Annotated in this window: 53 protein-coding genes (2 of these 53 cut by a window edge); 14 read left to right on the top strand and 39 right to left on the bottom strand. The window is 59.6% G+C overall.

All coding sequences use genetic code 11. The annotated features are described in order from the left end of the window. Positions 1 to 1,241, top strand: the 3' portion of a protein-coding gene (locus SJY32_RS03705) for an MATE family efflux transporter (RefSeq protein ID WP_376871752.1). It extends 274 nt beyond the left edge of the window; only the last 1,241 of its 1,515 coding nucleotides appear in the window; the start codon falls outside the window, past its left edge; the stop codon is at positions 1,239 to 1,241. A 120-nt stretch (positions 1,242 to 1,361) separates the two neighbouring features. Continuing rightward, complete coding sequence (gene parE, locus SJY32_RS03700) at positions 1,362 to 3,317, top strand: DNA topoisomerase IV subunit B (RefSeq protein WP_376871750.1); 1,956 nt, start codon at positions 1,362 to 1,364, stop codon at positions 3,315 to 3,317. Between the two features lie 99 nt (positions 3,318 to 3,416). Here parE and SJY32_RS03695 read toward each other — a convergent pair whose 3' ends face one another. The 6 genes from SJY32_RS03695 to proS form a co-directional block, all read right to left on the bottom strand. Next, positions 3,417 to 3,758, bottom strand: coding sequence for a c-type cytochrome (locus SJY32_RS03695; protein WP_376871748.1), 342 nt, complete (start codon positions 3,756 to 3,758; stop codon positions 3,417 to 3,419). Positions 3,759 to 3,928: 170 nt separating this feature from the next. After that, positions 3,929 to 4,609, bottom strand: a complete 681-nt coding sequence (locus SJY32_RS03690; RefSeq protein ID WP_376871745.1) for an ABC transporter ATP-binding protein — start codon at positions 4,607 to 4,609, stop codon at positions 3,929 to 3,931. After that, on the bottom strand, positions 4,602 to 5,885 hold the full coding sequence (locus SJY32_RS03685; protein ID WP_376871743.1) for a lipoprotein-releasing ABC transporter permease subunit: 1,284 nt from the start codon (positions 5,883 to 5,885) through the stop codon (positions 4,602 to 4,604). The genes SJY32_RS03690 and SJY32_RS03685 overlap by 8 nt, the downstream gene beginning before the upstream one ends. Before the next feature lie 206 nt (positions 5,886 to 6,091). After that, positions 6,092 to 7,324: a cytochrome-c peroxidase gene (locus tag SJY32_RS03680; protein WP_376871741.1), complete on the bottom strand. Its 1,233-nt coding sequence runs from the start codon at positions 7,322 to 7,324 to the stop codon at positions 6,092 to 6,094. Further along, positions 7,321 to 7,824: a DUF2937 family protein gene (locus SJY32_RS03675; RefSeq protein WP_376871739.1), complete on the bottom strand. Its 504-nt coding sequence runs from the start codon at positions 7,822 to 7,824 to the stop codon at positions 7,321 to 7,323. The genes SJY32_RS03680 and SJY32_RS03675 overlap by 4 nt, the downstream gene beginning before the upstream one ends. 54 nt (positions 7,825 to 7,878) lie before the next feature. Further along, on the bottom strand, positions 7,879 to 9,219 hold the full coding sequence (gene proS / locus SJY32_RS03670; RefSeq protein ID WP_376871737.1) for a proline--tRNA ligase: 1,341 nt from the start codon (positions 9,217 to 9,219) through the stop codon (positions 7,879 to 7,881). 124 nt (positions 9,220 to 9,343) lie between these two features. On the opposite strand from proS, the gene SJY32_RS03665 reads away from it, so the two are divergent. From SJY32_RS03665 to SJY32_RS03645, 5 genes are all read left to right on the top strand, one after another. After that, positions 9,344 to 9,922, top strand: coding sequence for a hypothetical protein (locus SJY32_RS03665; RefSeq protein WP_376871734.1), 579 nt, complete (start codon positions 9,344 to 9,346; stop codon positions 9,920 to 9,922). 136 nt (positions 9,923 to 10,058) lie between these two features. Further along, a complete protein-coding gene (locus SJY32_RS03660) occupies positions 10,059 to 11,219 on the top strand; it encodes an AI-2E family transporter (RefSeq protein WP_376871731.1) in 1,161 nt (386 codons plus the stop codon). Then, positions 11,216 to 11,917, top strand: a complete 702-nt coding sequence (locus SJY32_RS03655; RefSeq protein ID WP_376871729.1) for a chromosomal replication initiator DnaA — start codon at positions 11,216 to 11,218, stop codon at positions 11,915 to 11,917. Before SJY32_RS03660 ends, SJY32_RS03655 begins: the two co-directional genes overlap by 4 nt. 89 nt (positions 11,918 to 12,006) lie before the next feature. Next, complete coding sequence (locus SJY32_RS03650; protein WP_376871726.1) at positions 12,007 to 14,169, top strand: RNA degradosome polyphosphate kinase; 2,163 nt, start codon at positions 12,007 to 12,009, stop codon at positions 14,167 to 14,169. A 54-nt stretch (positions 14,170 to 14,223) separates the two neighbouring features. Continuing rightward, positions 14,224 to 15,777: a Ppx/GppA family phosphatase gene (locus SJY32_RS03645; protein WP_376871723.1), complete on the top strand. Its 1,554-nt coding sequence runs from the start codon at positions 14,224 to 14,226 to the stop codon at positions 15,775 to 15,777. On the opposite strand, the gene SJY32_RS03640 is transcribed toward SJY32_RS03645, so the two are convergent. The 15 genes from SJY32_RS03640 to SJY32_RS03570 form a co-directional block, all read right to left on the bottom strand. Then, positions 15,774 to 16,304 carry a hypothetical protein gene (locus SJY32_RS03640; protein ID WP_376871720.1) on the bottom strand — a complete coding sequence of 177 codons (531 nt, stop codon included), beginning with the start codon at positions 16,302 to 16,304 and terminating at the stop codon, positions 15,774 to 15,776. The two genes, SJY32_RS03645 and SJY32_RS03640, sit on opposite strands and share 4 nt — an antisense overlap. Positions 16,305 to 16,307: 3 nt before the next feature. After that, positions 16,308 to 17,411 (bottom strand): endonuclease/exonuclease/phosphatase family protein, encoded by a 1,104-nt coding sequence (locus tag SJY32_RS03635; protein ID WP_376877556.1) that lies wholly within the window; start codon positions 17,409 to 17,411, stop codon positions 16,308 to 16,310. Positions 17,412 to 17,422: 11 nt separating this feature from the next. Further along, the gene (locus SJY32_RS03630; RefSeq protein ID WP_376877554.1) at positions 17,423 to 18,106 is read right to left on the bottom strand and encodes a TerB family tellurite resistance protein; all 684 of its coding nucleotides are present in this window, start codon (positions 18,104 to 18,106) and stop codon (positions 17,423 to 17,425) included. Between the two features lie 26 nt (positions 18,107 to 18,132). Further along, entirely contained in the window at positions 18,133 to 18,621 is a 489-nt protein-coding gene (locus SJY32_RS03625) for a GNAT family N-acetyltransferase (RefSeq protein WP_376871717.1), read from the bottom strand. Positions 18,622 to 18,800: 179 nt separating this feature from the next. Beyond that, entirely contained in the window at positions 18,801 to 20,957 is a 2,157-nt protein-coding gene (scpA, locus tag SJY32_RS03620; RefSeq protein ID WP_376871715.1) for a methylmalonyl-CoA mutase, read from the bottom strand. 50 nt (positions 20,958 to 21,007) lie between these two features. After that, positions 21,008 to 21,850 (bottom strand): hypothetical protein, encoded by an 843-nt coding sequence (locus tag SJY32_RS03615; protein ID WP_376871713.1) that lies wholly within the window; start codon positions 21,848 to 21,850, stop codon positions 21,008 to 21,010. After that, a complete protein-coding gene (locus SJY32_RS03610) occupies positions 21,850 to 23,535 on the bottom strand; it encodes a hypothetical protein (RefSeq protein WP_376871711.1) in 1,686 nt (561 codons plus the stop codon). The genes SJY32_RS03615 and SJY32_RS03610 overlap by 1 nt, the downstream gene beginning before the upstream one ends. 1 nt (position 23,536) lies before the next feature. Next, positions 23,537 to 25,540 (bottom strand): acetyl-CoA carboxylase biotin carboxylase subunit, encoded by a 2,004-nt coding sequence (locus tag SJY32_RS03605; protein ID WP_376871709.1) that lies wholly within the window; start codon positions 25,538 to 25,540, stop codon positions 23,537 to 23,539. 180 nt (positions 25,541 to 25,720) lie between these two features. Then, on the bottom strand, positions 25,721 to 25,933 hold the full coding sequence (locus tag SJY32_RS03600; RefSeq protein WP_376871706.1) for a hypothetical protein: 213 nt from the start codon (positions 25,931 to 25,933) through the stop codon (positions 25,721 to 25,723). A 394-nt stretch (positions 25,934 to 26,327) separates the two neighbouring features. Further along, a complete protein-coding gene (locus SJY32_RS03595) occupies positions 26,328 to 26,726 on the bottom strand; it encodes a hypothetical protein (RefSeq protein WP_376871704.1) in 399 nt (132 codons plus the stop codon). Beyond that, positions 26,719 to 27,144 carry a DUF6497 family protein gene (locus SJY32_RS03590; protein ID WP_376871701.1) on the bottom strand — a complete coding sequence of 142 codons (426 nt, stop codon included), beginning with the start codon at positions 27,142 to 27,144 and terminating at the stop codon, positions 26,719 to 26,721. The genes SJY32_RS03595 and SJY32_RS03590 overlap by 8 nt, the downstream gene beginning before the upstream one ends. Continuing rightward, entirely contained in the window at positions 27,141 to 27,902 is a 762-nt protein-coding gene (locus tag SJY32_RS03585) for an SAM-dependent methyltransferase (RefSeq protein WP_376871698.1), read from the bottom strand. The genes SJY32_RS03590 and SJY32_RS03585 overlap by 4 nt, the downstream gene beginning before the upstream one ends. A gap of 23 nt (positions 27,903 to 27,925) precedes the next feature. Further along, a complete protein-coding gene (locus SJY32_RS03580; RefSeq protein WP_376871695.1) occupies positions 27,926 to 29,458 on the bottom strand; it encodes an acyl-CoA carboxylase subunit beta in 1,533 nt (510 codons plus the stop codon). 121 nt (positions 29,459 to 29,579) lie between these two features. After that, complete coding sequence (locus SJY32_RS03575) at positions 29,580 to 30,380, bottom strand: metallophosphoesterase family protein (protein WP_376871692.1); 801 nt, start codon at positions 30,378 to 30,380, stop codon at positions 29,580 to 29,582. Beyond that, positions 30,377 to 31,342 (bottom strand): diacylglycerol/lipid kinase family protein, encoded by a 966-nt coding sequence (locus tag SJY32_RS03570; RefSeq protein ID WP_376871689.1) that lies wholly within the window; start codon positions 31,340 to 31,342, stop codon positions 30,377 to 30,379. The genes SJY32_RS03575 and SJY32_RS03570 overlap by 4 nt, the downstream gene beginning before the upstream one ends. A gap of 191 nt (positions 31,343 to 31,533) precedes the next feature. Here SJY32_RS03570 and SJY32_RS03565 point away from each other — a divergent pair, with 191 nt between their 5' ends. Next, positions 31,534 to 32,928 carry a short-chain fatty acyl-CoA regulator family protein gene (locus SJY32_RS03565; protein ID WP_376871686.1) on the top strand — a complete coding sequence of 465 codons (1,395 nt, stop codon included), beginning with the start codon at positions 31,534 to 31,536 and terminating at the stop codon, positions 32,926 to 32,928. A 30-nt stretch (positions 32,929 to 32,958) separates the two neighbouring features. Here the strand turns inward: SJY32_RS03565 and SJY32_RS03560 are convergent, their stop codons facing one another. From SJY32_RS03560 to betI, 6 genes are all read right to left on the bottom strand, one after another. Beyond that, a complete protein-coding gene (locus tag SJY32_RS03560) occupies positions 32,959 to 33,207 on the bottom strand; it encodes a YdcH family protein (protein WP_376871683.1) in 249 nt (82 codons plus the stop codon). An 81-nt stretch (positions 33,208 to 33,288) separates the two neighbouring features. After that, on the bottom strand, positions 33,289 to 33,930 hold the full coding sequence (locus tag SJY32_RS03555; protein ID WP_376871680.1) for a thermonuclease family protein: 642 nt from the start codon (positions 33,928 to 33,930) through the stop codon (positions 33,289 to 33,291). Positions 33,931 to 34,095: 165 nt separating this feature from the next. Beyond that, the gene (gene betA / locus SJY32_RS03550; protein WP_376871677.1) at positions 34,096 to 35,766 is read right to left on the bottom strand and encodes a choline dehydrogenase; all 1,671 of its coding nucleotides are present in this window, start codon (positions 35,764 to 35,766) and stop codon (positions 34,096 to 34,098) included. A gap of 73 nt (positions 35,767 to 35,839) precedes the next feature. Further along, on the bottom strand, positions 35,840 to 37,285 hold the full coding sequence (gene betB, locus SJY32_RS03545) for a betaine-aldehyde dehydrogenase (RefSeq protein ID WP_376871674.1): 1,446 nt from the start codon (positions 37,283 to 37,285) through the stop codon (positions 35,840 to 35,842). 60 nt (positions 37,286 to 37,345) lie between these two features. Then, positions 37,346 to 38,863: a choline-sulfatase gene (gene betC / locus SJY32_RS03540; protein ID WP_376871671.1), complete on the bottom strand. Its 1,518-nt coding sequence runs from the start codon at positions 38,861 to 38,863 to the stop codon at positions 37,346 to 37,348. Beyond that, on the bottom strand, positions 38,853 to 39,461 hold the full coding sequence (gene betI / locus SJY32_RS03535; RefSeq protein WP_376871668.1) for a choline-responsive transcriptional repressor BetI: 609 nt from the start codon (positions 39,459 to 39,461) through the stop codon (positions 38,853 to 38,855). The genes betC and betI overlap by 11 nt, the downstream gene beginning before the upstream one ends. Positions 39,462 to 39,571: 110 nt before the next feature. Here betI and choX point away from each other — a divergent pair, with 110 nt between their 5' ends. The 3 genes from choX (at position 39,572) to choV (ending at position 42,500) form a co-directional block, all read left to right on the top strand. After that, a complete protein-coding gene (gene choX / locus SJY32_RS03530) occupies positions 39,572 to 40,486 on the top strand; it encodes a choline ABC transporter substrate-binding protein (RefSeq protein WP_376871665.1) in 915 nt (304 codons plus the stop codon). Positions 40,487 to 40,621: 135 nt separating this feature from the next. Next, positions 40,622 to 41,458, top strand: coding sequence for a choline ABC transporter permease subunit (gene choW, locus SJY32_RS03525; protein ID WP_376871661.1), 837 nt, complete (start codon positions 40,622 to 40,624; stop codon positions 41,456 to 41,458). Further along, positions 41,451 to 42,500, top strand: a complete 1,050-nt coding sequence (gene choV / locus SJY32_RS03520; RefSeq protein WP_376871658.1) for a choline ABC transporter ATP-binding protein — start codon at positions 41,451 to 41,453, stop codon at positions 42,498 to 42,500. Before choW ends, choV begins: the two co-directional genes overlap by 8 nt. 35 nt (positions 42,501 to 42,535) lie before the next feature. On the opposite strand, the gene SJY32_RS03515 is transcribed toward choV, so the two are convergent. Together SJY32_RS03515 and SJY32_RS03510 are read right to left on the bottom strand one after the other, a co-directional pair. Beyond that, positions 42,536 to 43,438: a DMT family transporter gene (locus tag SJY32_RS03515; protein ID WP_376871655.1), complete on the bottom strand. Its 903-nt coding sequence runs from the start codon at positions 43,436 to 43,438 to the stop codon at positions 42,536 to 42,538. Positions 43,439 to 43,511: 73 nt separating this feature from the next. Next, positions 43,512 to 44,105: a LysE/ArgO family amino acid transporter gene (locus SJY32_RS03510; protein ID WP_376871652.1), complete on the bottom strand. Its 594-nt coding sequence runs from the start codon at positions 44,103 to 44,105 to the stop codon at positions 43,512 to 43,514. An 89-nt stretch (positions 44,106 to 44,194) separates the two neighbouring features. Here SJY32_RS03510 and SJY32_RS03505 point away from each other — a divergent pair, with 89 nt between their 5' ends. Next, on the top strand, positions 44,195 to 45,070 hold the full coding sequence (locus SJY32_RS03505; protein ID WP_376871649.1) for a LysR family transcriptional regulator ArgP: 876 nt from the start codon (positions 44,195 to 44,197) through the stop codon (positions 45,068 to 45,070). A 53-nt stretch (positions 45,071 to 45,123) separates the two neighbouring features. Here SJY32_RS03505 and SJY32_RS03500 read toward each other — a convergent pair whose 3' ends face one another. The 6 genes from SJY32_RS03500 to mgtE all read right to left on the bottom strand — a co-directional run bounded on the left by SJY32_RS03500 (position 45,124) and on the right by mgtE (position 51,431). Beyond that, on the bottom strand, positions 45,124 to 45,864 hold the full coding sequence (locus tag SJY32_RS03500; RefSeq protein ID WP_376871646.1) for a YebC/PmpR family DNA-binding transcriptional regulator: 741 nt from the start codon (positions 45,862 to 45,864) through the stop codon (positions 45,124 to 45,126). A gap of 96 nt (positions 45,865 to 45,960) precedes the next feature. Next, entirely contained in the window at positions 45,961 to 46,347 is a 387-nt protein-coding gene (locus SJY32_RS03495) for a hypothetical protein (protein WP_376871643.1), read from the bottom strand. A gap of 1 nt (position 46,348) precedes the next feature. Then, the gene (locus SJY32_RS03490; RefSeq protein ID WP_376871640.1) at positions 46,349 to 48,133 is read right to left on the bottom strand and encodes an SLC13 family permease; all 1,785 of its coding nucleotides are present in this window, start codon (positions 48,131 to 48,133) and stop codon (positions 46,349 to 46,351) included. Positions 48,134 to 48,465: 332 nt separating this feature from the next. Beyond that, positions 48,466 to 49,281: a TIGR00282 family metallophosphoesterase gene (locus SJY32_RS03485; protein WP_376871637.1), complete on the bottom strand. Its 816-nt coding sequence runs from the start codon at positions 49,279 to 49,281 to the stop codon at positions 48,466 to 48,468. 153 nt (positions 49,282 to 49,434) lie between these two features. After that, on the bottom strand, positions 49,435 to 49,998 hold the full coding sequence (locus SJY32_RS03480; RefSeq protein ID WP_376871634.1) for a 5-formyltetrahydrofolate cyclo-ligase: 564 nt from the start codon (positions 49,996 to 49,998) through the stop codon (positions 49,435 to 49,437). 47 nt (positions 49,999 to 50,045) lie between these two features. Further along, positions 50,046 to 51,431 carry a magnesium transporter gene (gene mgtE / locus SJY32_RS03475; RefSeq protein WP_376871632.1) on the bottom strand — a complete coding sequence of 462 codons (1,386 nt, stop codon included), beginning with the start codon at positions 51,429 to 51,431 and terminating at the stop codon, positions 50,046 to 50,048. A 177-nt stretch (positions 51,432 to 51,608) separates the two neighbouring features. On the opposite strand from mgtE, the gene guaD reads away from it, so the two are divergent. Then, complete coding sequence (gene guaD / locus SJY32_RS03470) at positions 51,609 to 52,889, top strand: guanine deaminase (RefSeq protein WP_376871630.1); 1,281 nt, start codon at positions 51,609 to 51,611, stop codon at positions 52,887 to 52,889. Positions 52,890 to 52,972: 83 nt separating this feature from the next. Here the strand turns inward: guaD and SJY32_RS03465 are convergent, their stop codons facing one another. Then, positions 52,973 to 53,674 carry a hypothetical protein gene (locus tag SJY32_RS03465; RefSeq protein ID WP_376871628.1) on the bottom strand — a complete coding sequence of 234 codons (702 nt, stop codon included), beginning with the start codon at positions 53,672 to 53,674 and terminating at the stop codon, positions 52,973 to 52,975. A 155-nt stretch (positions 53,675 to 53,829) separates the two neighbouring features. After that, complete coding sequence (locus SJY32_RS03460) at positions 53,830 to 54,288, bottom strand: Lrp/AsnC family transcriptional regulator (protein ID WP_376871625.1); 459 nt, start codon at positions 54,286 to 54,288, stop codon at positions 53,830 to 53,832. A gap of 111 nt (positions 54,289 to 54,399) precedes the next feature. Here SJY32_RS03460 and SJY32_RS03455 point away from each other — a divergent pair, with 111 nt between their 5' ends. Further along, entirely contained in the window at positions 54,400 to 55,335 is a 936-nt protein-coding gene (locus SJY32_RS03455; protein ID WP_376871623.1) for a DMT family transporter, read from the top strand. A 65-nt stretch (positions 55,336 to 55,400) separates the two neighbouring features. Here SJY32_RS03455 and SJY32_RS03450 read toward each other — a convergent pair whose 3' ends face one another. Further along, a complete protein-coding gene (locus SJY32_RS03450) occupies positions 55,401 to 57,125 on the bottom strand; it encodes a BCCT family transporter (RefSeq protein WP_376871621.1) in 1,725 nt (574 codons plus the stop codon). 252 nt (positions 57,126 to 57,377) lie between these two features. Further along, positions 57,378 to 57,671: the 3' portion of a CreA family protein gene (locus tag SJY32_RS03445; protein WP_376871619.1), read on the bottom strand. Its footprint extends 240 nt past the window's final position; the window shows 294 of its 534 coding nt (coding positions 241-534); its start codon lies off the right edge, out of view; its stop codon occupies positions 57,378 to 57,380.

Genomic DNA, 57,671 nt, shown 5'->3' with positions numbered 1-57,671 from the left:
GCATGGCGTTGTGGCTATCGATCCTGTACGGCGCCTTGGCCTACCCGTTTTTCTATATTTCCGGCACCGTCCTGCGCGCATTGGGGCAAGATCCCGAGATCGCCGATCTGGCACAGGCCTATCTGCGCATCGCAGGCATTGGCCTGACGCCTGCGCTCATCATCATGGTTTTGAAATCCTATCTCGCCGCGAACGAGCGCACGCAGATCGTCCTTTGGGTCACGATTGCGGGCGTGGTGTTCAATGCGGGCGCGAATTATCTGCTGATTTTCGGTCATTACGGCGCGCCGGAACTCGGCGTCCGCGGCGCGGCCTACGCCTCTTTGCTAACGCAAAGCCTGACGGCGCTGGCGCTGGCGCTTTATGCGGGATGGTTGCCCTCCTTGCGGCATGTCCGGCTGTTCCAAAGGTTCTGGCGCCCCGATTGGCCCGCCTTCCGCCAAGTCGCCAAACTCGGCGTCCCGATCGGGTTGACGGGGGTTGCCGAGGCCGGTTTGTTCCAAGCCTCGGCGATCATGATGGGCTGGGTTGGAACGCTGGAACTCGCCGCCCACGGCATCGCGCTGGAAATCACGGCCCTCGCCTTTATGGTCCATCTGGGCCTTTCTAACGCGGCCACGGTGCGGGTCGGCCGCGCGCATGGCCGCCGAGACAAGACCGCCTTGCGCCGCGCCTCACTCGCCGCGATCGTGCTGTCTGGTGCGTTTGCTTTGGCGATGGTGGGTGTGTTTCTGGCGGTGCCAGAGGCGCTCGTGTCGTTGTTCCTGGAAGTCGACAATCCGGATGCGGCGCGCATCATCACCTTCGGCGCGATGCTGCTCGCGGTAGCGGCCTTGTTTCAGGTCACCGATGCGATGCAGGCGTTGGCGTTGGGCCTTTTGCGCGGTGTCGAGGATACAAATATGCCGATGTGGATCGCGACGATCAGCTATTGGCTGATCGGGATGCCCGCGAGCTATCTGCTCGCGTTCAAGCTGGGATTGGGCGGCTCTGGGATCTGGTACGGTCTGGTGGTTGGGCTGTCCGTCGCGGGGATTGCGTTGATGTGGCGGTTCTGGCGCCTGCACGGCAACCGCGCCCCCTACCCGACAAAGTCGCCGACGCCCGAGCACCCCGCATCCCAAGGTGCGCCAGCCTCCCCTTACGCCCCGCAAGCCCTGCCCGACGATATGCCGCCTGAACTGCCTGCGATCGGCCCGACAGGTGCGTTGAAATCCGGCGACCCCGAGCGCCGCGTTTGATCAAACATCGGGCAAATGCCCCCTTGCGCGGGTGATCTTCCGCGCGAGTCCTTGCCCCCCCGCCCCGACCTGCGGTATCCACACATTCCAGACCCACAAGATTTTAGAAGGGCGAGCAGCATGGCCGACGATCTTTTGACACCCCAAGAACAAAGCTATGACGCCTCCTCAATCGAGGTTTTGGAGGGGCTGGAGCCTGTCCGCAAACGTCCGGGGATGTATATCGGCGGCACGGACGAGCGCGCCTTGCATCACATGGTCGCAGAGATTCTCGACAACTCGATGGATGAGGCCGTTGCGGGCCATGCGACGCGCATCGAGGTCGAGATGCTGGCTGACGGCTCTGTTCTGGTGCGCGATAACGGGCGCGGGATCCCTGTTGATCCGCATCCGAAGTTCCCCGGGAAATCGGCGCTTGAGGTGATTTTATGCACGCTGCACGCGGGCGGAAAATTCTCCAACAAAGCCTATTCCACCTCCGGCGGCTTGAACGGCGTTGGCTCTTCGGTTGTGAACGCGCTCTCTGATTCCATGATCGTGCAGGTCGCACGCAACAAAGAGCTTTACGAGCAACGCTTCTCACGCGGTGTGCCGCTTGGCCCTGTCGCCAAACTTGGCGCCGCCCCGAACCGCCGCGGGACAACGATCACCTTCCATCCCGATCCTGAAATCTTCGGCGCGCTGAAGCTCAAGCCTGCGCGGCTGTTCAAGCTGACGCAATCGAAGGCATATCTGTTCTCCGGTGTCGAAATTCGCTGGAAATCCGAAATCGATGATGGCGAGACGCCGACCGAGGCCACCTTCCACTTCCCCAACGGGTTGGCCGATTTCTTGAATCTCACGATGACGGGAAACATGACCTACGCCGAGCGCCCCTTCGCGGGGAAAGTCTCGTTCGAGGAGAAATTCGGTGTTCCGGGATCGGTGGAATGGGCGATCAATTGGACGCCTGCGCGCGACGGTTTCATCCAATCCTATTGCAACACCGTCCCTACCCCCGAAGGTGGCACGCATGAGAGCGGCTTCTGGGCCGCGATGCTCAAGGGCGTAAAGGCCTACGGAGAGCTTGCGAATAACAAAAAAGCCAGCCTGATCACCCGCGAGGATATGCTCACGGGCGGCTGTGCGCTGATCTCGATCTTCATCCGCGAGCCGTCCTTCGTCGGCCAGACCAAAGATCGTCTGTCCACCGAGGAAGCGCAAAAATGGGTCGAAAGTGCGGTGAAAGACCATTTTGACAACTGGCTCGCGAATGACACGAAGTCGGCCGGTGCGATCCTCGATTTCCTCGTTTTGCGCGCGGAGGAGCGCCTTAAACGGCGGCAGGAAAAAGAGACCCAGCGCAAGACCGCGACGAAGAAGCTGCGCCTGCCCGGCAAGCTGACGGATTGCTCCGCGAAGAACCGTTCGGGCACGGAACTGTTCATCGTCGAGGGCGATTCTGCGGGGGGCTCGGCCAAGGGCGCGCGCTCGCGCGAGTTGCAGGCACTCTTGCCGCTGAAAGGTAAGATCCTGAATGTGCTTGGGGCTGCGTCCAACAAGCTCGGCTCGAACCAGGAGATCTCCGATCTGTGTGAGGCGCTTGGCGTCGGGATGGGAACGCGGTTCAATGTTGAGGATTTGCGCTATGACAAGATCATCATCATGACTGATGCGGATGTCGACGGCGCACATATCGCCTCGCTTTTGATGACGTTCTTCTTCACCCAGATGCGGCCGCTCATCGATCAAGGCCACCTTTATCTTGCTTGCCCGCCGCTCTACCGCCTTACGCAAGGCGCAAAGCGTCTTTACGTGTCGGACGACGCCGAAAAGGACCACTGGCTGGAAAAGGGCCTTGGCGGCAAAGGCAAGATCGACGTTCAGCGCTTTAAAGGGTTGGGCGAAATGGACGCGAAAGACCTGAAAGAAACCACGATGGACCCGGCCACACGTAAGCTTATCCGCGTGACGGTTGAGGAGACGACACCGGGCGAGACCGGCGATTTGGTGGAGCGTTTGATGGGTAAAAAACCCGAGCTGCGGTTCCAGTATATCACCGAGAACGCGCAGTTCGTTGAAGAGTTGGATGTCTAAACGGTTCTGAAAAACACGCCCTCGGGCGGCATTTTCCTGCGCCGGATGAGATTGGCGACGCAGGTCAAAGCCGTTTGAGGGCGCAACAAAGCCCCCCCCTTAGCGCTGCATCGCCTCGATATACTCTGCCAGCTGAACAAGCCGCGCGGGGGTCGGTGTCTCGATCCCGTCGCCGCTATCATAGGGGATGGTCTCGCCGTCCATCAGGGCCGCGAAAGAGGGCATATCGCCCGCCGACGCGCCCGCGATCGTTCCGTGTTGCTCATAGCCGTAGGTTTTGGACATGACGCGCGCTTTCGGGAATGTCCCGCCATTGTTTTTCGCCAGATATGCAAGTTGTGTCGGCGCAAATCCTGCCTGCGTCGCGACCTCTCCCGCGCTCACCCCGTCGCCGTGGCAACTCATGCAATACGCCTCATAGTCTTGTGCGCCGCTCGGCATGGACGCACCGATATGTTAGGCGCAGGCAAGCAGCGTGAGAGGCAGGGCGAGAGCAAAAAACAGCGGTGTAGGGCGCATGGGGAACCTCATTGGTTGCCCCATCGAACCACTTTGCCCCTGCCGCAGCAACCCCTACCGATCGCCGCGCACCCGTGTTTCTCAGCTGCGCCCTATTCGCTGACCAGCCGCCCCCCGTCCAGACGCAGCACGCGGTCCATGCGATGGGCCAGCTCCAGATTATGCGTGGCGATCAAGGCGGAAAGTCCCGTCTCGCGCACGATGTCCATCAGCACGGCAAACACCTGATCCGACGTCTTGGGATCAAGGTTGCCGGTGGGTTCATCCGCCAAAAGCAGCGTCGGCTTATTCGCCATCGCGCGACAAAAAGCGACGCGCTGAGCCTCACCGCCCGACAGTTCAGACGGGCGGTGATCGGCGCGCGCGGCAAGGCCAACCTTCGCCAAAAGGTCCCGCGCCCGCGCCTCCGCGGCTGTTTGCGCCACGCCGTTGGCAAGCTGCGGCAGGACGATATTCTCCAGCGCGCTAAATTCCGGCAACAGGTGATGGAACTGATAGATGAAGCCAACATCCTGACGCCGCGCCTGCGTGCGGCGCTTGTCATTGGCGGCGGAGAGATCCTGATCGTTGAGGCGCACAGTGCCGCTATCTGCCGTATCCAAAAGCCCTGCGATATGTAGCAGCGTCGACTTTCCTGCCCCCGAGGGCGCGACCAAGGCGACCACCTCGCCCGCCTTGATCTGCAGCGTGACATCGCGCAGTACGGAAATCTCGCTCGGCTTTCCTTGGTTATAGGTTTTCGAAATGCTGTTGAGATCCAGAGTGTTATTCATAGCGCAGCGCCTCGACAGGGTTCATCCGTGCGGCACGGCGCGCGGGGAAGATGGTGACGATGAAAGACAGCCCCAACGACAGCGCGACAGAGCGCAGCACATCGGCCAGACGCAGCTCCGCCGGAAGCTCATAAATCCCGCGGATGGACGGGTCCCAGACATCGGCGCCGTTCATCCAATTCACGAAAGCCATCACCTGATCGATATAGGCCGCAAAAAGGCACCCCAAAATCAATCCCATCAGCGTGCCAATGATGCCCGTGAAAGCGCCGCACAGGAAGAAAACGCGCAAGATTGATCCCTCTGTCAGGCCCATCGTGCGCAAAATCCCGATATCGCGCCCCTTGTTTTTCACCAGCATGATCAGACCCGAGGTGATGTTCATCGTCGCGATCAAAACGAGGATCGACAAGATCACGAACATCACATTGTCTTCGATCGTCAGCGCCCTGAGGAACGCGCCACTTTCATCGCGCCACGTCCAAACAAGGGTCGCGGGGCCGGTTTGGAACAATTGCGCGATCGTCGGGTCAAGCGTTTCGGGATCGGTAACAAAAATCTCGATTTCGTCGGCCGCCCCCTCGCGGTTGAAATAGCTCTGCGCCTCAGCGAACGGCATATAGATCCGCGTGCGGTCGATGTCCCAACGGCCCGCCGTGAAGATGTAGGTGACCTCGTAGGCATTGACGCGCGGGCTGGTGCCAAAAGCGGTTCTGGCCCCGTTCGGCGAGATCAGCTTGACGCGGTCCCCGACCTCGACCCCCAATTCGCGCGCAAGGCCCGAGCCGATCGCGATCCCCTCGCCAAACCGCGCGATATCGCCCTGCGCCGTCTGTGCGTTCGCCACGCGCGGGATCGTCGCCAAATCTTCCGCCGTGATCCCGAAGACCTGCGCCACCCCCGAATAGTCACCCTGATTTGCCATGACCTGCCCGCGCACCAAAGGTGCGGCGCGCGTTACGCCCTCAATCTCGCGGATTTTGGCAGCGCGTTCGGTGTAATCACGGATCTGACGGTCGGTGCGACCATTCGCATCCGTCTCCATGGCTTTATAAACGGTGATATGTGCGTTGGAGCCAAGGATCGTATCCACGAACTCCGCGCGGAATCCTGCGCGAACGGCAAGTGTGACAATCAAAGCGGCGACGCCAAGGGTGATGCCGATCAGTGAGATCCATGTCATCACCGACACGCCGCCCTCGGATCTGCGCGCCCGCAGATAGCGCCACGCGATAAGAAATTCGAAACGAGAGAAGAAGGGTGTTTGGCCCGACATGGGTCTACCTGCTGGTTGTTTGGTGCAAACTGTAGGGCGGCACGGGAAAGGTCAAGCACGGCGCGGTCACGAAACCGCCGGACGCGCCCCTCGTACCCGCGCGGCCTTGGCCGGTGGCCATTGAAGGCAACGGACCTGCGCCGCCCCGACTTCGTAGGAGCGCCCGGTCCTGCCCGCAGCTTTCCTGAATCAGGCGCTAAAGCCCCCTATTCAGCAAGCAGATCCTCATAGCGCGCATCTGTCAGGGTTTTGAGGAAAGCCACCAAGGCATCGATACGCACATCTTGCAACCCCGGCCCCGTTTCAAGCTCGGTGAGCGACAGGGTCTGCGGCACCTCGGGTTCCGCCCAAGGCTCGCCCGTCTCGGGGTTGATCGCACGCGCTGGATTGCGCGAGTTATATTTGTCATAGAACAAGATCACGGTGCGCAAATCGTTAAAGACGCCATTGTGCATATAGGGCGCGGTGACGGCGACGTTGCGCAGGGTCGGGGTTTTGAACTTCCCAAGATCGTTCGCATCCCCCGTGGTCAGGGCCAGGCCTTGATCGATATCCGTCACACCGTTGAACATCCGCACGGCTGCGTTGGCCGGCGTGCCGATATTGTGGAAGCGGTAGTCGCTGAACGTCTCCCCCGCTGCGCCGCCGAATTCGTTGAGCTGGTGGCACAGCGAGCAATTGGTGAACTGGTTCGAGAAGAACAGGACGCGGCCCAGTTCTTCTTCGTCGGTCATCTCATATGTGCCCTGCAAATAGCGATCATACTTGCTATCGAAAGGCGCGAACGTATCTGTAAGCTCGAACGCTTCAATCGCGGTTGTTGCGGCATTCAGCGTCGCGACAGGATCGGTATACGGATCGCTGATGCCCGCAAATTTCAGCAATGCGGCGCGGTGAATGGCATCCTCGCCAAGGCGTTCTGCGACAGCGGCCTCGGAGGGCATGGCCATTTCCACAGGATTGAGCGGCGGCCCCGCAGCCTGATCGGCCAAGCTCGCCGCGCGCCCGTCATGGAACTGCCCTCCGCGCCATTCGCCTTTCTCGTTTTTGCCAAATTTCGGCGAGAACCGAGCGTAGGCCGCCGTCGGCGTGTTGCGATCACCGAAACTTGCCCCGTCATCCCCCAGCGACACCGCCCGCCCCGCTTCAGTTTCGCGCGGATCAGTAAAGGCGGCATCGGGCGCGTGGCAGGTCGCGCAAGCCATCGTGCGATTGGCGGACAGGTTGGTATCGTTGAACAACACCTCGCCCCACGCGGCAAGGGTCGCAGGCGCCAGCGTGATATCCGTAGCCTGCTCCGCGCGGCGTGCATCCGTCGACGCGACAAGACCTGTCGGCCCCTGCAAAAGCGGCACAAAACCAAGCGCAAAGACCCCCATGCCGTAGAGGGCTAGCCCGCGCAGGAAGGGGCGATTATCAAGTGAGCGGAAAAGAGTCATGCCTGTTCATACTCGGGTGTGCGGCGCCGGAACGGGCGCAAAAACGCCCCCATAACCACCGAGAGCAAGACCCACGAGGCAAGAAATCCGATACCACCCGCATAGAGCCCCGCCAAGGTGAGCGGGATCGCCGGCGCGAAATCATCCCATGTAGCCTGCAACGTTTTCGTATCGCGGAACCGGTGCGGCAACACAATGCGCTCTAGCGGACCCGCGGCGCGCAACAGGGTAAGATCACTCTCGATCCGCGAGAGCCGCGCGAACGCCGTTTCCATATCGGTCCGGTGCGCCTCGCGGAATTCAGAGCCGGACAGCTCCTGCAACGCCCCCTCGCGCGTCAATCCCGACGCGACCGCCGAAGCGTCAAATTCCTGCGTCACCTGTTGCAGCGCATCATACTGACCCGCAAGACGTTGCAGGTAATGCTGTGAGAATTCGGGGAATTGCGAGGTGGTCGCACCACCCGCCAAGGCCGCGATAAAGATGAGGTGACGTATCATTCAAACTGGCCTCGATGGATGAACGCCCCCGAAGCGATCCGGGGGCGCAACCTTTTATTTATGCGCCGCGTAGATTTCGACAAGCTTCTCGACAGCTGCTTGCGCCGTCATCTCGACGCTCTCGCCCGAGCGGCGCGAGGTCAACTCGACCACACCATTCGCCAAGCCACGCGGGCCGACGGTGATCCGCCATGGCAGACCGATCAAATCCATCGTCGCGAATTTGGCCCCTGCGCGGTCATTGCGATCATCATAAAGCGTGTCGAGGCCGGCTTTTCCGAGCGCTTTGTAAAGCGCGTCGCAGGCCGCATCTGTGCCTTCGTCGCCTTGCTTGAGGTTCACGAGGCCCACGTCGAACGGGGTCACGCCCTCAGGCCAGATGATGCCTTTATCGTCGTGGTTCGCCTCGATCAATGCGCCGAGCAAGCGCGACACGCCGATCCCGTGCGAGCCCATCTCCACGGGCACGCGGCTGCCGTCCGGGGTGACAACGGTTGCGCCCATGCTTTCGGAATACTTGGTGCCGAAGTAGAAAATCTGGCCCACTTCGATCCCGCGCCCCACCTTACGGTGCTCTTCAGGAACCTCCGCATAGATCGCCTCGTCATGCGTCTCGTCGGTGCGGGCATAAAGCGTGGTGAACTCGTCGCAGATGGCTTTGACAGCATCGCGATCATCGTAATCCACTTCGCGATCACCAAGCTTCAGATCCGGCACGCGCGCATCATAAAACACTTCCGACTCGCCGGTCTCGGCCAGCACGAGGAATTCATGCGTATCATCGCCGCCGATCGGGCCGGAATCCGCGCGCATTGGAATAGCTGTGAGGCCCATGCGCTCATAGGTGCGCAGGTAGCTGACCATATGACGGTTGTAAGCGTGCAGCGCGTCTTCCTTGGTGAGATCGAAGTTGTAACCATCCTTCATCAAGAATTCGCGTCCCCGCATCACGCCGAAGCGCGGGCGCACCTCGTCGCGGAATTTCCACTGGATGTGATACAGCGTCATCGGCAGATCTTTGTAGCTGTTCACATGGCTGCGGAAGATGTCGGTGATCATCTCCTCATTGGTCGGCCCGAACAGCATATCGCGATCATGGCGATCCTTGATCCGCAGCATTTCCTGCCCGTAATCATCATAGCGGCCGGATTCGCGCCACAGATCGGCTGGCTGCAAGGTCGGCATCAACAGCGGGATGTGACCGGCGCGGATTTGCTCCTCATGGACGATCTGCTCGATGCGCTTGAGCACTTTAAACCCAAGCGGCAGCCACGAGTAAATGCCCGCGGCTTGTTGTTTGATCATCCCCGCACGCAGCATAAGGCGGTGCGATACGATCTGCGCCTCGGCGGGGTTTTCTTTGAGAACGGGCAGAAAATAACGAGTGAGGCGCATGGGGAACTCTGGGTTAGGAGTGTTTGGAAATTGGCTATCGGAAATGCGGGAATGAGGCAAGTGTGCCTTGCGGACCCTGCCCCGCGCTGCCAAACTCACCCAAAAGGCGACACGGTTTTTTACAATGAATTTTAGCGATTTGCCCGATTGGGCACTTTTGGCGATCCTCTGCGCGCTGGCGGCGCTCTGGATCGGGCTGCGCGCGCTTTTCAAATCGCGCACGGGCGCCCGAAAACCCGCGCCAAAACCTGTGCGCCCGCAGCGCCACCGCCCCCCCCACGCCCCGCGCAAACGCCCTTGGAAAACGCTGGTCTTGGTGGATGGGTCCAACGTGATCCATTGGCGGATGAATGAGGGCTTGGACCTCGCGCCGAGCCTGGCGCCGCTGCTCGATGTGATCGCGCAGCTCAAGGCCGACAACATCGGCGCAGGCGTGATTTTCGATGCAACGGCGGGCTACAAACTGCATGATCGCTTCATCGGCCATGACGAATTCGCGATGATGATCCCCGATGCGGAGGATATTTTCGTGGTCCCCAAAGGCACCAACGCCGATGATTACCTGATTGATATGGCGATGCACGAAAACCTGCGGATCATCAGCAACGACCGCTTCCGCGATCACCCCAACGCCAAACGCGTCACCAAACAGCGCGGCGAAATCGTCAACGGGCAGATCCGCCTCGCGCAGCCGCGAAAATGAGCGCAGCCCCCCTAAAAGCCCCCTGTCAGTGTGATGTGCACCGCGCCCTAGCTCCCGCATCTCCCGCGCTCTTGATCTAGTCTCTCGCACGCCCACCTGATATGTGCGGTGAAAGATCAAAATCTTGGAGTTGATCATGGCACTACCAGTGCGCGAACAGGCAAAATATTGGGGAATCGCCTTGGCGGTTTTGTTCGTGGCGCTCTGGGCGCTGGGGTCGGTGATGCTCCCCTTCCTCGTGGGCGGCGCGATGGCCTATTTCATGGATCCGATTGCCGATAGGTTGGAGCGCGCGGGCTTTTCACGCATCGCGGCGACGGCGCTCATCGCGCTCATCGTCAGTCTCGGCGCAATTGTATCGATCTTGTTGATCGTGCCGACACTTGTGCGCCAAGCCGCGCAGCTCGTTGAGACGGCGCCCGAAATTGCTATGCGTTTACAAGGATTTCTGGCAAACCAGTTCCCCACCTTAACGCAAGACGGTTCGGTTTTGAACGAAACGATCACCAAGTTGGGCGAGGCGATTCAGGCGCGCGGCGGCGAGCTTTTAACCGGTGTCCTGTCCTCCGCCGTGGGCGTGTTGAACTTTATCGTCTTCATCGTCGTCGTGCCGGTCGTCGCCTTCTACATGCTCAACGACTGGGATCGGATGGTGGCGAAAGTGGATGGATGGCTGCCCCTCGATCACCGTGAAACCGTGCGCGACATCGCCCGCGAAATTGACCGCGTTCTGTCGGGATTTGTGCGCGGGCAAGTCTCCGTCTGCGTGATTCTCGGCACATTCTACTCGGTCGCGCTAATGCTGGCGGGGTTGAACTTCGGCCTCGTTGTCGGCGCATTGGCAGGCGCGGTGACCTTCATTCCCTACGTTGGCGCCATCATCGGCGGCGTTTTGGCAATCGGCCTTGCGCTGTTCCAGTTCTGGGGTGATCCGGTCAGTATCGGCATTGTTGCGGGTATTTTCGGCGTCGGGCAATTCCTTGAGGGTAACGTTATTACGCCGAAACTTGTCGGCTCCTCGGTAGGCTTGCATCCGCTTTGGCTCATCTTCGCGCTGTCGGCCTTCGGAACGCTGTTCGGGTTTGTGGGTATGATCGTCGCCGTTCCCGTCTCGGCGGTGATTGGCGTTCTGGTGCGCTTCGCCTTGGATCAATATCTCGAAAGCAAACTGTTCCGCGGCGAAGTGGGCACCGACCCCGAGCGGTTTGAGGAAGAAAACGTCGCGCTCGCCCAAGCCTTGGCGCAAACGCATGACCTGCCCCCAAGCGAGCCCATGAACGACAAGCCTGTCGGATGAGCGAGCAACTGGTTTTCGACCTTGGCGTGCGGACGGCGCGCGGGCGGGACGATTTCTTCGTCTCCGCGTCCAACGCGCTGGCCCTCGCCACGCTGGATGCACCATCGGCTTGGCCCTCCGGCAAGCTGATCGTCGTCGGTGAACCGGGCGCGGGGAAAACCCACCTCGCCGCCATCTGGGCCTTGGAACATAACGCAGCCGTGGTGAAAATGGCAGATCTGCGGGCCGACGACGCGCCGCGCCTCGCACAAAGCGGCGCGGTTGTTGTTGAGGATGCTGACCGCCTGACCTCGCGGGCGCAGGAGGAAGCTTTGTTTCACCTGCACAACCTCGTGCTGGCGCAGGGCGGGCGACTTTTACTCACCGCCCGCAAGGTGCCGCGCGATTGGGGTGTGGAGGGGTTTTCGATCGGTCTGCCCGATCTGATCAGCCGGATGCAAGCCGCGTCGATCGTGCGCCTCGATGCCCCTGACGAGGCATTGCTTTCGGTTGTTCTGGTCAAAATGTTCTCGGATCGGCAAATCCTTGTTCCGGCGGCGCTGATCCCTTGGCTGGTGACGCGAATGGATCGCTCGATGGAGATGGCGCGGGCTTTGGTCGCCGCCCTCGACAGCCGCTCATTGGCGGAAAAACGTGCCGTGACGCGCGCAATGGCCGCGCAGGTGCTGGACAGTCTGGACGCGCGCGCGCAAGATTGATCCAACACGGTGACAGACACCCGCAGGAATTCATTTCGGCCTGCCGAAACTGTCACGCAGCCATTACAAAGCCCCCTTAAGAGCGCAGTATGACACAAGCAGATTTCCTCAAGTCGCCCTTCCCCGCCCCCGTCACCCTCCCCGAGGAGGAAACGGCTGGCCCAAAACGATTTTTCAACCGCGAGATGTCGTGGCTGGCCTTCAATTGGCGCGTGCTCGAGGAGGCCCGCAACCCGCGTGTGCCGCTCCTAGAACGCCTGCGGTTCCTGTCAATTTCGGCTGGCAATCTCGACGAGTTCTATACCGTCCGTGTGGCCGGTTTGCGCGAGTTGATGCGCGAAGGAAATATGGCAACATCCGACGATGGCCGGAGCCCCTCCGAGCAGCTGACGATCATTGATACCGATGCGCGCCGCCTGATGGAAACCCAGCAAACAAGCTGGAACCGGCTCAAGCGCGAGATGGAAACGGCCGGCATTCATGTCGTCACGCGGGCGAAGCTGACGAAACGCGATCTCGAGTTCCTCGAGGCGCATTTCCTGAACAATGTCTTCCCCGTCCTCTCACCTCTTGCGATTGATCCGGCGCATCCGTTCCCGTTTATCCCGAATACCGGCTTCTGCCTCGCGTTGGAACTCGAACGCAGCTCTGACCGCCGCCACTTGCAAGCCCTTCTGCCGATCCCCCAGCAGATCGACCGCTTCGTCCGCCTTCCGGGCACGGCGCGTTTCTTGCCGCTGGAGGAGCTTTTGCTGCTGAACCTGTCGTCCCTATTCCCCGGATATGAGGATGTGGGGCATTGCGCCTTCCGCGTGCTGCGCGACTCGGATCTCGAAGTCGAGGATGAGGCGGAGGATCTGGTGCGCGAGTTCGAGACCGCATTGAAACGCCGCCGTCGCGGATCGGTGATCCGGATGAAAATCTCGGCAGGCGCGCCCGATAACTTGCGCGAGCTGATTATGGAGGAACTCCATGTCAGCCCAGATGAGGTCATTGAGGTCAAAGGCTTGGTTGGCGTTGCCGATCTGAAGGAACTCGTGCTGTCGGAACGCCCCGAGCTGCTCTGGCCGGTGTTCACACCGCGCGTCCCCGAGCGCGTGCAAGATCACGACGGCGATATGTTCTCCGCGATCCGCCAGAAAGACATGCTGTTGCACCACCCCTATGAGACCTTCGATATGGTGGTGCGGTTCTTGCAACAAGCGGCCGCTGATCCCAATGTTCTGGCGATCAAACAAACTCTTTATCGCACCTCAAAAGATAGCCCGATCGTCTCCGCGCTATGCGAGGCCGCCGAGGCGGGCAAATCGGTGACCGCCCTCGTCGAGTTGAAAGCGCGGTTTGACGAGGCCGCAAATATCCGCCAATCGCGGCGGTTGGAACGCGCGGGCGCCCATGTCGTTTACGGGTTCATGAATTACAAAACCCACGCGAAAATCTCCACCGTGGTGCGGCGCGAGGGCGACAAGCTGGTGACCTATACCCACTATGGTACGGGCAACTACCACCCGATCACCGCGCGGATTTATACCGATCTGAGCTTATTCACCTGCGATCAGGCATTGGGCCGCGACGCGACGAAAGTGTTCAATTACCTCTCCGGCTATGTGCAGCCTGAAGGTCTTGAGAATCTGTCGATCTCGCCTTTCTCAATGAAATCGCGCCTTATCGAATTGATCGGCCGCGAGGCCGCCCATGCGAAAGCGGGACGACCGGCGGAGATCTGGGCGAAGATGAATTCGCTGATCGAGCCTGAAGTGATCGACGCGCTGTATGCGGCGTCAAATGCGGGGGTGAAGATCACCCTGATCATCCGCGGTATTTGCGGCGTGCGCCCGGGGATCGCGGGTCTTTCGGAGAATATCCGCGTCAAATCGATCGTTGGTCGGTTCTTGGAACATTCGCGCATCGTGTGCTTTGGCAATGGCCATGCCCTGCCCTCCAAACATGCGCGGGTGTTCTTCTCCTCCGCCGATTGGATGGGCCGCAACCTCAACCGCCGTGTTGAAACCTTGGTCGAAGCGAAGAATGACACGGTGAAGGCCCAAATCCTCAGCCAGATCATGGCCGCAAACCTCGCGGACGAATCGCAAAGCTGGGTGTTGCAGCCAGATGGGAAATTCATTCGCCACCTCCCTGAAGGGGGCGAATTCTTCAACTGCCATCGCTTCTTTATGGAGAACCCGTCGCTATCGGGTCGGGGTTCCGCAGGGGCAAAAGACGTCCCGAAGCTTGCTCATACGCCCGAGTAGGCCTAATCCTTCATAGGGCTCACCAATTTGTGAGTCGCAGCTTGGACGGACGCGATGCCCTCAGACAAACGCGGAGCCGCAAAACGCGGTGAGTGGGAGCCCTTCGGACGCTCGCTTTTCGATGATCCATCCGTTCGCGGTCTAGACCGTGTCGGCGTGGTTGATATCGGGTCGAACTCGGTGCGGATGGTGGTGTTTGACGGCGCCGCGCGCTCGCCTGCATATTTCTACAATGAAAAGGTTATGGCCGGTCTGGGTCAGGGTTTGGCCGAAACCGGCCGGCTTAACCCGCAAGGTCGCATTCGTGCGCTCTCTGCCCTGCGGCGCTTTGCGGCGCTTGCAAAGGGGATGGAGGTCTCGCCTTTCACCGTTGTTGCCACCGCCGCGATGCGCGAGGCCGAGGATGGTCCGGAGTTCCGCCGCCTGCTGGAACGTGAGACAGGCCTGAAAATCCACGTCATCGACGGCGACGAGGAAGCGCGCCTCTCCGCGCAGGGTGTTTTGCTGGGCTGGCCGGAGGCGAACGGGCTGGTGTGTGATATCGGCGGCAACTCGATGGAGCTGGCCGATGTCCGCGACGGGCAAGTGGGCCAACGTGTAACGTCGCCGCTCGGGCCGTTTCGCCTACAACAGATTGAGGGCGGCCGCGCGGGGATCGTCGCGCATATCAAAGGCGTGATGGCTGATCTCGCCGCGAAGATGGGCACGGATCACGAACGCATCTACCTCGTTGGTGGCTCATGGCGTGCAATTGCGCGCTTGGATATGGAGCGGCGGAATTATCCGCTGACAGTTTTACACGAATATTCGATGGGTCCACAGGCGGTCGCGCAAACAATTGCGTGGATTCGCAAATCGGATATGAACGAACTCCGCCAAAAGACCGGCACCTCCTCCGCGCGGATGGAGTTGGTGCCATTGGCGTCGATGGTGCTTTTGGAATTGCTGCATGCGTTCCGCCCCAAAGAGTTTTGCATCTCCTCCTACGGTATTCGCGAGGGGATGCTTTACGAACAAATGCCCGAACGGTTGCGGCGGCGCGATCCGCTGATCGAGGCGTGCCGCTACTCCGAACGCACGATGGCGCGGGTGCCGGGGTTCGGTAAAAAGCTCTACGAATTCATCCTGCCGCTCTATCCTCGTGCATCGGAAAGCAAGCTGCGCTTGGTGAAGGCGGCATGCCTGCTGCATGATACGACGTGGCGCGCGCATCCCGATTACCGAGCGGAGGCGTGTTTTGACAACGTCACGCGCGCAAATATGGCTGCGTTGAGCCACCCCGAGCGCGTTTTCCTCGGGCTTGCGCTGTTGCACCGGTACAAAAATTCGCGCTCCGGTTCCGCGATGGAGCCGATGTTTGCCTTGTTGAATGAGGACGAGATCAAACAGGCGGAAGTTTTGGGCAAGGCCCTGAGGTTCTCGTCCATGTTCACCATCCAATCCCCGATGGATGCCGGCGCGATTCAGCATTTCCCAAAGCGCAAAGTGCTGCAACTGACGTTGACGAAACGGGGCGTTGGATTGTTTGGCGAAGTAGTGGAATCTCGGTTCAATTCGCTGGCGAAATCATTGGGCGCGACGACCGAAGTCATCCGCCCAGAAGATTAAAGGTCAATCGCATCGCCGTTTGAAAGCCCCTCAGGCGCCGCGTCGGGTGTGGTTCTCGGGCTGAACGGCGGCGCATCGCCCTTGCGACGGATGACGATATCGCCGTTGGGCAGTTGAACCGGCGCCTCATAATGGCGCATGTCCCCGATCATCTCCGAAAGGTCGCGCAGCGCTGGCTGAATCTCGGTCAATGTATCGCCGATGCCATCGCGCAATTCTCCAAGCGCGGGCGCCATTTCCTTACGCAGCCCTTCAAACAAAAGCTCCGCCCCGCGCGACAGCATATCCGCCCCCGCATCGAAATCCTCGACCGAGCTCGTGCCCCCGTCCTGATCCGTTGCGCCGTCAGATAACTCGTCAGATAATTGGGGCGCGGGCTGGGGTATCTCGGGCTGCGGCGCGGGCTGGGGTTGTACGGGCGCCTCGCTTGGCGTGGCCTCGTCATTGGACCACCACCACGCGCGCGCATCACCCGCGTCAAGCGGCGTGAGCGATAATCCCAGCAGGAAGGCGGTTGCGTATCTCATGCGCTAGATATGGGCGTCGCAATGCGATCTGTCATCCCCCTTAACGGGAAGTTTGCTCACATCGATGTCAATCGAGACCGGAAAATGATCCGACGCCATCAACAAAGCCTCGCGCAGCTCGGTCGTTTGATAGCATTTCGCATCGTCAAACGGATGCCAAATGCGCCAATTCTTCGCCGCGGCGCACAGATTGCGCGAGACCATAATGTAATCAAGCATCGCCGCGAAATAGCGTTTTTCCTCAGCATTATAGAACCGCGCTGACACCGGCGCAGCGAGCGTGGGCCGCGCGAGGATGCGGGCGGCATGAGGATCGAAAAGTTGCTGCGGCGTGGGGCGGTCCTCGCCCAGAACGATCTCCACGCTGGAGCGCCCGAAGAGCTTCTCATATTCGTCGAGCCCGGGACCGTCGTTGAAATCGCCCAAGACAATCAAGGGCGTCGACGCGGTCTGCGCATCTGGCGCGAGCATTTCATCCACCCGTCCGCGCAGCCAGATTGACTGCGCCAGCTGCTTGCGACGGTTCTCAATGGCAATGCGTGTCGCGGTTTCGGCGGAGGTCGCACCGTGGGGCGCCTTTGACTTGATATGCACACCAATCAACCGCAGCTCGCCCCCCTTCCCCGCGCCCGCGTTCAGCGTGACCGCCACCTCGAACGGAGGTTTGGAAAACGTAACCAGATCGGGTTTGGCATCGATATCGAGATCGATCTTATAGCGCGCATCGAAGCGGGGCGTTCGATCATCCTCGGGCACGGGCGCGCCGCATGGCGCATGGCGCGCCGAAAGAACATCGGGATCGAACAAGATCGCAATCTCTTGCTGCGTCTCATTCGCAAACCCCATCAACGCACGCCGCGTCCGCAAACCAAAGCGCGCCGCGAATGTCTCCAACATCGGCACGGTCGCACGGCGCGAGTTGGTATCGGGCGCCTCGATAATCATGATCAGATCGGCGTCCATCGCGGTGAAGGCAATCGCCAAGGCCTCAAGTTGCTCCGCGCGGGTGATCCCGTAGCGCGCCGAGGGCCCGTCATCTGCGAGGATCTCGCCATTGCGATCGAACAGGCCCGTAAACCATTCGGTATTATAGGTGGCGATCCGCAGGCGGTTCGCGGTCATGCCGCCTCGCGGGTGCGAATTTCATCCCACGCTTGCGTCACCGCGCGCACACGCTCTTGCGCGAGACGCACGGCTTCTTCCGGCATCCCCCGCGCCATCGCACGGTCAGGGTGGGCATCGAATATCGCACGGCGGAAGGCGGCTTTCGCGACCTCCAGCGGCGCATCTGCTTCCAGCCCTAAAACCGCATAAGGATCGGGCGCCGCATCCGGCACATAGCGCGATCGAATACCGCGATAGCAGCAGGCGTGCAGATCGAAAATCCGCGCGACCTCTTGCAAAAACGCATCCTCGGCTTCGTGATAATCGCCATCCGCAATCGCGATATGGAACAGGCCTTCCAAAATATCCTTGAGCACTTCTGCCCCCGGCCCGAACATCGCGGCAATTTTCGCGGCCCATTGCTCAAATCCTGCCACATCCTGCCGCGCGAGGTTGAACACTTTGGCCGCGTTCGCTTCCTCCGACGCCGGAATGTGGAAAACCTCGCGAAAGGCGCGCACCTCCGATCGCGTGACCTCCCCGTCGGCCTTCGCCATTTTTGCCCCCAGCGCAATCACCGCGATTGTGAAAGCGACCGATCTCTCGGGCGGGGTGCGCAGCTTGTCAAAGACAGAGGTCAACCCCTCCCCGCGAGCAACAGCTGCGAAAGCGTCAACGATACGGGACCAGAGGCTAATACGTTCCATCAGGCGATGTTACCCCGTCACAACGCCTTTTGCATCACCACAAGATCGAACCAACGATCAAATTTTCGTCCGACCTCACGCAATCGGCCCGTCTCGGCATAAGATTGCGCCGCATGAAAGCCGATAGCCCCCGTATTTTCACCGCTGATCGCGGCGATCATAGTGTGATGTCCTTGCGCGCGGACATGGTCCTCAACCGCGCGCAGAAGCGCCCGCCCCACACCGCCCCGCCGCGCCGAGGGCGCAAGGCAGATGGAATGCTCCATAGTGTGGCGGTAGCCGATGCTTCCGCGAAACTGATCATAAGTCGCGAAGCCCACCACCACGCCGCCTTGTTCCGCCACGAAAAATCCGCGGTTTTGAGCGCGCCGTTGATCGATTAACGCCCCTATCGTCTCACGCGTGTGCAGATCGGTCGAGAACGTCGATACGCCTGCTTGGATCTCGGCGTTCCAAAACGCGAGGATCGCGGGGATATCATTCACATTGATCGGGCGGATATGCATGGTCCCTCCTTCGATCGCGGCCATTTGCGCAGGGATGCCGCAGATGCCCGTCACAACGGGCGGACCATCGGGCGGATTTTACCGTGGGCGGGGCTAAAACCGGGCCCGCTTATCAGCGATCAGATATGTACACAGGCAACCGAAGGGAAGCCCTCGGTTGCCCTAGCTTTACGCCCCAATCATGTCCGCGTGGCGCGGATCAGATCTAGGATTTCGCGCGCGGCGGCGGGGATGTTGGTGCCTGGACCAAAGATCGCCTTGACGCCCGCCGCCTTGAGGAAATCGTAGTCCTGCTGCGGAATGACGCCGCCACAAATCACCAAAATATCGCCTGCGCCTTGGGCTTTGAGCGCGGCGATCAACTTGGGCGCGAGGGTTTTATGACCCGCCGCCTGACTTGAAATGCCCACGATATGCACATCATTGTCGATGGCATCTTGCGCAGCCTCATCAGGGGTTTGGAACAACGGGCCCACATCCACATCAAACCCGATATCGGCAAAGGCAGTCGCGATGACTTTTGCCCCGCGATCATGGCCATCCTGCCCCATCTTCACCACAAGCATCCGTGGGCGACGCCCCTCCACCTCGGCAAACGCCTCGACATCGCGCTGGATCTGCGCGAAACCTTCATCGCCCGCGTAGGCCGCGCCGTAGACCCCTGCGAGGGTTTTGACCTCCGCGCGGTGCCGGCCGAATTCTTCTTCCATCGCCATTGAAATCTCTCCGACAGAGGCCCGCGCACGGGCGGCTTCCACGGCGGCTTCGAGCAGGTTGCCCCCCTCCTTCGCGCGGCGTGTCAACTCGGCCAGCGCGGCCGAGCAGGCCGCCTCATCACGGCTGTCGCGCATGGATTTAAGCCGCGCGATCTGGCTTTCGCGCACAGCCACGTTATCGATATCCAGAATGTCGATCGGGTCTTCCTTCGCAAGGCGATACTTGTTCACCCCCACGATAACTTCCTCGCCGCGATCAATCATGGCTTGGCGCTTGGCCGCTGACTCCTCAATGCGCAGCTTGGGCATCCCCGTCGCCACGGCCTTGGTCATCCCGCCCATTTCCTCGACTTCCTCGATCAGCGCCCATGCCTTTTCGGCCAGTTCCGCCGTCAGGCTCTCGACGTAATACGACCCGGCAAGCGGATCGACGACATTGGTGATGCCGGTTTCTTCTTGCAAAATCAGTTGGGTGTTACGGGCGATGCGGGCCGAAAAATCGGTCGGCAGGGCAATCGCCTCATCCAGCGCATTGGTATGCAGCGATTGCGTGCCCCCCAGCGCCGCCGCCATCGCCTCATAGGCGGTGCGGACCACGTTGTTATACGGGTCTTGTTCTTGCAACGACACGCCAGAGGTTTGGCAATGGGTCCGCAACATCATCGAGCCCTCTTTCTTCGGCTCGAACTCCGTCATGATCCGGTGCCAAAGCAGCCGCGCGGCGCGCAGTTTTGCGGCCTCCATGAAGAAGTTCATCCCGATCGCGAAGAAGAACGACAGCCGCCCCGCGAAGGCATCCACATCCATCCCCGCACGGATCGCGGCGCGCACATATTCGCGCCCATCGGCCAGCGTATAGGCCAATTCCTGCACAAGGTTCGCGCCCGCTTCTTGCATGTGATAGCCGGAAATCGAGATCGAATTGAACTTCGGCATCTCATTGGCGGTGTATTCAATAATATCCGCGATGATCCGCATTGAGGGTTCAGGCGGGTACACATAGGTGTTGCGCACCATGAATTCTTTGAGAATATCGTTCTGGATCGTGCCCGATAGCAGCTTGCGATCCACGCCTTGTTCCTCGCCCGTGACAATAAAATTCGCTAGGATCGGGATCACTGCGCCGTTCATCGTCATCGACACCGACACTTTCTCCAGCGGGATGCCATCGAACAGGATCTTCATATCCTCGACGCTGTCAATCGCCACGCCCGCCTTGCCGACATCGCCCTCCACGCGCGGATGATCGGAATCGTATCCGCGATGCGTCGCAAGGTCGAAGGCGACGGAAACGCCCTGCTGCCCCGCCGCCAAGGCTTTGCGGTAGAACGCGTTTGACGCCTCAGCCGTTGAAAAACCCGCATATTGCCGGATCGTCCATGGTCGCCCCGCATACATCGTCGCGCGCGGACCACGGGTAAACGGCGCGATGCCCGGCATCGAGCCAAGGTGGTTGAGATGCTCCACATCTTGCGCGGTGTAGAGCGGTTTGACCTCGATGCCCTCAAGCGTGTGCCATGTCAGATCGTTCAATGGTTTGCCGCGCAATTCTTTTTGCGCCAGCGCCTGCCACTCAGCTTGCATTGCCTCAAACGAGACTGTCGGATTGCCTTTACTCATCTTCTGTCCTCTCTCGCCTGCCTGTTCGGGCGGCGCTCACTTAAGATAGGTTACCGGGCTAGATAGGTGACCGGGCCGGTTTGCGCGACAAACCAAGCCTGATCATCGGTGTAACGAGCTTCCATCGCTGCGATTTCCTCGGGAAAGAACAGCGCGACCTTGCCCGCAGGCGTCAGCAATGTCTCCGCGCCCAGCGCTGCCCTCAATTGCTCGGGAGAGGGCGACGCATTGCGCTGGACAGGCTTTGTCAGACGAACACCCGCAGGCACGGGAGGCGCGCCGATCAGGGCCGTCAGTTGCCCGAACGGATCATCCAAGAACCGCTCGAACGGCGCGATGATCTGGGGAACTTCGGGAAATTGCGCTGCGAAATCCTCAGACAGATCCCTCCATCCGCGCGGGTTTGCGGCGATTTTACGAAAATCTGTCCCCGTTGGAAGCGCGTTCTTGCGCGCAACCATCAACCCCACCGCAGACCCCCAAAACGGGCGATAGTCACGGATGGTGAAGGCAAAGCGGCTGATCCGGTCCCCGAAAAGGCGCCGCAACCGCGTCAAACGATCGTGTGCCTCGGGGTAGAGCGCATTGCGCCCAAAACATGGATGCAGTCCTCCGAGAATGTTTTCCTCCGAGATCAACAACCGCTTGATCCCCCGCGCTTCCAACCGTGCGAATTCCGTGCGCAACCGCTTTGCAGTGGTTTGGCGCATCCGCGGCGTATCGGTGGCGTCATCAAGCGGCACGTTAAACAGCATGAATGGCTCGCGGCGCGTGATCACCGGATCCCAAATCGCGGTGCCGTGATCAGCCAAGGTATCCATGTTCATCCGCAGCCAGTATTGGAACGATGTCGTCCCGGTGCGATGAGCGCCTGTGTGCAGAATGATCTCCATCACGGCTCCCCCGCCACAGGTCGGATGTCGCCTACTGTTTGGCCGCCCAAAGCGCCGGTGCCGATGCCGCCGTCGCGTGTGAGGATTTCACCGTCACCCGCCCGCAGACCAAGCTTGAACTGTGCGCCCTCGGGTAGGTCTTTGGCCCAATCCACCGCCAGCGCCGTCATACGCTCTGCGACATCAGGGGGGGCATAGAAGGCGACTTCGATCGATCCCGCCGGCCCCAAGATCGGCTCTGGGTGACGCAGGCTGGGCCGCTGCGCCAAAGTACCGATGCGCGTCCAGCCCGTGGATTTCATCTCGCCGCCGAACCAGTTGTCGTAAACCATCGCCACCTGCACATCATGCGATTTGAGTAACGGCTCAAGCCATGTGACATCGTTCGCGGGCCGCGCTTGGCGTTGCGCCAATGCCTCAGCGTTGCCCAACCCCATGATATCAAGCACGTAATTCGGATTATCCAGCGTGACACGCCCCAAGTCGTTCACCGCTACCGGCGCCTCAACCAAACGGGCAAATCGCGCCATTTGCGCATGCTGCACATGAAGCACCCACGGGCCCCAGACGTAGTCCTTGATCAGTTTGGGCTGGTAGGCGGAAATGCTTAACACAAACGCGATTGCGATCACCCCCGCCATCCGCAGATGGTCCCTCCCGCTCAGCCCCGCCATCGACAAAAGCAATGCGCTGACCAACGTGACGATCGCATAATGCTCGTAGCGATCCATCCATCCAACCTGCCCCAACGCAAGATGCGCCAGCCCCGCCCCCCCCGCAACGCGCAGGATGACCATACGGCCGCCCTCGCGCATACGCGGCGCAAAAATTGGGATGAGGATGGTCAGCACGACAAGCGCCCCGAGGATTAGCCCGCCTTGATGCCACAAGTTCGTGGTGAAACCCTCAGCCAATCTGGTGAGGAAAGCATCAACCCCGCCGCCTTGCGGGGCGGAGACTTGCGACAGTTTCGCGATGACCGATCCAGGCAAAGGCGGCAGCCCCAGAGAGGCGAGATATGCCATGAACCCGCCAAGCGTGGCCGCAACCGCCGCGCACAGTGAAAGCGCCCAGCCGAACCGACGATAAATTGCCAAGACACAAAGCGATAGCCCCGACAGCGCCAACCCTTCCAAGCGCAAGAGTGGCGCCGCGACAATCGCCGCCGCAAACCACCACGCGACGCGCCCCCGCCGGACCAGCCGATCAATTCCCAGAAGCATCAAGAGCGACGCCCCAACATGCAGCTCGTGTTCCAACCCCGAGAAGGCCACGCCGTGCATATTCAGCGCAAGCGGCCCGACCCCAGCGAGCGCGAGCGCAAGCGTGCCGCGATATCCCGCCGCCGCAAGGATGCCGCCCCACAACGCCCCCGCCCCCGTCACCGCCAGCGCATTCACAATCATGGGGGCAAATATTTGCACCTTGCTGCCAACCAACGGCAAAAGCAGCACGGGATATAGAATCGACGAGGCTGCCGAAGCCACCTCGCCCGCATTCACGCCATATGTTCCGCGCGCGATCCCCTTCGCCATCGCGAGATGGATATAGGGATCATCGAGCGGGTATTCGAACGCCCCTGCCAATGCATAGGCCCAAATTTGCAGAGCACAAAAACCGGCAAACGCCGTAAAGGCGGCGATCACGGGCAAAGCCCGAGACGCCTGTTTTTGTGCCAGCATCATCTTATTCGAACTCCATAATCACATCATCCACCTTCAGGGATGCGCCGGCCTCCGCCGAAACCGATTTGACGATGCCCTTACGTTCCGCGCGCAAGATGTTTTCCATCTTCATCGCCTCAACGGTCGCCAAAGCCTGGCCTTCTTGCACCTCGTCGCCCTCAGCCACGTTGATTTTCACCACCAGCCCCGGCATCGGGCAGAGCAGGAATTTCGACGTATCGGGCGGCAACTTCTCAGGCATCAGCTTCGCCAACTCTGCCTGACGCGGGCTGCGGACATGTGCTTTGAGATCCGCGCCGCGTGTGCGCACGCGGAACCCCGACGGGATCTTGGCGGTTTTCAACACCAAGGGCGCGCCGTCCACTGTCAGACTGGCGAGCGCCATCCCCGGCGTCCAATCGGAGGCAACGCGGTGGGCGCTGCCATCTGCGAAGGTGATCGTGGATCCATCGTGATCCGCCGCAATCGTCACGGCGAATTCGGCGTCTTGCAAGGACACCACCCAATCGCGCCCGACCTTGCGCTCATGGTTACCTAACGTACCGGAGATCCGCGTGCGGCGCACCTCGGCCACGAAATTCATCGCCGTGACAGCGGCCGCGATGCGTTTGAGCATCGGCGTCTCGAGGCTCACACCCTCAAAGCCGTCTGGGAATTCTTCGGCGATAAAGGCCGTGGTCATCTCGCCCGACACGAATTTCGGATGGTCCATCACGGCGGCGCAGAACGGCAAGTTGTGGCCGATGCCTTCCACCTCGAACGTATCAAGGGCAAGCCGCATTTCCTCAATCGCCTCCAACCGCGTCGGCGCCCAAGTGCAGAGCTTCGCGATCATCGGGTCATAGAACATCGAAATCTCGCCGCCCTCAAACACGCCCGTATCATTGCGCACGATCCCGCCGCGATCCGTTGCGCCCTCAACAGGCGGACGGTAGCGCGTCAATCGGCCAATCGATGGCAGGAAGTTGCGATACGGGTCCTCGGCATACAAACGGCTTTCCATCGCCCAACCGTTGATTTTCAAGTCGTCTTGCTTGAACGCAAGCGGCTCGCCATTGGCCACGCGGATCATCTGTTCCACCAGATCAACGCCGGTGATCAGTTCGGTCACGGGATGCTCCACCTGCAAACGGGTGTTCATTTCCAGGAAGTAGAAATTACGGTTGCCGTCGACGATGAACTCCACCGTGCCCGCCGAAGTATAGCCCACCGCTTTGGCCAAAGCGCAGGCCTGTTCGCCCATCGCCTTGCGGGTCTCGGGATCGAGGAACGGGCTTGGCGCTTCTTCAATAACCTTTTGGTTCCGGCGCTGGATCGAGCATTCGCGCTCATGCAAATAGACGCAATTGCCGTGTTGATCGGCGAGCACCTGAATTTCGATATGGCGCGGCTGGGTCACGAATTTCTCGATGAAAATCCGGTCATCCCCGAAGGAATTGGCGGCCTCGTTCTTGGAGGATTCAAACCCCTCTTTGACTTCCGATTCCGACCACGCGATCCGCATCCCCTTGCCGCCGCCGCCCGCCGAGGCTTTGATCATCACCGGATAGCCGATCTGGCCGGAGATCGTCACCGCCTCCTCGGCATCCGCAATGATCCCCATGTAGCCGGGAACCGTGGAAACACCGGCCTCTTGCGCCAGTTTTTTGGAGGTGATCTTGTCGCCCATGCTTTCAATCGCGGAGGACGGAGGGCCGACGAAAATCACGCCTTCCTTCTCCAAAGCCTCCGCGAATTTCATGTTCTCGGACAAGAACCCATAGCCCGGATGCACCGCCTCTGCGCCCGTTTGACGGATCGCATCCATGATCTTGTCAATCACGATATAGGATTGGTTGGCCGGCGAAGGCCCGATATGAACAGCCTCATCGGCCATTTTTACGTGTAAGGCATTTCGGTCGGCGTCCGAATACACGGCCACCGTTTTAATCCCCATCTTCTGCGCGGATTTGATAACCCGACATGCGATCTCGCCACGGTTGGCAATCAGAATTTTCTTGAACATGACACTTCCCTCCCGCGCGCGCTGTTACGCGCGCCCCCGAATTTTACCAATTTGCAAATGCTCATTCCCCTGCGCCCTTCGCCCGAACGCAAAACGCCACCGGAGCGCGGGCTCCGGTGGCGTGAATTTATAGTCAGATGACGCAGCGCGGTGCGCGGCGTCAGTGCGTCGGCGTGACGATTAGTAGCCGCGGTTGCTGCACAGGCCTGCGTCATCGCAATAGCTGCCTGCGAGGGCGCCAAGCGCCGCACCAGCGACCATGTTTTCGTCTGTTGCATCCGCGATGAGCGCACCAGCAGCCGCACCGCCGAGCGCGCGCTCGCCGTCAGTTGCCATGCAGCCCGAGAGAGCGGTTGCGCCAACGAGCGCGATGAAGAACGAAGATTTGAGCATGTGGATCTGCCTCCAGTAGGGTTTTTATATGCACTGAAGTTTAGCGTGTTTTGCGCCTGCGCACAGCGTAATTTGTCGCGGCTTGGCCTCACGCTCGCGTGATGGGCATGAATTCGCTTATTGCGCGCATCTATTTTCACACGCGCAGATTGATCCGGCTGGCTGAGAAAATCGGGTCCAGCCAAAGCAAGGCCGGACCCGCAGTCAGGGGAAGGGGTCAGGGTTTGGGCGGACGGACCAAAGGCCGCCTGCCCCACAAAGACGACGCGACGTCGAACACCGCGCGTCCCTTGATCATGCGCCGTGCCGACCCGAATGGCAAAAGCGGAATCCGCACGCGGCAAGGCCTCGGCAGTTTCGCGCCAGAACTGGGATCGGCTCGGCAAAACCATGCTCAGTCGTCCTCCCACGCATCATCTTCATCTTCCCATTCGATCTGCTCGGCATCTTTGGCGAAGACCTCGGGGAAGGCGATTTCGGCTTTTGCCACGTCGATCCGCAGCAAGGCCTCGTAATCACACGGATCGAACGGGTCTTCAGCCGGGACGACCTCCCGCCCGAACAGCCAAGAGATGCGCGCCGCATCGAGATTGCCACGCTCAAACGGCTCCTCGCCGAAATGATTCCAAAGCGCGGCCATAAACCCCGCATCCGCGCGACGGTCCGCGGGCGCACGATCCTTATACCGTTCGCGTTTGATGATCTTTGTGGCGCCTTTTTTATTGGCGCGACGGATGACGAATTGGAAATCGGTGGAGGGCAGACGCCCCGGGAAGCCGCGATGTTTAATCATAGAAAAGTTCCAGTTCACAGGTGCCGTTCGTGATGTTGAAGGCATCGAAATATTGGGTGACGGTGTCATCGGCCTCACCGAAGGGGATTTCTTGATCCATCAGCGAAACCACGATCTGATTCACCTGAGGGCCGATATTGGGTATACGCGCGAGAGCAAAGTTCTCGCACAACCACGCGATATCGGCCAAAGCGGCCTCACTGTCGATAGGCTTTCGCCCCGAAATGGAGGGCGCGAGGAACCGAAAGCGCATCGCGTTGCCTTCGCTGCCCTGCGCATCATGGATCGCATCCACCCACGTCACCCGCTGGCCCGAGGGCACTTCGATCTCTTGCCCCGCCTCGGCCGGATCGGGATGAAACACCATCATCGCCTGCGCGAAGGCCACAGGGGCCGCCGCGAACATCACGTTACTCATGCCGCCCCTCCCTTGCGCAACAAAATCCGCAACACTTTGGGTGGCGCGTCCAGATCCTCGATCCGCCCCATCGGCGTGAGCTTCATCAACTGGCCCAGCGCGTTGCTTTCGCGCAAGTCGAGCAGCACCGCGCCGTCATCCGTCACGGTTTTCTCAAAGAATTCGACATAGCTATCAACCGGATAGTGGAACCCGCAGGAAAGAAACGAAATCGCGAGATCCGGACGTTTCAGCGTCAGGACATCCGTTTGCGATGGATTAACGCAGGCAAGCCTAGCCTCGGCCACACCATTGTCGACAAACAGCTTTTTTGCCACCGACAGCGAGGAATACGCCGCCGCCTCATCCTCGAACCCGAAGTGGCGTTGATCATTGGTTTCGAGATCAATCAGCGTCACATCGCATCCGAACTCTTGCGCCGCAAAGAGCGAAAAGAACCCGTAGCCGCATCCGATATCGGCCAGATGACGCGGATTGAGCTCTTGTAGGGTCTCCCGCAGGCTAATGTATTCTGCATGGATGACGCCCGCCGCCCGCCGCGCGATCTCCTCGCCCAGACGATCCACCTGCGCCTCGATCAAGCTGCTATCGCCCGAGTTCCAAGCACGGATCACCGCCCCCTGACGGGGCAGATCATACAGCACTTCCGAGCGCTGCAAGATCAGGTTCGCCAAATCCGAACGGTCAAACACGCCGAGAGACAGCGCCTTAACCTGTTCCGCCTCGGCCGCCTCGCCAATGTCGATTTTCAACTGCATAAATCGCGCCCCTAAATTAATCCTTACAGGGGGATGTTATCGTGTTTTTTCCACGGATTGGACAGTTTCTTTGAACGCAGGCTGGCGAAAGCCCGCGCAACGCGACGGCGGGTGGAGCGCGGCTGGATCACTTCGTCAATGAAGCCCTTTTCGGCGGCCACAAACGGATTGGCAAAGCGCGTCTCGTAATCCTTCGTGCGGGCGGCGATTTTATCGCTATCGCCCAGCTCGGACCGGTACAGAATCTCGACCGCCCCCTTCGCCCCCATCACCGCAATCTCCGCTGTGGGCCATGCGTAGTTAAAATCGCCGCGAAGATGCTTGGACGCCATAACATCATACGCGCCGCCGTAAGCCTTACGTGTGATAACCGTGACCTTCGGCACCGTGGCCTCGCCGTACGCAAACAGCAGTTTCGCGCCATGCTTGATCACGCCGCCGTATTCCTGGCTCGTGCCCGGCAAGAACCCTGGCACATCGACCAAGGTCAGGATCGGAATTTCAAAGGCATCGCAGAACCGCACGAACCGCGCCGCTTTACGCGATGAATCGATATCAAGGCAGCCCGCCAGCACCATCGGCTGGTTCGCCACGACCCCTACCGTTTGCCCCTCAAGGCGCACAAACCCGGTCAGGATATTGCCCGCGAACTCTTTCTGGATCTCGAAGAAATCGCCCTCATCGGCCAGTTTAACAATCAGCTCCTTCATATCATAAGGCGCATTCGGATTATCCGGGATCAGCGTATCAAGGCTTTCCTCGACCCGCGCAACATCGTCGAAGAACGGGCGCACGGGTGCTTTTTCACGGTTCGAGAGGGGAAGAAAATCGATCAGCCGCCGCGTCTCGGCAATCGCTTCGACATCATTTTCATATGCGCCATCCGCGACGGAGGACTTCTTGGTGTGCGTTGACGCGCCGCCCAATTGCTCTGCGGTGACAACCTCATTCGTGACCGTTTTCACCACGTCAGGGCCGGTAACGAACATATAGGAGCTGTCTTTAACCATGAAGATGAAATCCGTCATCGCTGGCGAATAGACCGCGCCGCCCGCGCATGGCCCCATGATCAAGGAGATCTGCGGGACAACCCCGGACGCCATAATATTGCGCTGAAACACCTCCGCATACCCCGCGAGCGAGGCCACACCCTCCTGAATTCGCGCGCCGCCAGAATCGTTCATGCCAATAACCGGCGCGCCGTTTTGCATCGCCATATCCATGATTTTGCAAATTTTTTCGGCATGTGTCTCTGACAAGGACCCGCCAAACACCGTGAAATCTTGCGAAAAGACGTAAACCATCCGCCCGTTCACTGTCCCCCAACCGGTGATGACGCCGTCCCCTGCGGGACGATCTGCTTCCATCCCGAAATCGGTGCAGCGATGCGCCTTGAACATATCGAATTCTTCGAACGAACCCTCATCAAGCAAGAGTTCGACGCGCTCGCGCGCGGTCAGCTTGCCCTTCGCATGCTGCGCATCAATCCGGCGCTGACCGCCCCCTTGACGCGCGGCGGCACGACGGTTTTCCAACTGTTCGAGAATATCTTTCATGGCGACCTCCGAGAGCAGATTTCTACCACCCTAACAGGGGAATTCGATTGACACCAAATGGATTTGAGCAATTTTGCAAATAATTGGCAGCAACTCGATTGCAAATTGCAAACTTGCTAATTTACGCCTCTGCCCTCCGCCACAGCCCTGCATCGCGGCGCCACTCACTTGTGTCGCGCTCGATAAAGACGCCGTCAATGGCGCCCTGCGCGGACCATGTCACGACGCGCAGCGCGTCGCGCGTTATATCAAGCTGGTTGAAGGTATTATCGCCTTGCTCGCGCACGCGCGTCGATAGGCCCGTGCCTGCCTGAACGAACAAAAGATCAGGCGCGGCGCGGAACGGGGCGGTGGCGGCTTGGTGAAGATGCCCCGACAAGACCACATCCGCGCCACATGCCGACAGCACGTGCAAGGCTTTGCGCGCGCCCTTCATCAATCGTTTATCGGCACCCTCTGCCTGCTCGGGCGGATGGTGCAAAGCGACGATCCGCATCTGCCCCGCATCCTCGCCAAGCGCCAGGCAGACGCGCGCCCGTGCGTGCTTTCCAAACTTCCCGCGCTGCAACGCGCGGGGGTTCACAGTGTTCAGCCCGACGACAGTCACCTCGGGATCTGCATAGACCGGCTCCAGATCCTCGGAAATATAGCGCTTGTACCGCGAAAACGGCGCAAAGAAGCGTTGAAACAGATTGTAGAGCGGGGTGTCGTGGTTACCCGGAACGCACAGGACCGGCGGGCCGATCTGCGCGATAAACGCTGCCGCCTCACGAAACTGGTTCGGGCGCGCGCGTTGCGTCAGATCGCCCGAAATCACGACCAGATCGGGTTTGAGCGCCTCGATCTTTCTCAAAAGCGGGGCCTTCAGATCAGGATTGACCCGCCCGAAGTGCAAATCGGAAAGATGGATAATCCGCCTCACGTTTCACCTCCCTGTCGCGGCATAATCACATAGAGCGGCTCAGCGCTCATCTTGAATGTTAACGGCGCCGCCGCTTTGTCGCGCTCACCATCAAAGGCAAGAAGAAGTCGCTTGCGTCGCGGGGTGACAACGATTTCATGCGCTGCGAGAAAATCATAATCGCGCCCCAGTTGCGCAGTGCGGGTCACCAATCGCAATGCTGTCCGAAAGAGATCAAGACGGGTCTCGCCACGCCCGATCAGAACGGCAAACTGATCGTCAGAAATACTTCGCGCCCCCGCCAGACCGAAAGTTTTGAGCTGATACGCGGAGCGGAACACAAAAAGTAATGGAGACCGGCATGAGAATGCGCGCCCATCCGCAACCACATCAAGATGCATCGGGCGCTGAAATTTCCAGAATGTCCGCGCAACGGACCAATGCGCCATGATCCGGCGCCGCCCGAACCGCGCGTAGATTGTTTCTCGCTCTCGCAAAATTTGCGGGTAGATTCCGATACTTGCATTGTTGAGGAACACTTTCCCATTCACCGTCCCGACATGAATGGGCCGGGCGACTCCTCGCGCGATCTCGCGCGCCGCGGTAAATGGGTCCTCCGGCAAGCCAACGCCCCGCGCAAAATAGTTGAACGTCCCGAGCGGCAGATGCGAAAACGCGCACCCCGTGCCCATCACGCCGCCGGCCACCGCCATCGCCGTGCCATCCCCCCCCGCTGCAACTACGGCCTGCGCCCCGTCCGCCACGGCGGCCTTTACGACGGAGGAGATATCGTCCCCCTTTTTAAACTCAAAGCGCCGGACGCGGTGCGCGCCAAGCCCCTCAATCCCGCGGCCAAGTGCCTCCCTGTCGCGGGCATTCGTGCCAGATCGTTGGTTAACGATGACCGCAATACGCGCATCATCGTTGAGCGGCGCACGCCACGCACCCTCGCCCTCGCCTGCAACATCAATGACATTTTTCATGAGCACGCCTTTTGCCGAAGCACTGCGACGAGCTCGCAGCAAAAGGTAAACGCGCGATATCGGTTTGGGTTTCCCAACAGCGTCACTTTAATTTCCCTTGCCAGATCCGAGCCTGCACTTCTATCATTTGCAAAAGCATCGGGTGATATTTGCAAACTTGCCTATGATCACCTCGTAACTCGGCGGATGAGATGAGCACACAAAAACTATACGCTGGCGTAAAACTCCGCGAAACGCGCGCGCAATTTGGGATGACCCAAAAGCTTTTCGCCGAGCGTTTGGGTATTTCCCTGCCCTATCTTAACCAGATGGAGAATAATCACCGCCCCGTCTCCACTCAAGTCGTGCTCGCGCTTGCGGGGGAGTTTGGGCTCGATGTCACCGAGCTCTCAACCGGCGATTCAGAGCGGCTCGTTTCAGATATGCGCGAAGCCTTGGCGGATCCGGTCTTCGCAGATACCGCGCCTCCCTTGGCTGACATGCGGCTCGCGGCGTCGAACGCGCCTGCCCTCGCCCGTGCTTTTTTAGAGCTGCACCGCGCCTATCGGCAAACGCATGAGCGGCTCGCCTCACTGGATGATGCCTTGGGCCGCGACGAGACGTTCAACGCCAATAGCCCTTGGGAGGAGGTGCGCGACTTCTTTCACTATTGCGACAATTACATTGACGCCGTCGACCGCGCCGCGGAGCGTTTCGCGATGCAAGACGGAGTCCGACGCCCGCCGATCGAATACGCGATTGAGACGCTTTCAAAACGAAAATTCGAAGTGAAATTCGAGAATTCGAACTTTTTGCGGCAACGCGACGGGAACATTATCACCCTATCTGCGCGCGAAAACCACGCCACGCAGGCATTCCAACTGCTGCATCAAGTTGCACTTATCACACAAAACGAGCTTTTGGAGGCAACGCTCGACCTTGCGCGTTTCCAATCTGAAACGGCGCGCGGAATTGCGAAAATCGGGCTCGCGAATTACTTCGCCGGGGCTGCCTTAATGCCCTACCGCGTCTTTCTCGCGGCGGCGCAAGAGACACGTCACGATCTTGAACGGCTCTCGGATATGTTCGGCGCGTCATACGAGCAGGTGGCGCACCGCCTTTCGACCTTGCAGCGCGTAGGCGCGAAAGGCATCCCGTTTTTCTTCGTGCGCGTCGATCAAGCAGGCACGATCACCAAGCGACATTCCGCGACACGCCTGCAGTTTGCGCGTTTTGGCGGGGCCTGCCCCTTGTGGAATGTGCATCAAGCCTTCGAGACACCCGGACGGTTCATCCGGCAATTGGCCGAGACACCCGACGGGGTTCGTTACCTTTGCCTTGCGCGCGACGTATCGAAAACCGGCGGCTCATTCGCCGCCCCCACGCGCCGCTACGCGATTGGGTTGGGATGCGAAATCAGCCATGCGCGCGGGCTGGTTTATGCGGATGATCTGGAATTGGGAAATCCGCGCGCCTATCAACCCATCGGGATTTCATGCCGGATTTGTGAGCGCAAAGACTGTCACCAAAGGTCGGTTCCGCCCTTGGAGCACCGCCTGACGCTGGACCCCGACCACCGCGGGATCCAGCCCTATAATATCGCCTAAATCGTTATTTATGCGTGCATTTTTCGCGCCTCATGCGTCCGAAGCTTCGTGAAGGATCTTCGCGAGCTGATCCTTCAACGCCGCACGGGTTTTACGCAGCTCGGTCTCGGCAAATTGGTCGATGGGCTCGATATTGGTTTCGGCCCGGTGCACGGCACGGTTGATTTCATGATACTCGGCGGCAAGCCGCGCGAAATGAGCATCAAGCTCCTTCAGCGCGTGGATGGCTTCTGCCTGATCGGGGAATTCTTCGTGCAATTCATGAGGTGTGTTCGACATCTCGTATCTCCCTTGGTTATGGGGAGAGGTTAGCCGAGGACTCGCGGCCGCGCTTTGATACGTATCAAACTGCGCGGCGGCCTATCGTTTCGCTGCGCGCCATCCTGCCGCCCGCGCCTCTGCTGCGGAACAAAACCAACGCTCGCCACGTGCTTCATTAATGGCGGTCTCGGCGTAGAACGCTTGGTTTGGCATGTGATATATGCGGCCTGAATTGGAAATGTTCCCCTTGATCCGGCATCCCGCACGCGGCGGCTCCTCGGCCTCGCGGCGACTTGCCGCGCGGGCTTGAGCGCGGAACGTCTCCGGCGTCTCCGCCTCGCCAGACCACAGCCCCGCGCCGCGTTGCTCCGCACGCGCCTCAAGCATGACGTAATCATCGGAGTATTTACGGTAGGCAAAGGCTGCGCCCTGCGCCACCATTTGCGCGTTGATATCCTGAGCGCCGTTGAAACACCGCGCGACTGTGCGCCCGTAGCGATCCATCTCAACGGGCTCGCAACTCACTCGGCCTTGGACGAGTGCGCGCAAACTTTGCGTCGCGAAAGCACCGCACTCCCACCGTTTTCCCCGAGCATCAGCACAGGTCTGGTTCTGCTCGGGCGCATCGATACCAAAAAGCCGAACGCGGGTTCCATCCAAGTCAAGCGTGTCGCCGTCAATCACCCGCGCAACGCCCGAAATCATCACCGCCCGCGCAGGCTCTGGCGTGAAAACAGCCATAGCAACTGCGCAAATTGCGAGAGACGCTCTCATAGAGCGCCACATCAGATTGTGGTTCACCATAAATTTGCCCCAAGCCCTAGCCTAAACCGCGTGTAACGGAGGCAAGCAAGCGAGGCAAGCGCGATGCACGCTCAAGGTGAACAAAATTAGAACACGCTGCGATTACCGTTGCGAGGAGTCCCAGCTTTCAACGAGCTTTGGCGCTAGGTTTTCGGGCGGCAGCCGACGACCCAAGATGTGGTCGGCGATCTTCTCCCCCACCATGATCGATGGCCCGTTGAGGTTGCCATTGGGGATGCGCGGGAAGATCGAACTATCCGCCACCCGCAGGCCCTGCACGCCGATCACCCGCCCTTCGGGATCAACGACCGCCATCGGATCGGAGGCCGCGCCCATCCGCGCCGTTCCGCAGGGATGATACGCGCTTTCGGCATGGGCACGGATGAAGCTGTCGATCTCGTCATCGGTTTGCAACGCCGCGCCGGGCTGAATTTCGAACTTTACGTGCTCGGCCATGGCGGGCTGGGCGAAAATCTCGCGTGTCAGGCGAATGCATTTGCGGAATTCGGCCCAGTCATCGGGATGCGACATATAGTTAAATCGGATCACCGGATTATCCTTGGGATCGTTTGAGCGCAGCGTGACCGAGCCACGCGACTTTGATCGCATCGGCCCGACATGTGCTTGGAAGCCGTGCCCCTCGGCGGCTGCTTTTCCGTCATAACGCACCGCGATCGGCAAGAAGTGATACTGAATATCAGGATATTCCACGCCCTTACCCGACCGAATAAAGGCACATGCCTCGAATTGGTTTGATGTGCCAAGGCCGGTTTTTGTTAACAGCCATTGCGCGCCAATCAGCGCCTTTCCTGCGAGGTTCCAATATTTATACAGCGTTATCGGCTGCTTGGCCGCATATTGGAAATAGACCTCAAGATGATCTTGAAGGTTAGCGCCTACGCCCGCACGATCCGCGACGACGTCAATGCCATGCGCGCGCAGATGGTCCGCGGGGCCAACACCCGACAACATCAAAAGCTTAGGCGTGTTGAGAGATGACGCCGCAAGGATGACCTCAACATTCGCGCGGATCATCTCAATCTTTCCGCCGCGCTCAACCTCAACCCCGATGGCGCGCCCCTCTTCAAAGACCACTTTCCGCGCCAAACCGCGCAGCAACTCGCAATGGCCCGTTGCAATCGCCGGACGAAGATAGGCTTTCGCCGCTGACCAGCGCTCGCCCTTGTGGATCGTGGCCTCCATCGGGCCAAAACCTTCTTGCTGCCGACCGTTGTAATCGCCAGTCAATGCGTAACCCGCCTGTTCGCCCGCCTTGATAAAGGCGGAGAACAGAGGATTTTTCCGTGGCCCGCGCGAGATATGCAAGGGCCCGTCCGTGCCCCGAAACGCGGGGTCGGCCTGCGGATCTTGCGCCGCGTCCTCGGCGCCGTGCCAGTTTTCCATACGTTTGAAATAGGGCAACACATCCGCGTAAGCCCACCCTTGCGCGCCCGCCTCAGACCAATGATCGAAATCTTTGGCATGGCCGCGAACATAGACCATCCCGTTGATCGAGGATGACCCCCCCACCACCTTGCCGCGCGGCGTTACCAACTCACGCCCGCCGAGGCCAGCCTCGGGTTCGGACGACATGCCCCAATCGTACATCTTCATATTCATCGGGTAGGAGAGCGCCGCGGGCATCTGAATGAAAGGACCGGCATCCGTACCGCCGTGCTCGATCACGATGACTTTCTTGCCCGCTTCCGCCAGCCGGAACGCCACCGCCGACCCGCCCGAGCCCGCCCCTACAATCACATAATCCGCCGTCATATCTTCGCCCTAACTTCCAATAATGTTCGACGTCAATGACTTAACGGCCATCGCATCACCACATCCGTCCCGATTAATACGGGCTTTCAACCGACCCCATGCCGACATAGACCGACTTCACCTGCGAGTAATGCTCAATCGCCGCCCGTGAGTTTTCGCGCCCCAAGCCAGAGGATTTGACCGCCCCGAATGGCATTTGCACCGGCGTGAGGTTATAGGCGTTGATCCAGCAAGTGCCCGCCTCCAGACGCCCGATCACGCGGTGGCCGCGCGTCAGATCGGCGGTGAAAACGCCCGCGGCGAGGCCGAATTGCGTATCATTTGCGCGCGCAATGACCTCGTCCTCGGTGTCGAAATCGAGCACCGCCATCACAGGCCCGAAGACCTCCTCGCGCGCTAGGGTCATGGTATCGGTCACATCGGCGAAGATCGTCGGCTGCACGAACAGCGCCTCCGAACTCCCCCCGCCGGTCACCAAAGTTCCGCCCTCGGCCTGCGCGCGCTCGATATAGGCTTTGACCTTTGCGTGCTGCTCTGCCGAGATCAAGGGCCCGAACTGAGTTGCCTCATCAAGCGGATCGCCCATGATGATTGCCTCCGTGCGCTCCTTAAGCCGCGCGAGGAAGCGCGTTTTGAGGCTTTTTTGCACGAAAACACGCGTTCCATTCGAACATATCTGCCCCGAGGAATAAAAATTGGCGAGCATCGCCGCCCCGACCGCATCCTCGAGATTGGCATCCTCAAACACGATCAATGGAGATTTGCCGCCCAGCTCCATCGTCACGTGCTTCATGCCCGCCGCTGCTGTTTGGTAAACCTTTGCACCCGTCGGCACCGATCCGGTGAGAGAGACTTTCGCGATTCCCGGATGGCTCGCCAGTTGCGCGCCCACCGCGCCGCGGCCCTGCACGACGTTAAACAGGCCCGCAGGCGCGCCGGCCTCGATCAGGATTTCCGCAAGTTTCAGCGCGCCGAGCGGTGTCATCTCGGAGGGTTTGAACACCATGGCATTTCCCATCGCCAAGGCAGGCGCGGCCTTCCAACAAGCGATTTGACTGGGGTAATTCCAAGCGCCAATCCCCGCGCAAACGCCCAAGGCCTCACGAATTGTGTAGGCAAAATCGCCACCAAGCGGGATCATCTCACCGGTTACCGTTGGCGCCAGCCCGCCGAAAAATTCAAGACTATCCGCGCCAGAGGGCCAATCCGCGCAGATGGTTTCCTGAATGGGCTTGCCCGTATCCAAGGTTTCCAGCCGCGCGAGCGCGTCGTTTCGTTCGCGGATGAGCATCGCCGCACGGGTCAACACGCGCCCCCGATCAACCGGTGCGCGCGCGGCCCATTCCTTTTGCGCACGCGCCGCCGATGCAACGGCAAGATCCACCAGATCCGGCGTCGCTTCATGCAGTCGGGCGATCACCTCGCCCGTGTAAGCATAGGTGACGACAATCTCTGCGCCGTCGGATTCGACGTATTTTCCGTCGATAAAATGGCTCGCGGCGGGCTGAGCATCAAACATGGCGATCTCCGTCAATTGTTGTAAAAAGATAATTCAATCACGAATTACCTTGTGTTTTTGTCACTCTCCGCGCGGAAAGCGTTGATTTTCTTCAAGGACGTTGAGGTCCATATGATTGCGCATGTAGCGTTCCGATGCGCGCTTGAGGGGCTGGTAATCCCATGGGAAATACGCGCCGTTGCGCAGGGCCTCATAGACGATCCAGCGCCGTGCCTGCGATTGCCGCACCATCGCATCGAAGGTGCTCAGATCCCACCGCGCCGCCGCATCTGCCTTCATTCGCGTAAAGGCTTCGGCTTGCGCCGCCGTCAGATCGGGCTTGTCTGCGAGGTTCAAAAGCTCTTGCGGATCTGCCTCCAGATCGAAGAACTGATCGGGATCGATCGCACAGCGGTTCAGTTTGAATTGCCCCTCACGCAGGGAAACCATCGGCGCGTAACTGCCCTCAGCGGCATATTCCATCGCTACGGGCGCCGTGCGCCCCTGCCCCATCGCCAAAGGTTTGAGCGAAATTCCGTCCGTCCAATCCATAATTTCCGACATATCGATGCCTGCCAAATCGCAAACCGTTGGCAAAACATCGATTGTCGAGACGGGCTCGGTATGAAGACCTGCCGGCAAGTCCGGGGCGCAAATCATGAGCGGAACACGCGCCGAACCCTCAAAGAAGCTCATCTTAAACCACGCACCGCGCTCCCCCAGCATATCGCCGTGGTCAGAAACGAAGAGGATGATCGCCTCTTGGCGTGTCCGCTCAAGCGTGTCGAGAATTTCACCAATCTTATCATCGATATAAGAAATATTGGCGAAATACGCGCGGCGCGAGCGGACGACATCCTCGGGTGTGATATCGAAATTGGCCATATCAGATGCGAGGTAGAGGCGCTTTGAATGTGGGTCGAGATCCTCAAAGGCGATCGGGCCGACATCTGGTGTAAGATGCTGACAATCTTCATAAAGATCCCAATATTTGCGACGGGCAACATAGGGATCATGCGGGTGGGTGAAACTGACTGTGAGGCACCAAGGCCGTGCGTCGGCCCCGCGCGAAAGATCATAAATCTTGCGCGTCGCCTCATAGGCGACCTCGTCGTCATATTCCATCTGATTAGAAATTTCGGCAACACCCGCGCCCGTCACCGAGCCCATATTATGATACCACCAATCAATCCGCTCGCCCGGTTTGCGGTAATCCGGCGTCCAGCCGAAATCGGCGGGGTAAATATCGGTTGTGAGCCGTTCTTCAAAGCCGAGCATCTGATCGGGGCCGACGAAATGCATCTTTCCCGATAGACATGTGTGATAGCCCGCGCGGCGCAAATGATGCGCGTAAGTTGGGATGTCGGACGCAAATTCTGCTGCGTTGTCGTAAACTTGCGTTCGATTTGGCAATTGCCCAGACATGAACGACGCCCGTGCCGGCGCGCAGAGGGGCGAGGCTGTGTAGCTGTTTTTGAAACGAGCAGATCGGGCCGCCAGTCGTTTTAAATTCGGCGCGTGCAACCAATCCGCGGGACCATCGGGAAAGAGCGTGCCGTTCAATTGGTCGACCATCAGAATGAGAATGTTAGGCTTCATCGCACGCTCCAATCTCATGTCCGAACGTCTCCATAACCAATGCCACCGCAGCCGCCGGATCGAGTGCGTGATCGAAATCCTCCGCGCCCCGCGTCAGGGCAGCACGCAGGTAAAGCCCGTCGATCAACGCGGCAAGCGATTGCGCAACCGTCGCCGCGCGCGCGTTGCCGATGATCGGGCGCAGATCATGCAGCAAATTCGAATTCAGGCGCCGGTGGTACACATTCAAAAGTCGCCGCGCATCCGAATCGGTTTGGGCCAAAACGTAGAAATTAAGCCACGCCGAAACGACTTCGCGCCGGAAGGAATCGGGGGCGAAACTGGCATCAATCACCGCCTTGAGACGCTCGCGCGGCGTACGCGCCCCGGCCAAAGATTGCCGCGCCTCAACACCGAAAAGCGTCATGACGTGGCGCATCGTTGCCACGAAGATTTGCTCCTTCGAGCCGAAGTAATGATGGGCCAAAGCGGATGAGACACCCGCACGTTGCGCGATTTGCGCAACCGTAACCTCCAGTGATCCACGCCGCCCGATCTCATGGATCGTGGCCTGAACAATTTCGGCACGGCGGAGGGGTTCTGCACGAAGCTTTGCCATGGGGTTCCTAGAAAATGGTTGCAAAACCTATTGTGAAATGAGTTTATTGACTCGTCAATCAACAAAAGTCGGCAATGTCCGATCAGCATGCTCAGGGAGAGCTCCAACAGATGAAACTAACACCTGCACTTTCCGGCCTTGCCCTTCTCGCCGCTGCGGGCACCGCACAGGCTGCTTGCGAAGAGATCACGTTTTCCGATGTCGGCTGGACGGATATTACCGTGACGACCTCAGCGACAAAGCAAGCTCTGATGGCGCTTGGCTATGATGTGGATGTAAAGATCCTATCCGTTCCGGTGACATTCGCGTCGATTGAGGCGGATGATGTCGATGTATTTTTGGGCAACTGGATGCCTGCCCAAGAAGGCGCGGTGAAACCCTATCTCGACAACGGCGAAGCGGTGATCTTGTCAGAGAACTTGCAAGGCACAGCCTATACGCTCGCCGTGCCGTCGTATCTTTGGGATAAAGGGCTGCAAAGCTTTGCGGATGTTGCCAAATTCAAGGACGATCTGGACGGGAAGATCTACGGGATCGAGCCGGGCAATGAGGCCAATGAATACCTGATTTCGGAGACTGAGTCCGGCAAGATGTTCGAGGGGTTCGAAATTGTCGAGAGCTCCGAGCAGGGGATGCTCGCACAGGTGCGACGTTTTTACCCAAATGAGGAAGCGGTCGTTTTCCTTGGCTGGGCGCCGCATCCGATGAATGCAAACTTCGATATGAAATATCTCCCCGGCGGTGAAAGTTTCTTTGGCGGTGAAGGTGTTGTGAACACAATCGCGCGCAAGGAATTTGCCGCCGACTGCCCGAATGTTGCGAAATTGCTGAGCAACCAGACCTTCTCGTTGGAGATGGAAAACACGATCATGGGGGCGATCTTGGATGATGGCGCCGAGCCCGATGCGGCGGTTTTGGCGTGGCTGCAGGCAAATCCGGCAACGGTTGAGCCTTGGTTGGACGGCGTGACCACGAAAGATGGCGGCGATGCGCTCTCGGCTGTGAAGTCCGGTCTCGGGCTTTAAGCCCTTCTCCCCCCGGCCCATGCATGACGGCGTGCGTATCGGCATGCGTGTCGGGGGGAATTTACGTGGCGCATGTTGTGCGCCGCCCCCATCCAACGACAAGCCGTAGCAAGCGGCCGCACAAGGGACGTTCATATGGACTGGCTCACCCAGAAAATTCCCGTCGGCAAATCCGCCGCGCAGATTTTCGATTGGCTTCAATTACACGGCAAGGGCTTCTTTGACGGCATCGCGGCGTTCATGGAAGTGATGATCAACTCGATTTTATGGGTTCTCCAGACCCCGCATCCGCTTGTAATCGTGGCGGCATTCGTCGGCTTGACCTATGCTTTGCAACGCAACTGGAAGACCGCGCTCATGGTTTTCTTGGGCTTTTTGTTTATCCTCAATCAAGGCTATTGGAAGAACACGACGGAAAGCTTAACGCTTGTGCTCTCGGCTTGTGTGATCGTCATGGTGATTGGCGTTCCCATCGGTATCAGTGTCGCGCATCGTCCGCGCCTTTATGCCGGATTACAGCCTGTCCTTGACCTGATGCAGACGTTGCCGACCTTCGTCTACCTCATCCCCGCGATCGTGTTTTTCGGTCTCGGCATGGTTCCGGGCCTGATCGCGACGGTGATCTTCGTTCTGCCTGCTCCGATCCGGCTCACACATTTGGGGATTTCCTCAACCCCGCCCGCGCTATTGGAGGCCGCGACGGCTTTTGGCGCGACACCGAACCAGGTTTTGTGGAAGGTCGAGCTTCCGTATGCCCTGCCCCAGATTATGGCCGGCCTCAATCAGGCGATTATGCTGTCTCTCTCAATGGTGGTTATTGCCGCGATGGTCGGCGCAAACGGGCTCGGCGTTCCGGTCGTGCGGGCGCTCAATACGGTGAACACGTCGCTCGGATTTGAATCGGGCATGATTATTGTTGTGGTGGCCATCATTCTGGATCGGATGCTGCGGATGGGGAAATCGAATGACTGAGCACGCAACCAACCCAAACCGGCCGAAAACCGCTGTTGAGTTCGACAACGTATCGATCGTCTTTGGCGAGCAACCACAAAGCGCCCTGCCCGCATTGGACGCAGGCGCAAGCCGCGCCGATGTGCGGGCAACGACCGGCCAGACCTTGGGCGTTCATGATTGCTCGCTCACCGTGGCGGAGGGCGAAATTCTTGTGCTGATGGGCCTATCGGGGTCAGGCAAATCTACGTTGCTACGCGCCGTCAACGGCCTCAATCCGGTGGTGCGCGGATGCGTTCGCGTCTCGGATGGCGCGGGGCTGGTCGATGTCACCAACGCCGATCCGGCGACTTTGCGGCGCATCCGGCAAAAGCGTGTCGCGATGGTCTTCCAACAGTTTGGCTTGCTGCCGTGGCGCACCGTTCGCGAGAATGTCGGATTGGGGTTGGAACTCGCGGGGATGGGCGTTGCCGAACGGCGCTTGGTTGTTGAAGAGCAGCTGGCGCTCGTAGGGCTTGCCAGTTGGGCCGATCGGAAAGTCTCCGAACTGTCGGGCGGCATGCAGCAACGTGTGGGTCTCGCGCGTGCTTTTGCCACCGATGCGCCGATCTTGCTGATGGACGAGCCATTCTCCGCGCTGGACCCGCTCATCCGCGCGCGCCTGCAAGATGAGCTGCTCGAGCTCCAACAAAAGCTGAAGCGCACAATTATCTTCGTGTCTCACGATCTTGACGAGGCGTTCAAACTTGGCAACCGGATCGCCTTGATGGAGGGCGGGCGTCTTGTGCAACTGGGTACCGCACGTGACATCATTGCCAACCCTGCGAATGAGTATGTTGCCGATTTCGTGGCGCATATGAACCCTCTCGGGGTCTTGCGGGCCGCCGATCTTGCGGTCGATGGCCCTGCGACGGAAGGTGCGCCGAAGGTCTCGGAGGGGACGCCTGTGCGCGAGGTGATGGAGCTTTTATGCGCGCATCCCGATGTAATGCTCGCCAATGGCACGAAAATCACGCGCGAGAGCGTTATCGCCAAGTTGATAGATCCGCGCGGACAGGCCTAAGGCTAACGGGTCGCGCGGGATCTGCGCGGCCCGTGTCAGGTTTTGGTCGCGCCGACAGTCGGCGTGACCCCGCGCTTGTTAATCTGCGCCTCGCGCAATGTCATATAGCTGATCGCGCCGATAATCACCGCACCGCCGAGTAACACATACGGATCGACCGCCTCCCCAAACAACACCGATCCCAGCAATGTCGCCCAGACAAGCTGTAAGAATGTCACCGGTTGCGTGACCGTCATCGGCGCGCAGGCGAAGGCACGCGTCATGCAGTAGTGGCCCGCCGTGGCAAAAACCGCGACCAACGCCAGCGCCGCCACCTGCACGATGCTCACCGGCACCCAGACCAGAATTGCGAACGGTGCCAGACACACCGTCACCATCAATGACAACATCGCCACAACCACCCCCGCCGGCGCGACGTCGGATAGGCGCTTCGCGACGAGGTAACTCATCCCGAAGACGACCCCCGCCCCAAGTTGCGAGGCATGACCAATCGAGAGCTCGCGCAGGCCAGGACGGAGAACGATCAACGCGCCGACAATCGCCACCGCAATCGCGATCATCCGGCGCAGCGCGAAGCTTTCGCCAAAGATGAGCGCCGCACCAATCGTCACAATGATCGGGTTTATGTAGCCGATCGCGGTGACTTCGGCGATCGGGATCCGTGCCATGGCAAAAAACCAAAGCACGACCGCGACCGTGTGAAGCCCGCCGCGCAGCAAGAATATCTTGAGCGAGCCGTCAGGCAGCCCCCTGCGCATCACGCTGACCAGTGCCGGCGTCAGCAACAAGAGCCCTGCCGCGAAGCGGATAAAGGCGCTTTGTAAGGCGGGCAGGTCATCTCCGAGCCAGCGCACGATCCCGTTCACGGCGACAAAATTCAGGCCAGTTGCGAGCATCCAAAGGACACCCAAGACGGGGCGTTGCGGTGTTTTTTCCATGCCGCACCTGACCCCAAACCCACGCGCCCCGCAAGCGCGGCTTTGTATCGGTTACATCCCGCTCCGCCGCCCATCACGCGCCTGTCGCCAAACTCCACGCAATCGACCACATCAAGATCGCAATCCCCCCGTCGAGGCCCCGCCATGCGTCGGGGCGCGCGAATACCGGCGCGAGATAGCGCGCGCCGTAGCCAAGCGCCGTGAAAAACAGCACCGATCCGCAGGCCGCGCCGAGGCCGAACATCAACGGCTGCGCGTATTGCGCCGATACCGCGCCAATCAACACCACCGTATCCAGCCAGACATGCGGATTGAGCAAAGTAAGGGCCGCGAGGCTCCCGAGGATGGCACCAAGCGGTTTACGGGTCGTCGCGCCAAGCTCCAAAGTCGCGCCGCCGCGCCATGCCGCGCGCGCAGATCGCGCCCCGTACCATAACAAGAATCCAACCCCGCCCCAGCGCAACGCTGACTGGATGACAGGATGGGCCGCAAAAGCGCCCGCCCCCACGACGCCGATCCCGATCAATACCGCGTCCGAGAGCGCGCAAAACGCGACCACAGGCAAGACATGCTCCCGCAGTATACCTTGGCGTAAAACAAAGGCATTTTGCGCACCGATCGCAACAATCAACGACAGCGCCAGCTTCAACCCGACCCAAAATTCCACGCAGCATCTCCACTAATATCGATGCCAGATCTCGCCTTTTGCTCACAAATGGTCAAATTAAGATTATAGCTTCAGATTAAGGATAGCTAATGCTGGATTACCCCGCCCTCCTCGCCTTGGCAGAGGTTTTGCGTACCGGATCTTTTGAGCAAGCGGCACGCGCCCTCAACGTCACACCCTCCGCCATTTCGCAGCGGATCAAAGCGCTCGAGGATCGCACCGGTGCGCCGCTTGTTCTGCGCGGCACCCCCTGCACCGGCACGCAAACGGGTCGGCGCCTCGCTCTGCATGCCGAACAAGTGCGGCTTCTTGAGCAAGGGCTTGATCTCGCGGGGGAGCGGACAACCACCCTTACCCGCCCGCCAGTGATCCGCATTGCGGTGAACGCGGACAGTCTGGCAAGCTGGTTGATCCCCGCTTTGGCGGAGGTAAAGGGGGTTTTATTCGATCTGGTGATCGACGATCAGGACCATTGCGACGAGTGGCTAACACGCGGGGAAGTTTGGGCGGCGATTACCGCGAACCCCGCTGCGCAAACGGGATGCGATAGCCTACCCTTGGGCGCGTTACGCTACATCGCCACCGCCGCCCCTGCGTTTATCGCCGAGCACTTCGCGCAGGGCGTAACGGCGGAGGCGCTGGCACGCGCGCCGTCCTTGGTGTTCAACGCCAAAGATCGGTTGCAGGCCCAATGGGCGAAGATGGAGACTGGCGTCAGCGCGCCTCTGCCCGCCCATATCCTGCCCTCACCGCAAGCCTTCCTCGATGCGGCGCGCGCGGGTTTGGGATGGGGGATGAATATCGAAACAATGGCGCGCGAGGATCTTGCCGCACAGCGGCTCGTCTCGCTCTCCCCTCGGCATCTCGATGTGGCGCTTCATTGGAAGGTTCTGCGCGCGATGAAAGGGCCGCTCACGCCCCTGACGGCGGCGGTGCGATCCGCCGCGGCCCGTGTTTTGATCTAGGATATACAAAAGGCCCCCCGAAACCGGAGGGCCTTTTGCGTCAAATTTCGCACTCAAAGCTGCGCGGCAACATCCTCAGGGACGTCGAAGTTATGCGTTACGGTTTGCACATCATCGTCGTCTTCAAGCATATCAATCAGCTTCATCAGCTTGGTCGCCGTTTCAAGATCAACCTCGGTGGTCACTTGCGGTTTCCAGATCAACTTGGATTCCGTCGACTCGCCAAGCTCTTTCTCAAGCGCGTCGGAAACCTCCGCGAGGCTCTCCATCGCGCAATAGATGTAATGGCCTTCCTCATCGGATTCGACATCATCGGCGCCCGCTTCCAATGCCGCCATCATCACCGTGTCGGTATCGCCCGCGCTCACCGGATAGGTGATTTCGCCCACACGATCAAACCCGTGGGAAACCGATCCGGTCTGGCCCATGTTGCCACCGCATTTGGTGAAATAGGAGCGCACATTCGACGCTGTCCGGTTCACGTTATCGGTCATCGTCTCGACGATCACAGCGATCCCGTTGATGCCGTAGCCTTCATAGCGGATCTCGGTATAGCTTTCCGCATCGCCGCCGACGGCTTTCTTGATCGCGCGGTCGATCACGTCCTTCGGGCAGGACACGGCCTTCGCCGCCTTCACCGCCAAACGCAGACGCGGGTTCTTTTCCGGATCTGGGTCGCCCATTTTTGCGGCAACCGTAATCTCTTTTGCGAGCTTCGAGAACAGTTTCGAGCGCGCAGCATCCTGACGACCTTTACGGTGTTGGATGTTTGCCCATTTTGAGTGGCCAGCCATGCGCCTTCTCCATCAAAAATTGAAATTCTTGGCCTCTATAGGCCAGAGCATCGCCCGCCTGCAAGCCGCTGCCTGCAAGCGGGGCGCTTTGTCTGCTTAATTTCGTCCACCGCCGGTGGGGAAATCATAGGTCCAGCTCAAGCCCTTGCCCGACATGAGTTGCACACGCGCGTAGGGGGCAAAGTACTGACCCAAGCTTCCGTCAATCGCTTTGCCGACATGAGATTCGCCCTCGGGACGGATATTATAGGCCAAGCCGCCGCCGCACCCCGGCATTTCGCCCGCGATCAGCGGCGCACCGCGTGTCCAATCCTCGCGCGTCAGATCAACCTCGCATTTCGAGCCGTTCGACATGCGCACCTTAAGCACCTGCCCCGTGAGCGAGACCTCCTGCGGCGCGCCGTCAGGCAGCATAATCTGCGCGCAGCCAGCGATCAGAGCGAGCGGCAAAACCGCGAAAGAGAGAATAGATGTCAGGCGCATATCAGCCTCCAAGTGGCCAAATGAGGGGGATGGTCAGGCAGGCGACAACCCCCGTCACGATATCCATCGGAATACCGAGCCGAAGGAAGTCAGAGAACCGGTAGCCACCGGGCCCGTAGACCATCATATGCGTCTGATAGCCGATCGGTGTGGCGAAGGCTACAGAGGCCGAAAACATCACCGCCACCGCGAAGGGACGCGGATCGAGCCCCAAAGTCACCGCGAGCTGAATCGCAATGGGCGTGTAAATCACCGCAACAGCGTTATTTGACAGGAATTCCGTCAACACCAACCCAAGGAAATACACAGCAAACAGCGCGGCAAGCGGGGGCAAACCCATCAGATGCGGCGCGACCGCATCCACGATTAATTGAACGGCGCCCGATTCCTCCAACGCCTCGCCCACGATCAACATCGAGAAAATCATCGCCAGCAAACGGCCATCCACGAAGGAAAAGGCCTCATCCGCATCGATCGAGCGGAACAGCAACAGGCCTGCCACCGCAATCATCGCCAGCAACATGATCGGCGCAACATTGAATGCGGAGAGCAGGACGACCGCCGCCAAAGCCCCCGCCGCCAACGGCATATGTGACCGGCGGAAGGCCCGCACGGTTGGCTTGTTCACATCCACCAAATCCATATCCGATGCGAGCCGCGCGATATCCTCCGGTGCGCCCTCAAGCAACAACGTATCGCCAACGACGACGACGAGATCGTCCAACTGCCGCCCGATATTTTGGTTGCGGCGATGCGCGGCCAGAACGTAGACCCCGTAGCGACGACGAAGCCGCAGCTCGCCCAAGCTCCGCCCGATCATCCTGCAACCGGGGGAGATCAGAACCTCCACCGTCTCGGTTGCGACCGAACTCAACTTGTCGACCATCCGCAAATCGGGGTTTTGTTGCATCCCGAGCAGCTCGGTCATCTCGGTGCGCAAAACGACACGGTCCCCGCCCTCAAGCGTGGTGCCTTGCAGATCGCGCCGCAGAGACGCGTCGCCGCGCAACACATCGACCACCCGAACCCCATCACGGCGGAAGTTATCAACCGTCAACACGGATTGACCAATCAGGCCAGACCCCTCGGGGATCGCCACCTCGGTGAAATATTTCATCTTCGGACGCGCGCCCAGCATATGCGACATCGACTGACGATCCGGCACGAGGCTCTTGCCAAAGAACATGATGAAAATCGAGCCCGCAGCCGAAATCGCGAGGCCGACCGGCGCAATTTCGAAGATCGAAAACGCCTCCATCCCTGCTTTTTGCACGACCCCGTCAACGAGAATGTTGGTCGAGGTGCCGATCAGGGAAATCATGCCGCCCATGACCGTAAAATACGACAATGGTTGCAACAGCCGCGAGGGCGCGATGCCCAGTTTGCGCGCGATCTGAATGAAGACAGGGATCATCACCGCAACGACGGGCGTATTGTTCATAACGGCGGAGGCGGCCATGACCATCCCGAACATCGCAACCAGCGTGAAGGCGGGGCGCTCAGATACGTGGCTTTCTGCGAACCGCGTCATGCGGTCCAACGCGCCCGTGCGCACCAATGCCCCCATGATGAGAAACATAAAGGCGATCGTCCAAGGCGCGGAATTCGAGAGGGTGCCAACGGCCGTCTCGTAAGGGATAAAACCGAAGATCAGCATGATCGCGGCGCCCGCCATGGCGACAACCTCAGGCGGGACGCGTTCACGCAGGAACATCGCAAACATCCACAAAACGATCAGCAGCGCTGCGATTGCGGTGCCGGTCTCAGACAGGTGGAGGTCAATCATGATCCCTCGGATATGTGGTTACTACTCGCGCGATACTACTCGCTCGGTCTACGGACACAAGAGAACTGCTTGCGTATCAGGGGATTGCTGCAGATTTAAGGAAAGCGGGGCATCTTACCATGCGCGCGCGCGACAAATGATGCGCGATCAGGCAAAACGCAAAACGACTTGGGCCTTTACGGGCGCGTTAACGGAAAAATCGCCGCGTATCCGGCAGACAATTGGTGAAGCGGGCAGTCCGGCTGGCGGTCAGGCGGGCGGGCAGTCACGCGGACAGGCAGGCGGCGAAGCAATCGGGCCCGCAACAGGCCCGTGCGCGCAGTTGGGCAGGGTTAGGCCGGCCCCGACTGCGCCAGACGCCCGCCCTGACGAACCATCTCAACCCGCGTCGCTTTCCCCGTGCGATCATCCGTCTCAATATAAAGGCCCGAGAGCGTGGCCTCGCCATTGGCGGGAGTGAAGCGTTCTTTCGGCATTCCGGTGATGAAACGGCGCATCGGCTCCGCCTTTTCCATCCCGATGACGGAATTATAATCGCCGCACATCCCCGCATCCGTCAGATAGGCAGTCCCGCCTTGCAAAATCATGGCGTCCCCTGTGGGCACATGGGTATGGGTGCCCACAACGACGCTCGCGCGGCCATCGCACCAATGTCCCATCGCCATTTTCTCGGATGTCGCCTCGCAATGCATATCCACCAAGCTGGCTTGCACCATCCCGCCCAAAGGATGCGATTTCAAAACGGCCTCGATATGCGAGAAAGGATCGTCGAAGGCGCGCTTCATAAAGACCTGACCAAGAGCTTGCGTCACGAGGATCTTGCGGCCCCGCGCATCCGAAAACACGCGCGCGCCTTTGCCGGGCGCCTCTTTGGCAAAATTCAGCGGTCGGAGGATGCGAGGCTCGGTTTCGATAAACCGCAGCATGTCTTTTTGATCGAACGCGTGATCGCCCAAGGTGACGCAATCGGCTCCCGCCGCCAGAATCCCCTTTGCATGATCCGGCGTCAACCCCATCCCAGAGGAGGCGTTCTCACCATTGACCACAACGAAATCGAGCCGCCATTCGGTGCGAAGGCGGGCCAGATGCTGGGTGATAGCGGCGCGCCCGGCGCGGCCCATCACATCTCCGAGAAACAGGATTTTCATGCCGCGGGCATAGGCCCAAAAGTCGCGGCGCGCAAGATTTAACGCCCCGATCGTGCCGCCCTTGGCGGGCTGCGGTCGCTCACTGGCTTGATATGTGACGGACGGCGTGACCGCGCGGAGCGCGCCTCGCCCACATCGCGCCGTCGAAAGAGGTCACGCCTCGGGAAAGAGAACGCCGCGATCCGTAACGACAAGATCCAAAGGCTCGTCCGTGTCCTCAACGGGAACCGCCTCCAATTCCTGCGCGGCATAGGCAAACCCGATGGCCGTGACAGGCCCGAGGCGGCGCAATCGCTCCAAGGTGCGGTCATAAAACCCGCCCCCGTACCCCAACCGGAAACCACGTTCATCAAACCCCAGCATCGGCACGATCACCGCCTGCGGCTCAAGATACGGGCCTTGCGCAGGGATCATCGCGCCGAAAGCGCCCTCCACCATATCGCAATCAGGCGTCCAGAGCTGGAATTTGAGCGGCCGCCCCTCGGCCTCGATCACAGGCACGCAAACCGGCCCGTCATGCGCGGCCATCGCGGCAAGCGGGTCAATCTCGGAATGGATCGGCATATATCCGGCAAGCACCTTGCCCGAAAATGCGGAAAGTATGTTGGACAGATGCCCCAAAGCCGCCGTTGAGTGCCCCCCCGCCTCGGCATGCGCCGCTTTGCGCGCGGCGCGGCACAAGGCGCGCGCCTCCGCTTTTTGCTCAAGAATGTCCATACGCCCCTCCGATTGCCCGACCGCGTCTTGCGCCTGTCCGTGCTCCGTCACAACAGCACCGCCGTCGCCAGACCGAGGAAGGCCATGAATCCGACGATGTCGGTCATCGTCGTGACGAACGTTCCCGATGCCAGCGCCGGATCAAGCCCCGCCCGATCCAACGTGAGGGGCACCAAAACGCCCGCCAGTGCCGCAACGATCAGGTTGATAATCATCGCAGCCCCGATCACCGCGCCCAGCGCCCATGAATCGTAGGCCAGATACCCCACCGCGCCCATAATCAGGGCGAAGAAGACGCCGTTAATCAACCCCACAGTCGCCTCGCGCATCACCACGCGGCCCGCGTTGCTTTCGGTCAGATTGCGCGTCGCAAGCGCCCGCACCGCAACCGCGAGGGATTGCGTCCCTGCGTTCCCGCCCATCGAGGCCACGATCGGCATCAACGCCGCGAGTGCGACGATAGTGGTGATCGAATCCGAGAACCACGAGATGACCCAAGCCGATAGATTGGCGGACAGCAAATTCACAAACAACCAAGGCGTGCGGGATTTGACCGTCTCGACCACGCCATCCGAAACCGAGCTTTCTTCGCTCACACCCGCGAGCAAGAGCATATCTTCCTCGTGCTCCTCATCCAGAACCGACATCGCATCGTCAATCGTGATCACGCCGACGAGGCGATCATCGTCATCGACAACAGGTGCCGAGATCAGGTGATATTGGTTGAAGGCGTAAGCGACATCGCCCTCCTCCTGAAACGCCGAAATCGTGCGGAAGCTTTCCTCGGCCAAATCTTTGAGCAAGGTATCGCGCTTTGACGCGAGCAATTTGCCCAACGTCACGTATCCGACCGGATGGTGCCCGGGATCGACGAGGATCACGTGGTAGAATTGATCCGGCAACCACGGCTCGGCGCGCAGGAAGTCAATCGTCTGCCCCACGGTCCAGAATTCCGGCGCGGAAACGACCTCGCGCTGCATCAAGCGACCCGCCGAATATTCTGGATAAGCCAGCGATTGCTCGACTGCGGCGCGATCGGATTCCTCAAGCGCTTCGAGGATCTCTTCTTTTTGCGCCGGTTCGAGATCCTCGATCAGATCGACGACATCGTCCGATTCCAGCTCGCGCACCGCCTCCGCCAGAATGTGTTTGGGCAGCGCGTCGAGCACTTCCTCGCGGATTAATTCGTCAATCTCCGACAGGATCTCGCCGTCGATCTCGTCTCCCCAAAGGCGCAACAGACTGCGGCGCTCATTCGGGCGAAGCTGTTCCAGAAGGTCGGCGACGTCAGCGGCGTGAAGGGGCTCGATCAACGCGATAAGCTGCGTTGCATCCTCAACCTCAAGGGCCGCGCGAATATCCGCGACCAAATCGCTATCGAGAGAGAAGTCGTCTTCCTCGCGTTCTTCGATATCCGCCCGATCTTCCGCCATACCGCCTCCGCAAGGTTTTGCGCTAGCATAACGTGTTTTGCGCGGCGCAACAGGGGGCGCGGCGCATTTAACTCACGGTTTCACATAGCTGTTTCAATCGCCCCTTGGCGTGCAAGCGCATGATTTACCTTCGCGCCCGCGCGGCCTAATCTGTGCGAAATGACAAAGGGGCGTGGAATGGATATCTTACTCGGGCAAGTGTTGCGGTTTACGGCCGACCCTTTCACAGCCGGACCGGACGCGATGCAGGTGGATGAGGCCTTGGCAATCCATGAGGGCAAGATCATTGCCGTTGGTGCGGCCGATGCGCTGCGTGCCGCCTATCCCGCCGCGCGAACCCGCGATTACGGCGCGCAGGTGATCTCCGCCGGTTTCATCGATGCACATGTGCACTACCCCCAAACCGCGATCATCGCGAGTTGGGGAAAACGGCTGATTGACTGGCTCAATACCTACACCTTCCCCGAAGAAATGCGGTTTAACGATCCCGCTTACGCCCAGATGATTGCCGCGCGGTATTTCGATCTCGCCTTGGCGCATGGCACGACGACGATGTGCTCCTTTGCGACGATCCACCCTGCCTCGGTCGACGCGTTTTTTGCACAAGCGCAAGCGCGCGGCATGCGGGCATTGACCGGCAAGACCTGCATGGATCGCAACGCGCCGGACGGGCTGCGCGATACGGCGCAATCGGCGTATGATGATAGCAAAGCGCTCATCGCGCGCTGGCACGGGGTTGACCGGCTCGGCTATGTGATCACGCCCCGCTTCTCCCCGACCTCCACACCAGACCAGCTCTCCGCGCTGGGCGCGCTTTGGGGCGAGCATCCCGATTGCCTGATGCAAACCCATTTGAGCGAGCAGACTGACGAGATCGAATGGGTGCGCGGGCTCTTCCCGACCGCTCGCGACTATCTCGACACCTATGAGATGCACGGCTTGCTGGGCCCCAATGCGCTTTACGGCCACGCTATCCATCTGGAGGCGCGTGAACGCGACCGGATTTTGGAAACCGGCGCCGCAATGGTGCATTGCCCAACGTCAAACACCTTCATCGGATCAGGGTTGATGGATCTGGCGGCGCTAAAAGCCAAGGGCCACCGCATTGGGCTTGCGACCGATACAGGCGGCGGATCGTCGTTCTCGATGCTGCGCACAATGGCCGCCGCCTATGAGATCGGCCAGCTAAAAGGTCGGCCGTTGCACCCCGCCGAATTGTGGTGGCTTGCCACTCAAGGATCGGCGCAAGCCCTGAATTTGGGGGATAAAATCGGAAATATTGAGGTGGGGATGGAGGCGGATCTTGTGATCATCGACCTGAAGTCGACGCCCGCAATTGCGCAACGCAATGCGCAAGCGGGTGATATTTTTGAGGCAATCTTCCCCACGATTATGATGGGAGACGACCGCGCGATCACTGACGTTTGGATCAACGGGAAAAACCGGACGGCACCGTAACACGGGGGCCGTAACCGGAGCGAAACCGATAAAAATTGCCCGCAGCAACTCATGAAAACGTGAGATGCTGCGGGCGGAAGCGATTACAGGCCTGGAAGAATTTCCAAGAACCCACGCTTGCCGAAGGTCGTCCCACGGTTTGCGCCGAAGGTCATCCGTGCGCCCAGCTCGAAGTAGCTCTCGCTGCCGAGATCCTCGATATCTGCTTGACCCAATTCGCCAGAGATTACCACGCGATCGAACGCGTATTCGCTCACAAGCGCCACGCGGCTCGCGTCGACGCTGTCAACGTCGAGATTGTCATAGCCCAACCCGAAGGAGAAACTCTCAGTCGCGTTGTAGAGCGCCGAAATGCCGAACAAATTGCCGTCGATATCGTCCGCCTCGCCGTGCGCGATATAGCCCTCAACCTCCATCAGGCCCATTTCATGACCGACTTCGAGGCCGTAAGAGGTCTGACCAAGGCTTTCCACGTCTTCGCGCGTGATGAACGCACCGAAGGAGGTGAAGTCATCGAGATGGTAGATCCCGTGCAGCGTGAAGGCTTTGCCGTCGAAATCCGTCGCGCCGAATTTCATAAAGCTCAAATCGCCCTGAACGGCGAACTGACGATCAAAACCGTATTCAACCGATCCTGCCAGCGCGTTTTTATCAACGTTGCCTGCGCTGTCATCGGAAAACGCCGAGTAGCTATAACCAAGGGCGCCGCCAGTGACTTCGCCTGCGACCGCTGCCTGCGCGAAACCTGCGGCCAAAATTGCCGCTGTGCCAAAAATTTTTTTCATTTTTTTACCTGTATTGTAGACTGAGATTAATAAATACCCCGCAGGCGAATCAGTCACAAGCGGGTTATGGCTCTCTCCTCGCACAGGCCTTGCGCAGTGTGACTTTGGTGCACGCCGCGGGCTTTCCCGTTTAAAAACGCCCTTATATTTTGCGCCTAGAGCAATCGTGGGAACACCGATGATTGCTTCAAAATCCCGTATGCGAAACTCGTATCAATCGATGCGATGCCGGGAATGGCGTGCAGTTTCACACGCACGAAGGTCTCGTATCCCTGTAAATCCTCGACCAAAACCCGCAACAAGTAATCGTCTGTCCCGCTGATAACGTAACAATCCAGAATCTGCTCGGTTTCGCAGACCTTCTTTTCGAACAGATTGACCACCGCGCCTGCGTGACTTTCCAGACGGATCCGCACCAACACCGTAATCGGAAGACCGTACGCTTTCTCGTCCACGATCGCGGTATATCCCTTGATCACGCCGCTCTCCTCTAACGCACGCGTGCGACGCAGGCAGGGGGACGGGGATAGGTTAACCTTCTCCGCCAGATCTTGGTTTGTCAGGCGCCCGTTTTCTTGCAGAGCTTTGATGATCTGGCGATCTTTACTATCCATAGCGCCCCTCATTGGCAGATTCTGCCTCAAATAGACCTCATCAAGCAATAATTCGCAATCACATGCCGCCGGAAACCGCATATACAGGACGAAATTATGAGGTAGGATTGCATGATAACGCCCCCTGTGGATGCTGCCTTTTTCGCGGATGCGCGCGCGCAACGTGTGCAGATGTTGATCGGATACGCGGCGATTGCTTTGACGGTGTTGATCTGGGCGAGCTTTGCCCTCGCCACCCGCGCGGCGAGCGCGTCAGCTCTCACGATTGGGGATGTAGCGCTCATTCGGTCGGTCGTGCCTGCGCTGATCTTATTGCCGTTCATGCCTGCGCGTCTTGCGATGGTCCGCGCCATGCCGCTGCGCAACGCGGCGCTTATCGCCATTGGTGCGGGGGCGCCGTTCATCTATCTCGCGGCTTTGGGCGGCGCGCAGACCTCCGCAACCCATGTTGGTGCGCTGATTGCGGGCACGACGCCGATCTCGGTCGCGGTGTTACTCTGGCTTACGACGCGTGAGCGCCCGTCCAAGGGGCGCATGACGGGAATGGTGATCATTATGGCGGGGGCCGCGGTCTTGGTAGCGAGCGCGGGCGGCGTCTCCTCGGAGAGCTTGAAAGGCATCCTTTATCTGCTTGGAGCAAGTTTGCTCTGGGCGAGCTATTCGATGGGCCAACGCGGAAGCGGGCTCGATCCTGTCGGCTGTGCGATTGTGATGTCCGTTCCCTCGGCGGTGGCTCTAGCAGTGCTCTGGGCTCTCGGCGTGATCCCCAGCAACCTGAGCTTTCACCAAGGCGGCGCAACCTTTGAAGACGCCCTCCCCTTCCTCCTCGTGCAGGGCATCGGCGCGGGGGTGATTTCCAGCATGACCTATGCGGTAGCGATCAGCAGGTTGGGGGTGTCGACGGCCGCGACCATCGGCGCACTCGCCCCCGCAATCGCCGCCGTGATCGCCGTCCCTGTTTTGGGGGAGCGCCTGTCAATCGGCGTGGCCAGCGCGGTGTTGATTATTTGTGCCGGCGTGATCTTGTCGAACCGCATGAAACGTTAACGGACGCATGTAAAAAGGGGCGCTGCATGTGCAGCGCCCCCTCACGTATTTCACCTCAGCGAGGCTCAGTCGTCCGACAAACCTGACGACAAACCATTGCCGGTCGCGCCGTCGATTTGGTCATAAGTGGTCGGCACGCCCGCTTTTTCGCGCAATGTGTCGTAGTAGATCGCCTTCACGAGGGCGATCGCCATGACCGCCATCACGAAGGAGAACGGCAGCGCGCCAATCACCATCGCGGTTTGGACGGCTTTAGTCCCCCCCGACAACAGCAAACCGGCAACGACCATCGCCAAAGCGACGCCCCAGAACAGGATATGAGGACGCGCCTTCGGACCTTCATCGCCCGCCGCGTTGATCGTGTTCACGATCAGCACCGCAGAGTCAGCAGACGTGACGAGGAAGGTCAGCAGAAGAACGACGATCAAAACCGCCATCCCCCATGCAAGCCACGGCGCAATCGGTGCGAGCATGAATTCTGTCATCGCGAAGATTTTGTCGCCATTGGCAGCATCAAAAATGACACCCCCCGCGCCGCCATTGAGTTCCAGATCGATCGCCGTACCACCCGCCCATGCGAACCACACAAAGCACATCAGAGCCGGCACAATCATCGCGCCCAAAACGAATTCTCGGATCGTCCGACCGCGCGAAATCCGCGCGAGGAACAAGCCAACGAAAGGCGCAAAGGCGATCCACCAAGCCCAGTAGAACACCGGCCACCAGCCCTGCCACTGCGCCAAGAGGAAGGATGTCGACCCCTCAACACCGTCAGAGGTAAAGACGTTAAAGCTCAACGTTGGCAGAGCGATAACGTAATCCCACAGGCCGAGGAACATCGCGTTAAAGCCAAACCATGTCGCGCCGAAGATGATGAAGAAGCCCAGCAGCACGACCGAAAGAACCATGTTGATGTTCGATAGCCACTTGATGCCTTTGCCTACGCCCGACAGCGCCGAAAGGGTCGAGAGGCCCATGATAACAACCAATGAGGTGATGATCCCCATCGTGTTGGCCGCGCCATCCGCGGTCGTCAGACCCGAGATGCCGATGCGGGTCAGCCCCGCGACGAACTGGTCAACGCCGAACCCGAGGGTCTGCGCCACGCCCAAGATTGTCGCCACAACCGCCACGATATCAATGATATGGCCGAAAATCCCCGCCAGCGCATTGCCAAAGAGCGACGTCAAACCCGACCGGATCGTGAGCGGCAAGCCGCGGCGATAGGTGAAGAATGCCAACGACAAACCGCAGATCGCGTAGCACGCCCACGCGCCAAAGCCCCAATGCAAGAACGACCACTTATAGGCCATCCGAACGTTATCAGCCGTGCCGCCAGTCGTCAGACCCATGATCGTTTCAGGGTTTGATCCGAAATGCGAAACAGGCTCGGCGACGGCCCATGTCAACATGCCCACGCCGATCCCGGCCCCGAACATCATCGAGAACCAGGAGAAATTGCTAAATTCCGGTTTCTCGCCATCGATCCCGAGGTTCAACCTGCCTGCCGCAGGCCAGATGGCCAGCAAAAGGCACACGATGACGAAGAACGCCACGACCCAAATATACCAAGCGGCAAAGTACTGTAGGATCACCCCGTTCAATCCGCTAAGGATTGACCCCGATTGCGTCGGCCAGAAGATGGCCCAGACCACGAGGATCGAGATGATGATTTTGGCAGGTACGGCAACGGCCATCGCAAAGCCGTTGTAAAACCCGCCTGTTGTTGTGTTGATTTCCAGCTCGGTAAACGGCGGGGCTATTTCTTTTTCGCCTTTTTTGTCTGTCATTTTCGACCTCGTTACTCCAGTAGCGCTGACCGGCGTCACAGGTGGCAGATGCACTCCCTTCACGGGACGCACAAAAACCAAGCAGACGAGGTCGCGCAGGCGCTGGGAATTGGCGGTTAATTCGTAGCAACACAAGTATTATTTAGGGAAAAAACCGCCATTGGCTACTGTTTGCACGCGAGACAGCTTTGCTTGCACACGCGCACCGCGCTTTTGCGCCGCATCGGACGCCCCGAGAGACGCGTAGGGCGTTCACGGTTGGAACAAAGGCACCGTCGAGATCGCCATTTTCGCGGAGCCATTTTGCACCTGCTGGCCGTGCACAACATAGACAAGTGTCTGATGTGTTTCGTCAAAAATACGTTTTACCTGAAGGCTCTTCCAAATGATGGAGCGACGTTCGGAAAAGACGGACTCCCCTTCATCAGACCGGTCGATATCCCCCAATGTGATCGGGCCGGTTTGCTGGCACGAGATTGCCGAATTCGACGGGTCCTCAAACCAATTGCCATTTTGCAACCGGTCGATCAGCCCGCGTTCGAAATA

The organism is Albirhodobacter sp. R86504, from assembly GCF_042466415.1.
Classification (GTDB): Bacteria; Pseudomonadota; Alphaproteobacteria; order Rhodobacterales; family Rhodobacteraceae; genus Albirhodobacter.
This window is presented reverse-complemented; position numbering and strand designations above follow the sequence as displayed.

Excerpts from the sequence above, each read along its gene's own strand:
- SJY32_RS03580 (WP_376871695.1), bottom strand. The coding sequence starts at position 29,458 with ATGAAAGATATTCTCGAACAGTTGGAAAACCGTCGTGCCGCCGCGCGT.
- proS (WP_376871737.1), bottom strand. The coding sequence starts at position 9,219 with ATGCGCCTCACTCGTTATTTTCTGCCCGTTCTCAAAGAAAACCCCGCC.
- SJY32_RS03680 (WP_376871741.1), bottom strand. The coding sequence starts at position 7,324 with ATGACTCTTTTCCGCTCACTTGATAATCGCCCCTTCCTGCGCGGGCTA.
- SJY32_RS03460 (WP_376871625.1), bottom strand. The coding sequence starts at position 54,288 with ATGGATAGTAAAGATCGCCAGATCATCAAAGCTCTGCAAGAAAACGGG.
- guaD (WP_376871630.1), top strand. The coding sequence starts at position 51,609 with ATGGATATCTTACTCGGGCAAGTGTTGCGGTTTACGGCCGACCCTTTC.
- SJY32_RS03605 (WP_376871709.1), bottom strand. The coding sequence starts at position 25,540 with ATGTTCAAGAAAATTCTGATTGCCAACCGTGGCGAGATCGCATGTCGG.
- SJY32_RS03590 (WP_376871701.1), bottom strand. The coding sequence starts at position 27,144 with ATGAGTAACGTGATGTTCGCGGCGGCCCCTGTGGCCTTCGCGCAGGCG.
- SJY32_RS03485 (WP_376871637.1), bottom strand. The coding sequence starts at position 49,281 with ATGAAAATCCTGTTTCTCGGAGATGTGATGGGCCGCGCCGGGCGCGCC.
- betB (WP_376871674.1), bottom strand. The coding sequence starts at position 37,285 with ATGTTTGATGCTCAGCCCGCCGCGAGCCATTTTATCGACGGAAAATAC.
- SJY32_RS03570 (WP_376871689.1), bottom strand. The coding sequence starts at position 31,342 with ATGAAAAATGTCATTGATGTTGCAGGCGAGGGCGAGGGTGCGTGGCGT.
- parE (WP_376871750.1), top strand. The coding sequence starts at position 1,362 with ATGGCCGACGATCTTTTGACACCCCAAGAACAAAGCTATGACGCCTCC.
- mgtE (WP_376871632.1), bottom strand. The coding sequence starts at position 51,431 with ATGGCGGAAGATCGGGCGGATATCGAAGAACGCGAGGAAGACGACTTC.
- SJY32_RS03660 (WP_376871731.1), top strand. The coding sequence starts at position 10,059 with ATGGCACTACCAGTGCGCGAACAGGCAAAATATTGGGGAATCGCCTTG.
- SJY32_RS03650 (WP_376871726.1), top strand. The coding sequence starts at position 12,007 with ATGACACAAGCAGATTTCCTCAAGTCGCCCTTCCCCGCCCCCGTCACC.
- SJY32_RS03610 (WP_376871711.1), bottom strand. The coding sequence starts at position 23,535 with ATGATGCTGGCACAAAAACAGGCGTCTCGGGCTTTGCCCGTGATCGCC.
- choV (WP_376871658.1), top strand. The coding sequence starts at position 41,451 with ATGACTGAGCACGCAACCAACCCAAACCGGCCGAAAACCGCTGTTGAG.
- SJY32_RS03690 (WP_376871745.1), bottom strand. The coding sequence starts at position 4,609 with ATGAATAACACTCTGGATCTCAACAGCATTTCGAAAACCTATAACCAA.
- SJY32_RS03685 (WP_376871743.1), bottom strand. The coding sequence starts at position 5,885 with ATGTCGGGCCAAACACCCTTCTTCTCTCGTTTCGAATTTCTTATCGCG.
- SJY32_RS03490 (WP_376871640.1), bottom strand. The coding sequence starts at position 48,133 with ATGATTGACCTCCACCTGTCTGAGACCGGCACCGCAATCGCAGCGCTG.
- betA (WP_376871677.1), bottom strand. The coding sequence starts at position 35,766 with ATGACGGCGGATTATGTGATTGTAGGGGCGGGCTCGGGCGGGTCGGCG.
- scpA (WP_376871715.1), bottom strand. The coding sequence starts at position 20,957 with ATGAGTAAAGGCAATCCGACAGTCTCGTTTGAGGCAATGCAAGCTGAG.
- SJY32_RS03500 (WP_376871646.1), bottom strand. The coding sequence starts at position 45,864 with ATGGCTGGCCACTCAAAATGGGCAAACATCCAACACCGTAAAGGTCGT.
- SJY32_RS03665 (WP_376871734.1), top strand. The coding sequence starts at position 9,344 with ATGAATTTTAGCGATTTGCCCGATTGGGCACTTTTGGCGATCCTCTGC.
- SJY32_RS03645 (WP_376871723.1), top strand. The coding sequence starts at position 14,224 with ATGCCCTCAGACAAACGCGGAGCCGCAAAACGCGGTGAGTGGGAGCCC.
- SJY32_RS03625 (WP_376871717.1), bottom strand. The coding sequence starts at position 18,621 with ATGCATATCCGCCCGATCAATGTGAATGATATCCCCGCGATCCTCGCG.
- SJY32_RS03595 (WP_376871704.1), bottom strand. The coding sequence starts at position 26,726 with ATGATTAAACATCGCGGCTTCCCGGGGCGTCTGCCCTCCACCGATTTC.
- SJY32_RS03515 (WP_376871655.1), bottom strand. The coding sequence starts at position 43,438 with ATGGAAAAAACACCGCAACGCCCCGTCTTGGGTGTCCTTTGGATGCTC.
- SJY32_RS03495 (WP_376871643.1), bottom strand. The coding sequence starts at position 46,347 with ATGCGCCTGACATCTATTCTCTCTTTCGCGGTTTTGCCGCTCGCTCTG.
- SJY32_RS03615 (WP_376871713.1), bottom strand. The coding sequence starts at position 21,850 with ATGGAGATCATTCTGCACACAGGCGCTCATCGCACCGGGACGACATCG.
- betC (WP_376871671.1), bottom strand. The coding sequence starts at position 38,863 with ATGAAGCCTAACATTCTCATTCTGATGGTCGACCAATTGAACGGCACG.
- choW (WP_376871661.1), top strand. The coding sequence starts at position 40,622 with ATGGACTGGCTCACCCAGAAAATTCCCGTCGGCAAATCCGCCGCGCAG.
- SJY32_RS03565 (WP_376871686.1), top strand. The coding sequence starts at position 31,534 with ATGAGCACACAAAAACTATACGCTGGCGTAAAACTCCGCGAAACGCGC.
- SJY32_RS03600 (WP_376871706.1), bottom strand. The coding sequence starts at position 25,933 with ATGCTCAAATCTTCGTTCTTCATCGCGCTCGTTGGCGCAACCGCTCTC.
- SJY32_RS03465 (WP_376871628.1), bottom strand. The coding sequence starts at position 53,674 with ATGAAAAAAATTTTTGGCACAGCGGCAATTTTGGCCGCAGGTTTCGCG.
- SJY32_RS03480 (WP_376871634.1), bottom strand. The coding sequence starts at position 49,998 with ATGGACATTCTTGAGCAAAAAGCGGAGGCGCGCGCCTTGTGCCGCGCC.
- SJY32_RS03455 (WP_376871623.1), top strand. The coding sequence starts at position 54,400 with ATGATAACGCCCCCTGTGGATGCTGCCTTTTTCGCGGATGCGCGCGCG.
- SJY32_RS03450 (WP_376871621.1), bottom strand. The coding sequence starts at position 57,125 with ATGACAGACAAAAAAGGCGAAAAAGAAATAGCCCCGCCGTTTACCGAG.
- SJY32_RS03560 (WP_376871683.1), bottom strand. The coding sequence starts at position 33,207 with ATGTCGAACACACCTCATGAATTGCACGAAGAATTCCCCGATCAGGCA.
- SJY32_RS03675 (WP_376871739.1), bottom strand. The coding sequence starts at position 7,824 with ATGATACGTCACCTCATCTTTATCGCGGCCTTGGCGGGTGGTGCGACC.
- SJY32_RS03655 (WP_376871729.1), top strand. The coding sequence starts at position 11,216 with ATGAGCGAGCAACTGGTTTTCGACCTTGGCGTGCGGACGGCGCGCGGG.
- SJY32_RS03555 (WP_376871680.1), bottom strand. The coding sequence starts at position 33,930 with ATGGCTGTTTTCACGCCAGAGCCTGCGCGGGCGGTGATGATTTCGGGC.
- choX (WP_376871665.1), top strand. The coding sequence starts at position 39,572 with ATGAAACTAACACCTGCACTTTCCGGCCTTGCCCTTCTCGCCGCTGCG.
- SJY32_RS03695 (WP_376871748.1), bottom strand. The coding sequence starts at position 3,758 with ATGCCGAGCGGCGCACAAGACTATGAGGCGTATTGCATGAGTTGCCAC.
- SJY32_RS03585 (WP_376871698.1), bottom strand. The coding sequence starts at position 27,902 with ATGCAGTTGAAAATCGACATTGGCGAGGCGGCCGAGGCGGAACAGGTT.
- SJY32_RS03640 (WP_376871720.1), bottom strand. The coding sequence starts at position 16,304 with ATGAGATACGCAACCGCCTTCCTGCTGGGATTATCGCTCACGCCGCTT.
- SJY32_RS03505 (WP_376871649.1), top strand. The coding sequence starts at position 44,195 with ATGCTGGATTACCCCGCCCTCCTCGCCTTGGCAGAGGTTTTGCGTACC.
- betI (WP_376871668.1), bottom strand. The coding sequence starts at position 39,461 with ATGGCAAAGCTTCGTGCAGAACCCCTCCGCCGTGCCGAAATTGTTCAG.